At 39.4% G+C, this 57,671-nt stretch carries 59 protein-coding genes and 2 pseudogenes (2 of these 61 cut by a window edge); 47 read left to right on the top strand and 14 right to left on the bottom strand.

Annotated elements, in window-relative coordinates:
- From OLM34_RS06315 to OLM34_RS06185, 27 genes and pseudogenes are all read left to right on the top strand, one after another.
- Positions 1-608, top strand: the 3' portion of a protein-coding gene (locus tag OLM34_RS06315) for a Gfo/Idh/MocA family oxidoreductase (RefSeq protein ID WP_264405992.1). 391 nt of this gene lie to the left of the window's left edge; 608 of the gene's 999 nt are visible here — the last part of the coding sequence; its start codon lies off the left edge, out of view; the stop codon is at positions 606-608.
- Positions 609-700: 92 nt separating this feature from the next.
- Entirely contained in the window at positions 701-1,474 is a 774-nt protein-coding gene (rfbF, locus tag OLM34_RS06310) for a glucose-1-phosphate cytidylyltransferase (RefSeq protein WP_264405990.1), read from the top strand.
- Positions 1,475-1,484: 10 nt separating this feature from the next.
- Entirely contained in the window at positions 1,485-2,561 is a 1,077-nt protein-coding gene (gene rfbG, locus OLM34_RS06305) for a CDP-glucose 4,6-dehydratase (protein WP_264406020.1), read from the top strand.
- Between the two features lie 27 nt (positions 2,562-2,588).
- Positions 2,589-3,902, top strand: a complete 1,314-nt coding sequence (gene rfbH / locus OLM34_RS06300) for a lipopolysaccharide biosynthesis protein RfbH (RefSeq protein ID WP_264405988.1) — start codon at positions 2,589-2,591, stop codon at positions 3,900-3,902.
- A gap of 12 nt (positions 3,903-3,914) precedes the next feature.
- The gene (locus OLM34_RS06295; protein WP_264405987.1) at positions 3,915-4,604 is read left to right on the top strand and encodes an FAD-dependent oxidoreductase; all 690 of its coding nucleotides are present in this window, start codon (positions 3,915-3,917) and stop codon (positions 4,602-4,604) included.
- Positions 4,601-5,500 (top strand): NAD-dependent epimerase/dehydratase family protein, encoded by a 900-nt coding sequence (locus OLM34_RS06290; protein WP_264405986.1) that lies wholly within the window; start codon positions 4,601-4,603, stop codon positions 5,498-5,500. The genes OLM34_RS06295 and OLM34_RS06290 overlap by 4 nt, the downstream gene beginning before the upstream one ends.
- Before the next feature lie 88 nt (positions 5,501-5,588).
- A complete protein-coding gene (locus OLM34_RS06285; protein WP_264405985.1) occupies positions 5,589-6,872 on the top strand; it encodes a protoporphyrinogen/coproporphyrinogen oxidase in 1,284 nt (427 codons plus the stop codon).
- Positions 6,865-7,806 carry a TIGR00180 family glycosyltransferase gene (locus OLM34_RS06280; RefSeq protein WP_264405984.1) on the top strand — a complete coding sequence of 314 codons (942 nt, stop codon included), beginning with the start codon at positions 6,865-6,867 and terminating at the stop codon, positions 7,804-7,806. Before OLM34_RS06285 ends, OLM34_RS06280 begins: the two co-directional genes overlap by 8 nt.
- A 60-nt stretch (positions 7,807-7,866) precedes the next feature.
- The gene (locus tag OLM34_RS06275; protein ID WP_264405982.1) at positions 7,867-9,330 is read left to right on the top strand and encodes an oligosaccharide flippase family protein; all 1,464 of its coding nucleotides are present in this window, start codon (positions 7,867-7,869) and stop codon (positions 9,328-9,330) included.
- Between the two features lie 8 nt (positions 9,331-9,338).
- Positions 9,339-10,283, top strand: coding sequence for a hypothetical protein (locus tag OLM34_RS06270; protein ID WP_264405980.1), 945 nt, complete (start codon positions 9,339-9,341; stop codon positions 10,281-10,283).
- A gap of 59 nt (positions 10,284-10,342) precedes the next feature.
- On the top strand, positions 10,343-11,530 hold the full coding sequence (locus tag OLM34_RS06265) for an O-antigen ligase family protein (RefSeq protein ID WP_264405978.1): 1,188 nt from the start codon (positions 10,343-10,345) through the stop codon (positions 11,528-11,530).
- A 74-nt stretch (positions 11,531-11,604) separates the two neighbouring features.
- Entirely contained in the window at positions 11,605-12,819 is a 1,215-nt protein-coding gene (locus OLM34_RS06260) for a glycosyltransferase family 4 protein (RefSeq protein WP_264405976.1), read from the top strand.
- A gap of 59 nt (positions 12,820-12,878) precedes the next feature.
- A complete protein-coding gene (locus OLM34_RS06255; protein ID WP_264405974.1) occupies positions 12,879-13,919 on the top strand; it encodes a polysaccharide biosynthesis protein in 1,041 nt (346 codons plus the stop codon).
- The gene (locus OLM34_RS06250) at positions 13,916-15,058 is read left to right on the top strand and encodes a capsular polysaccharide biosynthesis protein CapF (RefSeq protein WP_264405973.1); all 1,143 of its coding nucleotides are present in this window, start codon (positions 13,916-13,918) and stop codon (positions 15,056-15,058) included. Before OLM34_RS06255 ends, OLM34_RS06250 begins: the two co-directional genes overlap by 4 nt.
- Positions 15,059-15,220: 162 nt before the next feature.
- Complete coding sequence (locus tag OLM34_RS06245) at positions 15,221-16,519, top strand: AAA family ATPase (RefSeq protein ID WP_264405972.1); 1,299 nt, start codon at positions 15,221-15,223, stop codon at positions 16,517-16,519.
- Positions 16,520-16,527: 8 nt separating this feature from the next.
- Positions 16,528-17,193: an RloB family protein gene (locus OLM34_RS06240; RefSeq protein WP_264405971.1), complete on the top strand. Its 666-nt coding sequence runs from the start codon at positions 16,528-16,530 to the stop codon at positions 17,191-17,193.
- Between the two features lie 132 nt (positions 17,194-17,325).
- The gene (gene wecB / locus OLM34_RS06235; RefSeq protein ID WP_264405969.1) at positions 17,326-18,459 is read left to right on the top strand and encodes a non-hydrolyzing UDP-N-acetylglucosamine 2-epimerase; all 1,134 of its coding nucleotides are present in this window, start codon (positions 17,326-17,328) and stop codon (positions 18,457-18,459) included.
- Positions 18,460-18,461: 2 nt separating this feature from the next.
- Positions 18,462-19,655, top strand: coding sequence for a glycosyltransferase family 4 protein (locus OLM34_RS06230; protein WP_264405967.1), 1,194 nt, complete (start codon positions 18,462-18,464; stop codon positions 19,653-19,655).
- A gap of 1 nt (position 19,656) precedes the next feature.
- A complete protein-coding gene (locus OLM34_RS06225) occupies positions 19,657-20,253 on the top strand; it encodes a GNAT family N-acetyltransferase (protein WP_264405966.1) in 597 nt (198 codons plus the stop codon).
- Positions 20,254-20,255: 2 nt separating this feature from the next.
- Positions 20,256-21,467 (top strand): DegT/DnrJ/EryC1/StrS family aminotransferase, encoded by a 1,212-nt coding sequence (locus OLM34_RS06220; RefSeq protein ID WP_264405965.1) that lies wholly within the window; start codon positions 20,256-20,258, stop codon positions 21,465-21,467.
- Positions 21,468-21,469: 2 nt separating this feature from the next.
- A complete protein-coding gene (locus tag OLM34_RS06215; RefSeq protein ID WP_264405963.1) occupies positions 21,470-22,057 on the top strand; it encodes a sugar transferase in 588 nt (195 codons plus the stop codon).
- 128 nt (positions 22,058-22,185) lie between these two features.
- The gene (locus tag OLM34_RS06210; RefSeq protein ID WP_264405961.1) at positions 22,186-22,968 is read left to right on the top strand and encodes a hypothetical protein; all 783 of its coding nucleotides are present in this window, start codon (positions 22,186-22,188) and stop codon (positions 22,966-22,968) included.
- A gap of 79 nt (positions 22,969-23,047) precedes the next feature.
- Positions 23,048-23,467, top strand: a complete 420-nt coding sequence (locus tag OLM34_RS06205) for a hypothetical protein (protein ID WP_264405960.1) — start codon at positions 23,048-23,050, stop codon at positions 23,465-23,467.
- Between the two features lie 440 nt (positions 23,468-23,907).
- Positions 23,908-25,767 carry a hypothetical protein gene (locus OLM34_RS06200; protein ID WP_264405958.1) on the top strand — a complete coding sequence of 620 codons (1,860 nt, stop codon included), beginning with the start codon at positions 23,908-23,910 and terminating at the stop codon, positions 25,765-25,767.
- A gap of 69 nt (positions 25,768-25,836) precedes the next feature.
- A pseudogene (locus OLM34_RS06195) lies at positions 25,837-27,728 on the top strand (polysaccharide biosynthesis protein); the annotation flags it as partial.
- A gap of 947 nt (positions 27,729-28,675) precedes the next feature.
- Positions 28,676-29,131: an excisionase family DNA-binding protein gene (locus tag OLM34_RS06190; protein ID WP_264405956.1), complete on the top strand. Its 456-nt coding sequence runs from the start codon at positions 28,676-28,678 to the stop codon at positions 29,129-29,131.
- The gene (locus tag OLM34_RS06185; protein WP_264405954.1) at positions 29,121-29,684 is read left to right on the top strand and encodes a PIN domain-containing protein; all 564 of its coding nucleotides are present in this window, start codon (positions 29,121-29,123) and stop codon (positions 29,682-29,684) included. Before OLM34_RS06190 ends, OLM34_RS06185 begins: the two co-directional genes overlap by 11 nt.
- A 426-nt stretch (positions 29,685-30,110) precedes the next feature.
- Here the strand turns inward: OLM34_RS06185 and OLM34_RS06180 are convergent, their stop codons facing one another.
- Both OLM34_RS06180 and OLM34_RS06175 read right to left on the bottom strand, forming a co-directional pair.
- On the bottom strand, positions 30,111-30,959 hold the full coding sequence (locus OLM34_RS06180; protein WP_264405952.1) for an AAA family ATPase: 849 nt from the start codon (positions 30,957-30,959) through the stop codon (positions 30,111-30,113).
- Positions 30,960-30,975: 16 nt separating this feature from the next.
- A complete protein-coding gene (locus tag OLM34_RS06175; RefSeq protein WP_264405951.1) occupies positions 30,976-31,158 on the bottom strand; it encodes a hypothetical protein in 183 nt (60 codons plus the stop codon).
- A 136-nt stretch (positions 31,159-31,294) separates the two neighbouring features.
- On the opposite strand from OLM34_RS06175, the gene OLM34_RS06170 reads away from it, so the two are divergent.
- From OLM34_RS06170 to OLM34_RS06090, 17 genes are all read left to right on the top strand, one after another.
- Positions 31,295-31,561 carry a hypothetical protein gene (locus tag OLM34_RS06170; protein WP_264405949.1) on the top strand — a complete coding sequence of 89 codons (267 nt, stop codon included), beginning with the start codon at positions 31,295-31,297 and terminating at the stop codon, positions 31,559-31,561.
- A 143-nt stretch (positions 31,562-31,704) separates the two neighbouring features.
- Positions 31,705-32,007, top strand: a complete 303-nt coding sequence (locus tag OLM34_RS06165) for a nucleotidyltransferase domain-containing protein (protein WP_264405948.1) — start codon at positions 31,705-31,707, stop codon at positions 32,005-32,007.
- Positions 32,008-32,233: 226 nt separating this feature from the next.
- Positions 32,234-33,004 (top strand): type IV toxin-antitoxin system AbiEi family antitoxin domain-containing protein, encoded by a 771-nt coding sequence (locus tag OLM34_RS06160; protein WP_264405946.1) that lies wholly within the window; start codon positions 32,234-32,236, stop codon positions 33,002-33,004.
- 78 nt (positions 33,005-33,082) lie between these two features.
- A complete protein-coding gene (locus OLM34_RS06155; protein ID WP_264405945.1) occupies positions 33,083-33,940 on the top strand; it encodes a nucleotidyl transferase AbiEii/AbiGii toxin family protein in 858 nt (285 codons plus the stop codon).
- A 105-nt stretch (positions 33,941-34,045) separates the two neighbouring features.
- Positions 34,046-34,357, top strand: coding sequence for a hypothetical protein (locus OLM34_RS06150; protein ID WP_264405943.1), 312 nt, complete (start codon positions 34,046-34,048; stop codon positions 34,355-34,357).
- Positions 34,358-34,501: 144 nt separating this feature from the next.
- The gene (locus OLM34_RS06145) at positions 34,502-34,804 is read left to right on the top strand and encodes a nucleotidyltransferase domain-containing protein (RefSeq protein WP_264405942.1); all 303 of its coding nucleotides are present in this window, start codon (positions 34,502-34,504) and stop codon (positions 34,802-34,804) included.
- A gap of 21 nt (positions 34,805-34,825) precedes the next feature.
- A complete protein-coding gene (locus OLM34_RS06140; RefSeq protein ID WP_264405941.1) occupies positions 34,826-35,314 on the top strand; it encodes a hypothetical protein in 489 nt (162 codons plus the stop codon).
- Between the two features lie 12 nt (positions 35,315-35,326).
- Positions 35,327-35,644 (top strand): nucleotidyltransferase domain-containing protein, encoded by a 318-nt coding sequence (locus OLM34_RS06135; protein ID WP_264405940.1) that lies wholly within the window; start codon positions 35,327-35,329, stop codon positions 35,642-35,644.
- Positions 35,645-35,652: 8 nt separating this feature from the next.
- Positions 35,653-36,042 carry a HEPN domain-containing protein gene (locus tag OLM34_RS06130; protein WP_264405938.1) on the top strand — a complete coding sequence of 130 codons (390 nt, stop codon included), beginning with the start codon at positions 35,653-35,655 and terminating at the stop codon, positions 36,040-36,042.
- 648 nt (positions 36,043-36,690) lie between these two features.
- Positions 36,691-36,867, top strand: a complete 177-nt coding sequence (locus OLM34_RS06125) for a hypothetical protein (RefSeq protein WP_264405937.1) — start codon at positions 36,691-36,693, stop codon at positions 36,865-36,867.
- Between the two features lie 195 nt (positions 36,868-37,062).
- Positions 37,063-37,563: a HigA family addiction module antitoxin gene (locus OLM34_RS06120; RefSeq protein ID WP_264405935.1), complete on the top strand. Its 501-nt coding sequence runs from the start codon at positions 37,063-37,065 to the stop codon at positions 37,561-37,563.
- Positions 37,560-38,228 (top strand): nucleotidyl transferase AbiEii/AbiGii toxin family protein, encoded by a 669-nt coding sequence (locus OLM34_RS06115; protein ID WP_264405933.1) that lies wholly within the window; start codon positions 37,560-37,562, stop codon positions 38,226-38,228. The genes OLM34_RS06120 and OLM34_RS06115 overlap by 4 nt, the downstream gene beginning before the upstream one ends.
- Before the next feature lie 1,205 nt (positions 38,229-39,433).
- Positions 39,434-39,751, top strand: a complete 318-nt coding sequence (locus OLM34_RS06110; RefSeq protein WP_264405931.1) for a nucleotidyltransferase domain-containing protein — start codon at positions 39,434-39,436, stop codon at positions 39,749-39,751.
- A gap of 248 nt (positions 39,752-39,999) precedes the next feature.
- Positions 40,000-41,724, top strand: a complete 1,725-nt coding sequence (locus OLM34_RS06105) for a fimbrillin family protein (protein ID WP_264405929.1) — start codon at positions 40,000-40,002, stop codon at positions 41,722-41,724.
- Between the two features lie 95 nt (positions 41,725-41,819).
- A complete protein-coding gene (locus OLM34_RS06100; RefSeq protein ID WP_264405927.1) occupies positions 41,820-41,990 on the top strand; it encodes a hypothetical protein in 171 nt (56 codons plus the stop codon).
- Positions 41,991-42,187: 197 nt separating this feature from the next.
- Positions 42,188-42,454 carry a killer suppression protein HigA gene (locus OLM34_RS06095; RefSeq protein WP_264405925.1) on the top strand — a complete coding sequence of 89 codons (267 nt, stop codon included), beginning with the start codon at positions 42,188-42,190 and terminating at the stop codon, positions 42,452-42,454.
- Positions 42,455-42,466: 12 nt separating this feature from the next.
- A complete protein-coding gene (locus OLM34_RS06090; RefSeq protein ID WP_264405924.1) occupies positions 42,467-43,561 on the top strand; it encodes a HigA family addiction module antitoxin in 1,095 nt (364 codons plus the stop codon).
- Positions 43,562-43,572: 11 nt separating this feature from the next.
- On the opposite strand, the gene OLM34_RS06085 is transcribed toward OLM34_RS06090, so the two are convergent.
- Positions 43,573-43,896 carry a DUF2784 domain-containing protein gene (locus tag OLM34_RS06085; protein WP_264405913.1) on the bottom strand — a complete coding sequence of 108 codons (324 nt, stop codon included), beginning with the start codon at positions 43,894-43,896 and terminating at the stop codon, positions 43,573-43,575.
- Between the two features lie 219 nt (positions 43,897-44,115).
- On the opposite strand from OLM34_RS06085, the gene OLM34_RS06080 reads away from it, so the two are divergent.
- Genes OLM34_RS06080 through OLM34_RS06070 form a run of 3 tightly spaced genes read left to right on the top strand, consistent with a single transcriptional unit; the run spans position 44,116 to position 49,382 of the window.
- Positions 44,116-44,640: an NUDIX hydrolase gene (locus OLM34_RS06080; RefSeq protein WP_264406019.1), complete on the top strand. Its 525-nt coding sequence runs from the start codon at positions 44,116-44,118 to the stop codon at positions 44,638-44,640.
- Between the two features lie 3 nt (positions 44,641-44,643).
- Positions 44,644-47,640, top strand: coding sequence for a tetratricopeptide repeat protein (locus tag OLM34_RS06075; RefSeq protein WP_264405912.1), 2,997 nt, complete (start codon positions 44,644-44,646; stop codon positions 47,638-47,640).
- A gap of 2 nt (positions 47,641-47,642) precedes the next feature.
- Positions 47,643-49,382: a TonB-dependent receptor gene (locus OLM34_RS06070; RefSeq protein ID WP_264405911.1), complete on the top strand. Its 1,740-nt coding sequence runs from the start codon at positions 47,643-47,645 to the stop codon at positions 49,380-49,382.
- 224 nt (positions 49,383-49,606) lie between these two features.
- Here OLM34_RS06070 and OLM34_RS06065 read toward each other — a convergent pair whose 3' ends face one another.
- The 11 genes and pseudogenes from OLM34_RS06065 to secY form a co-directional block, all read right to left on the bottom strand.
- Positions 49,607-50,380 (bottom strand): zinc ribbon domain-containing protein, encoded by a 774-nt coding sequence (locus tag OLM34_RS06065; RefSeq protein ID WP_264405910.1) that lies wholly within the window; start codon positions 50,378-50,380, stop codon positions 49,607-49,609.
- A gap of 413 nt (positions 50,381-50,793) precedes the next feature.
- Positions 50,794-51,888, bottom strand: a complete 1,095-nt coding sequence (locus OLM34_RS06060; protein ID WP_264405908.1) for a Nif3-like dinuclear metal center hexameric protein — start codon at positions 51,886-51,888, stop codon at positions 50,794-50,796.
- Between the two features lie 421 nt (positions 51,889-52,309).
- Positions 52,310-52,750, bottom strand: a pseudogene (rplQ, locus tag OLM34_RS06055) (50S ribosomal protein L17); the annotation flags it as partial.
- A gap of 5 nt (positions 52,751-52,755) precedes the next feature.
- Positions 52,756-53,757 carry a DNA-directed RNA polymerase subunit alpha gene (locus OLM34_RS06050; protein WP_264405906.1) on the bottom strand — a complete coding sequence of 334 codons (1,002 nt, stop codon included), beginning with the start codon at positions 53,755-53,757 and terminating at the stop codon, positions 52,756-52,758.
- Between the two features lie 10 nt (positions 53,758-53,767).
- On the bottom strand, positions 53,768-54,373 hold the full coding sequence (gene rpsD / locus OLM34_RS06045) for a 30S ribosomal protein S4 (RefSeq protein WP_264405905.1): 606 nt from the start codon (positions 54,371-54,373) through the stop codon (positions 53,768-53,770).
- Between the two features lie 46 nt (positions 54,374-54,419).
- Entirely contained in the window at positions 54,420-54,809 is a 390-nt protein-coding gene (gene rpsK, locus OLM34_RS06040) for a 30S ribosomal protein S11 (protein ID WP_264405903.1), read from the bottom strand.
- Positions 54,810-54,821: 12 nt separating this feature from the next.
- On the bottom strand, positions 54,822-55,202 hold the full coding sequence (gene rpsM / locus OLM34_RS06035; RefSeq protein WP_264405902.1) for a 30S ribosomal protein S13: 381 nt from the start codon (positions 55,200-55,202) through the stop codon (positions 54,822-54,824).
- Positions 55,203-55,243: 41 nt separating this feature from the next.
- On the bottom strand, positions 55,244-55,360 hold the full coding sequence (ykgO, locus tag OLM34_RS06030; RefSeq protein WP_264405900.1) for a type B 50S ribosomal protein L36: 117 nt from the start codon (positions 55,358-55,360) through the stop codon (positions 55,244-55,246).
- A gap of 14 nt (positions 55,361-55,374) precedes the next feature.
- Positions 55,375-55,593: a translation initiation factor IF-1 gene (gene infA, locus OLM34_RS06025; RefSeq protein ID WP_264405899.1), complete on the bottom strand. Its 219-nt coding sequence runs from the start codon at positions 55,591-55,593 to the stop codon at positions 55,375-55,377.
- A 17-nt stretch (positions 55,594-55,610) separates the two neighbouring features.
- A complete protein-coding gene (gene map / locus OLM34_RS06020; RefSeq protein ID WP_264405898.1) occupies positions 55,611-56,384 on the bottom strand; it encodes a type I methionyl aminopeptidase in 774 nt (257 codons plus the stop codon).
- Positions 56,385-56,423: 39 nt separating this feature from the next.
- On the bottom strand, positions 56,424-57,671 hold the 3' portion of the coding sequence (gene secY, locus OLM34_RS06015) for a preprotein translocase subunit SecY (RefSeq protein ID WP_264405897.1). The gene runs 75 nt beyond the window's last position; the window shows 1,248 of its 1,323 coding nt (coding positions 76-1,323); its start codon lies beyond the right edge, outside the window; the stop codon is at positions 56,424-56,426.

The following is a 57,671-nucleotide window of genomic DNA, read 5'->3' as shown; positions in this document are numbered from 1 at the left end:
ACGCAAACGTATTGCTTGCATACAATCGTCGTTTCTATGCTTCCACATTGAAAGCACAGGAAATTATTAAAGAAGATGGAGGAGTAACTTCATTTGTTTTTGAGTTTACCGAATGGGCACATAAAATCGCTCCAATGTTTGACGGAAGTGAACGCTTTAAATATTGGTTTTTAGGTAATTCTTCGCATGTTGTTGATTTAGCATTTTATTTGGGAGGAAACCCCGTTGAAATGTCCAGCTTTACTTCAGGTAGCATTGAGTGGCATCCGAATGCGTCAGTCTTTTCTGGTGCAGGAAAAACGGACAAGGGCGCTTTATTTAGTTACCATGCAAATTGGAAAGCACCGGGACGATGGTTTGTTGAGATATGCACAAGTAAACATCGTTTGTATTTTAAGCCCATGGAAGCATTACAGATACAGGAAATTGGTCGTTTAGAATTAAATCCTGTTGTATTAAATGATGATTTAGACAGGTTGTTCAAGCCTGGACTCTATCTTCAAGTCAAATGTTTTTTGGATAATGAATTGAGTCGTTTCTGTACTCTTGATGAGCAACAACACATGATAGATAACTACTATCTTAAGATTGGGAATTATAGCCGTTGAATTTATTTGCATTTATCTGTTTTAAAATAGTACATTTTTTCGGCTTACTCTTTTGTTAATTTGTAATTCTTTAAACTTTAAACCATAAATAAATGAAAGTCTTAATACTTGCCGGAGGATTGGGATCACGCTTATCCGAAGAGACCACCACCAAACCGAAACCGATGGTGGAAATCGGAGGAAAACCCATCATTTGGCATATTATGAAGATATATTCGCATTACGGATTCAACGAATTTATTATTTTATGCGGATATAAAGGTTACATGATAAAGGAATATTTCGCCAATTATTATCGACACATGGCAGATATGACCATCGATTTGGCTAACAACGTAACGCAGTATCATTCCAACCATGCTGAGCCGTGGAAGGTTACGTTGCTGGATACCGGTGAAAACACCATGACAGGAGGCAGAATAAAACGAGCCGGCCCTTATATCGGAAATGAAACTTTTATGCTGACCTATGGTGACGGAGTAGCCGATATCGATATTATAAAATTATTGGCATTCCACAAAAGCCATAAAAAAAGCATCACGATGACATCGGTGCAGCCCGAAGGCAGGTTCGGAGCCCTGAATATTGATGCGGACAATCAGCAAGTGCTCGAATTTCGCGAAAAACCAAAAGGAGACGGTGCCTGGATAAACGGCGGTTTTTTTGTATGTGAACCAAACGTGCTGGATTACATCGAGGGAGACGATACCATATTCGAAAAAGAACCGCTGGAAAATCTGGCAGAAGACGGAGAATTATACACTTACAAACATCAGGGATTTTGGAAACCCATGGATACCTTACGAGATAAAAATCAACTAGAGGATATGATTAAGAAAGGAACAGCACCTTGGATAAAATGGTAACATGGCAGAGATGAACAAGAATTTGTTTGATGGAATCTATAGCGGTAAAAAAGTACTAATTACAGGACATACCGGATTTAAAGGATCCTGGTTGAGTCTCCTATTGCATAAATTAGGGGCCAATGTATATGGATATGCTTTAGAGCCACCTACTACTCCTTCCTTGTTTGAAGAAGCGAAAATTGGAGAATTGATTACATCATATATTGGTGATGTGCGTGATTTGGACCAGTTATCCCATGTATTTGACCAGGTAAAACCGGAAATTGTGATCCATATGGCAGCACAGCCATTGGTAAGAGATTCCTATAAAATCCCTGTAGAAACGTATGCTATCAACGTGATGGGTACCGTTAACGTGTTGGAAGCCTGTCGGCGGACCAGCAGTGTAAAAGTGATTGTAAACGTAACCACAGACAAGTGTTACGAAAACAAAGAATGGCACTGGGGTTATCGGGAAAATGAACCTATGGGTGGATATGACCCTTACTCCAATAGCAAAGGTTGTTCTGAGTTGGTAACCTCATCCTACAGAAACTCATTTTTCAATCCGAAAGATTACGCTAAACACGGAGTAGCAATAGCGTCCGCCAGAGCCGGAAATGTAATAGGTGGAGGTGATTGGGCAGGAGATCGCTTAATCCCGGATTTTATCCGCGCAATTTCACAAAACCGGAAAGTTGTTATCCGCAGTCCTTACGCCATCCGTCCCTGGCAACATGTTCTTGAGCCGTTAAACGGATATCTGACTCTTGCTGCAAAATTATTTTCAGAGGGTCCTAAATACGATGGAGGATGGAATTTTGGGCCGGATGATAAAGATGCAAAAAACGTTGAATGGATTACCCGTACCTTATGCAATTTATGGGGCAATGGTGCTTCGTATGCTGTGGATACAAATCCTCAACCTCATGAAGCCAACTATTTAAAACTCGACTGTTCAAAAGCAAAAGCAGAGTTAGGTTGGGAACCGAGATGGAATATTCATAAAACACTTGAAAGTATCGTAGAATGGAATAAGGTATATCTGAGAGGAGAGAATGTCAGAAAAATCACCGAAAATCAAATAGAAGAATATTATTCATAAATCAGAAACTACATTTACTATATAATTATGGCAGATCACAAACAACTACGGAAAGAAATCTTAGAGAAAACCAAAGAATTTTATCATGCTCGATTTGGAGAGAATAATTATTCGCCGGGAAAATCCAAGGTAAACTATGCAGGACGAGTGTTTGATGAACAGGAGCTGATGAATGCAGTTGATGCATCTCTCGATTTCTGGTTAACAGAAGGACGATATTCAGAACAGTTTTCCGAAAAAATTGCAGATTACCTGGGTGTTGACAATGTTTTACTGACCGTATCGGGATCATCTGCCAACTTATTGGCATTTGCGTCACTTACTTCTGAGAAACTGGGAGATAAACGACTCAAGCCGGGCGATGAAGTGATTTCAGTAGCTGCAGGATTTCCCGCAACCGTAACACCAATTATACAGTATGGTTTGGTTCCCGTGTTTGTGGATGTGGATCAGGAGACCTATAATATCAATATTCAGCAAGCCAAAAAGGCTATTACAGACAAAACCAGATGTATCTTTATCGCGCATACATTGGGAAATCCTTTCGACCTGGATGCAATTATGGAGATAGCGAAAGAACATAATCTTTGGGTGATCGAAGATAATTGTGATGCTTTTGGCAGTAAATATAAAGGTAAATATACCGGTACTTTCGGGCATCTTTCAACTATTTCCTTTTACCCGGCACATCACATCACCACCGGCGAAGGAGGTGCGGTAATCACCAATGATGCACAATTGGCCCGTATTGTCAGATCTTTCAGGGATTGGGGACGCGACTGCTACTGCATGGGAGGTGAAAATAACACTTGTGGAAAACGGTTTTCGCAGCAGTTTGGTAATCTGCCTTTTGGTTATGATCATAAATATGTATATTCAGAAATCGGGTACAATCTGAAAATGACCGATATTCAGGCTGCCATTGGATCAGCCCAAATGGATAAACTTGAAATTTTTGGAGAGAAACGCAAAGAAAATTTCAGAAAACATTACCGTATATTTTCAAAATATCCACAGTTTTTCAGTTTACCAAAGGCAACCGAAGGAGCTGATCCCTCCTGGTTTGCCTTTATTGTAACTGTAAAAGAAAGTGCACCTTTTAAACGTGACGAAATAACAAACTATTTAAATAGTAAACTCATAGAAACAAGGAACTTGTTTGCCGGTAATATGACCAAACAGCCGGCATTTGTCGATAAGAAATGGCGTATTGCCGATAATCTGGATGTGACAGATCGTATTATGAACAACACATTCTTTCTTGGAACTTATCCCGGATTGACCGATGAGATGTTTTCGTATATCGAAAAAACGGTTGATGAATTTGTTACTTCATTTTAAGCGAGCCCGACAATGATCGTAAAAAAATACAAAGCTACAGTTGAAAAAATTGAAAATGTAATTGAAGGAGTATATACCGTTACTTTCTCAAGTAATGGCAGAAAATTTCAATATTCTCCCGGACAATTTTTGCATATAGCTATTGATAGTGAATATGATGGGATTGGGCAATGGCCTGATTCCCGTTGTTTTAGTATGCAAACTTCACCCGGCGAAGATAATATAAAAATCACGTATGCCATAAAAGGTGATTTTACCAAACGAATGAAAGAGGTTCTTAAACAAGGTGTGAAAGTGTGGTTAAAGTTACCTTATGGCGATCTGTTTACGCGACCTCATGATAAAAATCATACGGTTTTCATTTCCGGTGGTACAGGTATAACTCCATTCTTGTCTCTTTTTACTGATTCTTCTTTTGTTGATTATCAAAATCCTGTATTATATGCAGGATACCGGAATAAAAATTTCAATATTTACGAAAAAGAATTGGCAAAAGCATCTATTATCAATTCTATGTTTAAAATAAACAATGTATATGAAGACGAAGCGGGAATGCTGAACATTGAAAAGATCTACAAAGAAAATGGGAATGCGCATAGCTATTTTATTTCGGGTCCACCTGTTATGATAAAAACATTCAAAAATTTTCTTTTAGGAAACGGAGTACAAGCTGATAATATATTAACCGATGATTGGGAATGAAAACTATTTTACTCACAGGCGCTACCGGTTTTTTGGGTAGTCATATATTAGATCGACTTTTAAAAGAAAATTATCAGATTATAATTCTCAAACGATCGTTTTCCGATTTACGAAGAATTAAAGAGAATATAAATAAATGCCAATTTTACGATATTGATAAATGCGACCTGGAATTACCATTCCGGGAAAATCATATCGATTGCATTATCCATACGGCAACAAATTATGGCAGAAGCAATAATAAAACGAGTGACATAGTAATTGATAATTTAATTTTCCCATTAAAACTTTTAGAGATTGCTTCCTTTTTTAATACAGATACCTTTTTTAATACAGATACCTTTTTTAATACAGATACCTTGCAATACAAATATTTGACCGATTATACCCTTTCCAAAAAACAATTTGCCGAATGGGGTAAAAGTTTTGCAAATGCAGGAAAAATTAAATTTATCAATCTCATGCTTGAACACATGTACGGACCGAAAGACGATGAAAGTAAATTCGTAACATGGATAATAAAACAATTGGTGAATAATGTTCCGGAAATAAAACTAACCGATGGTAATCAAAAAAGAGATTTTATCTACGTTGATGATGTCGCGGAAACATATGTAACGCTATTAAAAAGCAATTTCCAAACAAATTTTGACGAATTCGAAATCGGAACAAGTCAAACCATATCCATAAAAGATTTTGTTTTAAAGATCAAAGGTATAATAGAACAGGAATTTGATCGACATATTGAAACCCATTTAAATTTTGGGGCCTTACCGATGCGGGAAGGTGAACCATCCGAAATAAAAGCAAATACAGCCAAAATCCGTAGGATGGGGTGGCATCATCAAGTACCATTGGATATAGGACTTAAAATGACTATCGAAAGTATTCTGTAAATACATGTACAATAAGTAATATCAATATATCTATAATTCTATTCAATAATAATGAAATTAGGATAGACTAGAATTATATTTTTTCAAAATGATAGCAATATTAGGAGGAGGAATTGCTGGTATATCTGCAGCATATCATTTAAATTTACGCAGTATCTCTAATATATTATATGAACAAAATAATGAATGGGGAGGGCTTTGCAATAATTTTACTATAAGAAATGGTTTTTTATTTGACTATTTCGTTCATCTTTCATTTACTCAAAATGAATATGTAAAAGAACTTTTTTCACAATTAACTCCTTATATTAAACATTATCCTGAATCCGTGAATTATTACAAAGGATTATGGCTAAAACATCCAGCACAAAATAATTTAGCACCCCTTTCTTCTGACGAAAAAGTAAAAATTATTTTGGATTTTCTTAAAAGGCCTGATATTCATAATCCTATAAATTATGAGGAATGGCTTTTAGCACAATTCGGTGAATATTTTGCAAGAAATTTCCCGATTAAGTACACCTTAAAATATTGGACGACTGAAGCTAATCATTTAACTACAAATTGGGTCGAAAATCGTTTCAGTTTGCCACCAATAGAAGATTTATTAAAAGGTGCATTTGAAGAACAAAAGGAGAACTTCTATTATGCCAAAGAAATGAGGTATCCTGAAAAGGGTGGATATAAATCCTTTCTTAATTACATGGCAAAAGATGTAAATATTCAACTTAATAAGAAAGCTACTCTAATAGATTTAAAAAGTAAGAAGATTGAATTTTCTGATGGCTCATCATCTTATTATGAGAAATTAATATCTTCAATACCTTTACCAGAACTGATCAATATTATCAAAGATGTTCCGGAAAAAATAAAAGTTGCAGCATCAAAACTACACGCTACTTCCGGACAATTAGTTTCGTTAGGATTTAATCGTCCTGACGTATCTCCTAAAATATGGTTTTATATTTATGATGAAGAAATTGAACCAGCACGTGCATTTTCTCCTTCAATAAAGTCTCCTAATAATGTACATCAAAACAAAAGTTCATTACAATTTGAGACATATTACTCTAAGTTAAGACCAAAACGAATGAGTGGAGATAATTTAATTGAACATATTATTCAAAAAGGAGAAATAATGAAACTCTGGTCAAAAAATGATATCGAAGTTAGCGATTATAGGGAAGTAGAATATGCAAATGTCATTTTTGATTTTGAACGGAGCAAAAATTTGGCTATAGTAAATTCATTCCTTAAGGAAAAAGAAATTTATACATGTGGGCGATTTGGCGAATGGGAATATTTTTGGAGTGATCAGAGTTTAATGAGTGGGAAAGAAGTTGCAGATAAATTATCGAATAAATATGAATGATTTTACACTAATAGTACCTACCCATAATCGTCATCATTATCTAAAAAGATCGATTGAATATTTTAAGGAATTGAATGCAAGGGTTATTTACTGTGATTCATCTCAAGTAAAGTATTCAGGAGTTCTACCTTCAAATATTGAATATCTACACACACCCAATTTAAATTTTGCAGAGAAGATTTTAAACGCAATATCGGTTGTTAATACGAGTAAAATAGCACTATGTGCGGATGATGACTTCATTCTACTCGAATCCTTATCTAAGGGAGATGAATTCTTAAAAAATCACTTCGAATATTCTACTGTTGTAGGTCAATATGCTGGTTTCAAAAAAGATTTTGACGGTATTTTTTTTGAAATGTATAAATGGTATGATTCGGATAAGAATATTAATGGAGATGCTATAAACAACGCTAAAACTTTTTTTTCAGATTACCATCAGATTTTATGGTCAATGTACAGGAAAGAGGTAATTAAATCTGCTTTTGAAGTAATTGTAAAATCAGAGTTTAAAAATGAAAATTTTATTGAACTTACTATTGGGGCATGTGCTTGTTTAAAAGGTGGAATAAAAATATTCAATGATCTTTGGGGCGTAAGAGAAGTAAACGATGATGACCATTGGGCTGTTCTTCATTTACCTTTAAGTATAGCTCCAAAGAAAATGCTTATAGAAGATTCTTCTCATTTCAAGAAATCTATGGATGCAATTGCCTTTGATGGTTATTCTGATATTGTATTGGATACCTATTTAAAGAATCAATTGAAACATTCTAGTTCGATTATAAGAAAATTAAAAAATATTTTTCCTAATTCAATTAAAAAAATTATTAAGAAAAATCTTTACAAAAAAAATGAAATTATAAACCCAATTGGCAATAAAAATAGATCCCAACTTGAGAAAATTAGTCATATTCTATTAAATCATTTTTAGTTATTGATCTGAAGTTTACTTTTTGTAAGTACACAGACTACAATTGGAACAAATTTGATAATGAAAAGAATTACTTCAACTTTAAAACAAGTATTTAAAAATCCAGCAATTTTATATGTATTAAGTCGATATGGAACTTATATCATCCAATTTGTTAATTCTCTTTTCATTGCTGTTTACTTAGGCCCTTATTACTTAGGTATTTGGGGTTTTATCAATTTAGTATTAGGTTATATTAATCAATTCAATTTAGGTATTCCTTATTCATTAAATGTAATTATTTCTGTGAATAAGGATAAAGAAGAATATGTAAAAAAAGTGATAAATAATAGTCTAACAATGATGGCAGGTCTGTGTATCTTTATCCTGTTATTAATTGTCTTGAGTTTTATATTTGGTATCAATATTGGAGAAAAATTCGAATTCACTACGTTTGTAATACCTGTTTTCATTATTGCAGTAGCTACTCATTTTAATAGTCTATTATCTAATGTATTCAGAGTATTCGGCGAGATATTTGCTATTACCGTAAATCAGTCTTTATTCACAATATTAACTTTCCTTGTGGTTTTTTTTTTCAAAGGCAAAGATTTACTGTGGGCAATTATTTTTGTAAATATTGTGTCAGTCCTAATATCATTAATTTTATTTCTTTATCGGACTCCCATAAAATTAAAATTTTCATTTGATATCAAGTTTATTAAATACATTCAACAAAAAGGCTGGCATTTGTTTATATACAATTCTTCTTTTGCATTTATTTTGATTACAACAAAATCATTCATTAGTGAAAGCTATAGTGTAGAGGAATATGGGTATTTTACTTTTTCATTTTCATTGGCAAATGCGATATTACTTTTATTGAATTCGATATCATATCTGGTAACACCCAAAATAACCCATCGTTTTGCAAATTCAGATTTGAATCATATAAAAAATATACTAAAAGAAGTTAGATCTTCATACATATCTCTTTCTCATCTGCTCATTCATTTTGTAATAATGATATTCCCTTTGTTTCTTATTTTATTTCCTCAATACAATCATGTGAATTACTTGTTCAAAGTTACTGCTTTGACAGTAGTACTTACTACAAATTTATTTGGTTATAATAATTTACTTGCGGCTAGAGGAAAGGAAAAGATTCTGTCTCATCTTGCATTCTCCATTTTGATATTGAACATATTACTGGCGTTTGGATTTATTTCAGGTTTAAAAGTTCAATTTGATTATGTAATGTTTCCAACAATGATAGCTTATTTTATATTTGCATTCTTATTAGCTTTTTACGGAAGAAAGGTGTTACGACTTCCTATTACATTAATAGAAATAATAAAGGACATTTTTCCTTGGAGGATGGCTGTACCATTTATTTTTAGTATACTGCTTATCATGCTTGCTGCACCTGATATTTATTTTACTATTCCATTTGTTGTTTATATGCTTCTTAATTTAAATGATTTAAAAGGAATTAAAGATTTAGGAATTAAATTAATTAAGAATCCTAACTTTATAAACATTTAATTTCACCTATGAAAAAGAAGAGTTGTTACATTGTAACTAAACCCATTCAATATGTAAATGCAACCAATATTGAAGATAACAACGACAAAGTTTGCTACATTACAAATACATTTTCTAATGCGGGTAAATTTGCTTTAGACATGGAGAATCGATCAAAATATTGGGATAAGATTTTTTTTGCAGAATCAAAGCATAAAGCTTTGTTTAATATATTAAGACATAAATCAGAGTATTCTAGAATATATTTAGATTCCGATATGGGGATACTTCTGAGATTTTTATTAGTTTTATTGTATCCTGTAGATATTTATGTTTATGAAGAAGGATTAGCTTCATACGCTTCAGCGTTAAGACAACCAGAGGGAAAAGGAATAAATTTCTTTAAATTCTTCATTGATTTCTTTTTTGGGAAAAATTGGTCTGGAGGTTCATTCAGAACTAAAGGTATATATCTTTATCATCCAGAAGTCTTCAAATCAATTGTTAATACAAATAAAAAAAAACAAATACTTTCATTCAAACAACCTCTTATAAATCATGTTAATTCCTTGGACGATATTAAAATATATTATTCTATGGAAAAAATTGACAATTGGAGAGGTAAGAATATATTATTATATTTAACTTCTTGGACAATAAATCCAGAATATGAGGATATTTACAATTTATATCCGGATTATATAAAGGTAATTAAACTTCATCCTCATATAGATAAGAACTCAATTTCTACTAATCTGCATCAATTTGATTATTATCCAGATAGCACCATGCCTGCGGAAATATTAATATCTCTTTTTATTGAAATAGCAGATACATTAGTAATAATACATGAAGGTTCGGCTGCAATGCTTAACTTTGTCTCTGATAAAAAGATAATTGAATATAATATTGCAAGTACTAATTATAAAGAACTGTATATGAATATTAAGAAGGAATTTCAACGGGAAATTTGACTTTAATTAATTTTAAAAATAAAAACGACTAAATTTTATATTAAAACCTCCAATTTCCTATGTCTAATAAAACAAACAATAATATTTTAAATGTTATTTTATTTATTTGTGTATCTATACTAACTTTAAGGGTTATAACATTCATCGATATTTCTGCAACATTATATTATGTAGCTCTTTCTATCTTATTTTTTATAGTTATTTCGTATGTGTTGATATATGGCACCAGAGTTGATAAAAACACTTTATTATTTTTAATTATAGCTTTTATTTCTATACTATTGAATGTTATACCTTCTAAATTTTCACCTTATGCTCGTTATCTGGCATTTCTGATGATGATAATAACTTTTGGACCTTTATTTAAAAGCAAACCCTTATATGATTTTAATAAGAGGATAATTTATATTTTTATATTTTTATTTTTCTTAATAGTTTTATTGTCAATTCCATTATTAGGTAGTCAAGTATATTTTGCAGGTATTACAGAACAGTCAATGGTCTTAGCCCCAATTTCTGCTATTTGTATTATTTATTTAGTATCAAATAAACAACAATTTTGGAAAAACAGTAAGATTATAAAAAAAATAATATACCTGCTTTTAGTATTCGCAAGTTTAGTAATTATAATCGCAACTGCATCCAGATCTGCAATTATAGGATGTTTAATTAGTATTCTATTTTATTTTCTTGTGACAAGTAAGAATTTATCGAAATTAATAAAATCTTTCGTTGTTTTTATCATTATTATAGGACTTTCATATCCAATATGGCGTAATCAAATGGATGGTATATTGTTGAAATTTGAGATTCAAGATAATATGGGTGGAAATAATTCTAGAACGGCGATGTGGAACTCAAGAATAACTGAATTTAAATATAGTCCAATTATTGGGATAGGTTTTTCAAATGTTTTAAAAGAATCTGCTGGATATAGATCTGAAATTGACTCAATTGAGCTAGGATCTTCTTGGCTTGGATTATTATCCCAAATGGGTGTAGTCGGTTTTATTAGTTTTTTTATGTTGTTTTTTTCTATATTCTTAAATCTATGGAAAATTAAAACAAACGATAGTACAAAATATTTTCTTTTGTCATTATTGATTTTTTTTGGTGTACATATGATATTTGAAGGTTATATATTAGCTGCAGGAAGTATACTGAGCATATTTTTTTGGTTGATATTGGGTTTTTCAAACAACTATATATTTATTAACAAAAAAAACGGCAATAGTAAAAATATATAAGTCAACTCTAAAAAAGTCGTTGACTTATATTTTGTTGTTTTAATTTCATTTATAATATAACATAAACCAACGAAATGAATAAACTTCTCCAAATAAACTCCGTAGTAAATTCCGGCTCCACAGGTCGCATTGCTGAGGAGATAGGACAAACAGCTATTGCGGCTGGTTGGGAGAGTTATATTGCCTACGGCAGACACGCCCGGACAAGTCAATCGGAATTGATAAAGATTGGGAGTGATTGGGATATCAGGATGCATGGCTTGCAAACGCGGTTGTTTGACAGACATGGGCTCGCTTCAACAGCTGCAACCAGGGAGTTTGTGGAGCAAATAAAAAAGATAAAGCCGGATATCATCCATCTGCATAACATACATGGTTACTACATCAACATCGAAATACTTTTTCGATATTTAAAGGACGCAAATATTCCTGTTGTATGGACTTTTCATGACTGCTGGCCAATAACAGGACATTGTGCTTATTTTACATTTGTTGAATGTGAAAAATGGAAAACGCAGTGTTTCAGTTGTCCGCAAAAAAAAGATTACCCCAGCAGCTATTTTTTAGACAGATCAAAACAAAACTATACGAAAAAGAGAAAATTGTTCACATCAGTACATGATATGACAATAGTTCCTGTTTCTAATTGGTTAGCCGATATTGTAAAACAATCATACTTAAAAGATTATCCTATTCGGGTTATAAATAACGGTATCGATGTGAATGTCTTTTCACCTCAAAGTAGAAATAATGTTAGGATAAAGTATGGATTGGCCGACAAATTTATTCTGCTTGGAGTGGCAACAGAATGGGGGAGAAGAAAAGGATTGCATGATTTCATCGAACTAAGTAAAACACTGAAGGATGATGAAATAATAGTACTTGTCGGCCTAAAAGAAGATCAAATTAAGATACTTCCGGAGAATATCATTGGGATTACTCGCACCGAGAGTACACAAGAATTGGCAGAGTTTTATTCGTCTGCGGATGTTGTGATGAACATCTCTTATGAGGAAACTTTTGGTTTGACAACAGTTGAGGGTTTTGCCTGTGGTACACCCGGAATAGTTTATAATACTACTGCAAGTCCGGAATTAGTTGATGACTCGACCGGTTTAATAGTTGATCCCGGTGATATAAAGGGTCTTGTAAAAGCTATAACACAAATCAAAGAAAAAGGGAAACAATCTTACTCAGAAGCTTGTGTGAAACGAGCACATCGTCTTTACAGGAAAGAGGATCGCTACCGGGAGTATATTGAGTTGTATAAGGAACTACTGAACAAATAGAGTTCTGAGAGTTTTTCATTGTCTTTTGAATATCAAAATAAAGAGATAATTAAAATTATATGTCACAATTTACCAACAAAATTCTACTGATCACTGGCGGTACCGGTTCATTCGGTAATGCCGTATTGAAACGCTTCTTGGATACTGATATCAAAGAGATTCGTATCTTCAGTCGCGATGAGAAGAAGCAGGATGATATGCGGCATCAATATCAGAATCCTAAAATCAAATTCTATATCGGCGATGTGCGGGACAAGCGGTCGGTGGACGATGTGATGATCGGGGTGGATTATATCTTTCATGCCGCAGCATTGAAGCAGGTGCCTTCGTGCGAATTTTTCCCCATTCAGGCGGTGAGAACCAACATCATGGGTACGCAAAATGTGCTGGATTCGGCAGCCGAACACGGTGTTAAACGGGTGGTGGTGCTGAGTACCGACAAAGCGGCGTATCCGATCAATGCGATGGGTATGAGCAAAGCGCTGATGGAAAAAACGGCGGTGGCCAAAGCACGTGCGTTGGGCGACAAGGAACCGGTGATCTGCTGTACGCGCTACGGAAACGTGATGGCGAGTCGCGGTTCGGTGATTCCGCTGTGGATCGACCAGATCAAAAACGGGAAACCGATCACCATCACCGATCCCAACATGACGCGCTTTATGATGACGCTCGACGATGCGGTGGATTTGGTATTGTATGCTTTCGAACACGGGGTGAATGGCGATTTGTTTGTGCAAAAAGCACCGGCTGCTACGTTGATGGTACTGGCTAAGGCATTGAAAGAACTGTATCGCGCCGATAACGAAATCAAAATCATCGGCACCCGTCACGGTGAAAAGTTGTATGAAACGCTGGTTACCCGTGAGGAAATGTTTCGTGCGCAAGACAAAGGAAATTATTACCGTATCCCCATAGATGACCGCGATTTGAATTACGACAAATATTTTGTGGAAGGTATGGAGGATATGACAAAAGTGGAAGAATATCATTCGCACAATACCCATCGGCTGGATGTGGAAGAGATGAAGCAACTGTTGCTGAAATTGCCTGAAGTCAAAAGCGACATCGAGGCATTGGAACAACAAATTCACAGCCTATGAATATCTTGATTACCGGCGCCAAAGGGTTTATCGGCAAAAACTTGATAGCGCAGCTCAACAACATTAAAGAAGGAAAAGCCAAAGAGGAGCGAATTCCTTCTGATTTGACTGTTTTTGCATACGATATAGATACCGATTCCGGTTTATTGGACGAATATTGTCGGGAAGCCGATTTCGTTTTTCACCTGGCGGGGGTGAATCGACCGAAAGAACAGTCGGAATTCATGGAAGGGAACTTCGGATTTACTTCGGTTCTGCTGGATACGTTGCGAAAATACGGCAATACGTGCCCCGTCATGCTTGCATCGTCCATTCAGGCCGAGTTGGATAATCCTTACGGGATTTCAAAAAAAGCGGGAGAAGAACTGCTGTTTCGATATAGCGAAGGAACAGGAGCAAAGGTGTATGTGTATCGTTTCCCAAACGTTTTCGGAAAATGGTGCCGCCCCAATTACAACAGTGCAGTGGCCACGTTTTGCTATAATATTGCCCGAGACTTGCCGATCCAAGTGAACGACCCAAAGGTGCAGATGACGCTGGTCTATATCGATGATGTGGTGAAAGAGCTGATCGCCGCCTTAGAAGGTCATCCGAATAAAGAGGGTGATTTTTGCAAGGTGCCCACCGAGTATCGAATCACACTGGGTGAGATTGTCGATCTGATCTATTCCTTTAAAGAGAGTAGGCAAAACCTGCAGGTGCCTGATCTGTCGGATGCTTTCACGAAGAAGCTCTATTCAACCTACCTGAGCTATCTGCCGGAGGATCAATTCTCCTATCCCCTTAAAATGAATGTAGATGAAAGGGGCTCCTTTACCGAGTTTCTGAAATCGTCCGATCGAGGACAAGTGTCGGTGAATATTTCCAAACCGGGCATTACCAAAGGAAACCACTGGCATCATACCAAGAACGAGAAGTTTCTGGTGGTGAGTGGCAAAGGAGTGATTCGTTTCCGGAAGATTGATGAGGAAAAGGTGCAAGAATATTTTGTCTCGGGCGATAAATTGGAGGTGGTGGATATTCCGGTAGGATATACGCACAATATTGAAAATTTAGGTGATAGCGACATGGTAACCATCATGTGGGCAAATGAGCCTTTCGATCCCGAGAATCCGGATACATACTTTTTACCTGTATAACATCACCGGGAGATTACAAATTTGAAATGAGCTTTTTCACAGTAAATGGGTGACGATTGAAGAAAACGTGTAGCCGTTCTGCAAATTTAACATATTAAATTGATAATATATGGATTAATATATCTAATTTTGTAAGAGATTTACAATTTAAACCTACAAAATATGATTATCAATTTTTCCATACAGAATTTTGGCTCTATAAGAGACAGGCAGACTCTGTCTTTCGAGGCCACAAAAACCAATCATCTTGAAGATGCATACGTGATGCGCGTCGGCGAAATGAGACTTTTGAAGCTTGCCTTGATATACGGGCCAAATGCATCGGGTAAGACAACAATACTTAAGGCACTTGATTTTCTACGGGATATCGTCTTACAGCCAAACGATAAGAAAACAGATGAATTGCATTTTGAACCATTTCTTTTTGATCCCGAAACGCCCAATAAGACTTCGCTATTAGCTCTCGAATTTATTCACGAAGACATAAAATATCTTTATGAAGTTGAGTTTATTAAAACAGCAATCGTAAGTGAGGAACTCTATTTTTATAATCCATATAAGGCTAATCTTTATAAGAGAACCACAGACTTATCAAATCAATTAACGGAAATTACATTTGGCAGTAAAATAAAGATTGATAAGACCTTTGAAAAAGCTCTTGAGGCGAATACCTTATGGAATAACACTGTTTTGGGTGGCTATTTGAAAACTAATATCGATTTTAAAGAATTGAAGCAGGTGGTTGAATGGTTTAGATTTCACTTGAGGCCTATGGTTATGCCTAGAACGAGTTTAGAAATATATGTTACTGAAAAAATTTCAGAAGGGAAGATTAATAGAAATGATATAATAGAGATACTAAAAAAGGCTGATTTTCATATATCTGATATAATAATTCAGGAGAAAGAAGAAAAACTTCCACCCCACTATTTAGAATTTTTGAAGAAAGAATTTGCTAATTCAAATAAAACTAAAGATCTGCCTAATGTAGATGAAAAGTTCAAAACTGTTGAACTAAGATTAGAACATACAGTGAATCAGGAAAAATACCCACTACAATTCAGGTTAGAGTCAGAAGGGACTAAAAGATACTATGGATATGCAGGGCTCTTATCGGAGGGGTTAAGAAGTTCGGTAATTCTCCCAATCGATGAATTGGAGTCATCGTTACATCCTGATCTGTACGAACATTTCCTGCTTACTTTTTTGTTAAATACAAAAGAATCACAAATAATTGCAACCACACATAATAGGGAGATATTAAATAACAAGGATATTTTCAGAAATGATGCCATTTGGTTTACAGACATGGATGAGAATTGCGCAACGGAGCTCTATTCGCTTGCTGATTTTGACAGCTCGGTAGTACGGGATACAACCAATGTACTTAATGCATATAAAAGTGGGAAGTTAGGTGCTACTCCAAACCCTGATGATACATATATAGAATTAAATGAATAAAATAATTTATGAGGAAAACAGGAAAGGCAAAAAAAGAAATTCCAACATTTGCTTTTGTTGTGGATGGTGAAACCGAGATTTGGTATCTTCAAATGTTTAAGAAAAACGAGCAAAAAGATAGAAATATACGGATTAATATTCAACCCGAAATTCCACAAAAGAAAACACTGAAGGATCAGTTTGATCTCGTTTGTAAACAGGCAAAGAGTGAGTATGATAGAGTTTTTTGGATAGTTGACCTGGATGTGATATTAAAAGAGACAAGAGAAGCTAAATCAACAGATACAGCTCTAAAGAGCTTCATCGCATTGATAAGAGACCTGGATTTTAAGAAGAAAAAGGATGAAGATTTTATGAATGTGAACGTTATAGTCAATAATCCATGTTTGGAGTACTGGTTTTTGTTGCATTTTGATGCTTCAGGGAAAACATACAGAAATTGTGATGAGGTTACAGTAAAATTGAAGCGATATCTGCAAGACTATGAAAAATCGGAACGTTATTTTAAAAAAAAAGACAATGATATTTATATCCGCCTCAAACCTTATTTAAACAATGCTATCAATAACGCGAAAGCGTTAGGTGGTTTTGATAAAGAAAATCCTGAAAAAGGAATGTGTGAGATGGATGCATTGTTCCTTTGCGATGAATTAAAGCAATATTTCCAGGAGTAAACAAAAGTAAGTTCAGGATAACCATATAAGCAAATTAGTTGGATTTCTTTTTGCTAAACCGCTATGGGGTACAAAAAAATCCAAATAAAATACGTAAAGCAGCTTTAAAAACAACGACAAAACAATAAAATAGTGAAGAAACTGAAAGTATTGACGGTAGTCGGTACACGTCCGGAAATCATTCGTCTTTCGCGCGTCATGGCCAAGCTGGACGAATCGGAAGCCATTGAGCACGTGACGGTGCATACGGGGCAAAACTACGATTACGAACTCAACGAAATATTTTACAACGATTTGGAGATTCGCAAGCCGGACTACTTCTTGAATGCAGCCGGAAAGAATGCGACCGAAACGGCAGGGCAAATTCTTATCAACATCGATCCGGTACTGGGAAAAGAGCAGCCGGATGCTTTTCTGGTACTGGGTGACACCAACTCCTGCCTTTGCGCTATTGCAGCCAAGAAGCGTCACATTCCCATCTTCCACATGGAAGCGGGCAATCGCTGCTTCGACCAGCGCGTTCCCGAAGAAAGCAACCGCAAAATCGTGGATCATATTGCGGATATCAATCTTACTTACAGCTCCATTGCACGGGAATACCTGCTACGGGAAGGGTTGCCGGCCGACCGGATCATCAAAACGGGTAGTCCGATGTATGAGGTGCTGATGCAATATCTGCCGAAAATTCAACAATCCCCGGTTTTGGAGCAATTGGGGCTTGAAGAGGAAAAATATTTTGTGGTTTCGGCACACCGGGAAGAAAACATCAATTCGGAAAAGAATTTCTTTCATCTGGTGGAAATTCTCAATTTGATTGCGGAACACTATGGTTTTCCCGTGATTGTTTCTACTCATCCGCGAACGCGAAAAATGATTGAAGAAAAGCAGGTGCGTTTTCATCCGTTGGTACAGCTGATGAAACCGATGGGGTTTAGTGATTACAATTGGTTGCAGATAAATGCGTATGCCGTGTTGTCCGATAGCGGAACCATATCGGAGGAATCGTCCATTTTGAATTTCCGGGCACTGAATATCCGAGAAGCACATGAACGTCCAGAAGCGATGGAAGAGGCATCGGTGATGATGGTGGGGCTGAATCCCGAACGGGTGATGCAGGGATTGGTACAGTTGCAGTTCCAGGAGATTGGTTCGGATCGCAATTTCCGTCCGGTAGCCGATTACAGCATGCCAAACGTGAGCGATAAGGTAGTTCGCATTATCATCTCTTATACGGATTACATTAAACGGGTTGTGTGGGGTGAGTAAGTATGAGTAGAGTTGTAATTATTTCTGCTGTATTCCCTCCTGAACCATTGGTTACTGCGATGTTATCCAGAGATATTGCCGAAAGATTGTCGGTTACTCATCAGGTAACCGTACTTTGTCCGGAACCGACACGACCGCAAGGATATCATTTCTCTAAAAAGAAGGATAAACTACCGTATGAGGTAGTACATTTACCCTCATTTACATCACCTGAATCAAAGATTATTGGCCGTTTGAGAGAGAGTATAAGTTTTGGGAAGTATTGTGCGAAATATATTCTGGAACATAAAAGTGATATAGATGTTATTTATGTAAACACATGGCCGCTATTTGCCCAGAAAGAGGCGGTGAAAGCAGCAAAAAAATATCACATTCCTTCCGTCTTACATGTGCAAGACATCTATCCAGAATCAATTGCTAAAAAATTACCCATTGTCTTAAATAAAACGATAACTAAGATTTTTCTACCGATGGATCAGTCGATTTTGTTGAAAGCTACTCTGATATTGGGAATATCCAATTCTATGATTGATTATTTGTCTTCAACACGACGAGTGCATAGATCGAAATTTGAACTGATCAGGAATTGGCAAGATGACGATGCTTTTGTGAACTATATTCCTAAAGAAAAAGAGTCTGAAGATTTTATTTTCATGTATGTGGGCTCAATTGCACCGAGTGCAGGTGTCGAAAATGTGATAAAAGCGTATAATAAGTTACTGCAAAGAAAAACCAAATTGATTATTGCAGGTAACGGACCAGATAAAGCAAAATGTGTACAACTGGCAAATGATTTAAATAATGAATCCATCGAATTTTTGGAAGTATCACCCGATGAGGTGCCTGAATTGCAATCGAAAGCTGATGTGCTAATTCTACCCTTAAAGAAAGGGATTGCCCAAACAGCAACGCCATCTAAACTTACAGCTTACTTACTCTCGGCCAAACCTGTGATAGCCTGTGTCGAAGATAACACAGATGTGGCTGAGATCATAAAAGAAGGTGAATGCGGCATCATTGTGCCCCCTGAAGAAATAGAACTACTTACAGACGCTATGCATAATGCATGCAATTTGTCGAAAGAAAAATTGAACCAAATGGGACAAAATAGCAGAGATTATGCATTGAAGGAGCTTTCGAAAGAGGCAAATTTGACGAAACTTACGGGTTTGATTGAAAAGCTAATTCCCAAATAATATGGATAACAGAATACCTGACAGGGAGGAAATATTGACACTTACAGATATTCATTTAGAAGCCTTTAAGGGATTCTTTCTTTCCGGATTAGGAAAAAACTTTCTTTTTACTTACTATAATGCTATAAGGGAAAACGATCGGGGTATTTTACTCGGTTGTTTTGAGGATGGAATTTTATTGGGCTTCTGTGCAGCTACAACTTTCTCAGCTGGGTTCAATACATATCTGGTAAAAAAGAATTTTTACCAATTTGCAAAAATCGGGTTATCGATCATTTTTAGAAATCCCAAAGCTTTGTTACGTTTGCTGAAAAATTTCTCCAAATCAAATCCGTCTGTGCCTGACGAAGGGAACTATGCTGAATTGTTATCCATTGGTGTATCTCCCGCAGCACAAGGAAAAGGTGTTGGTAAACTTCTCCTTTCTGATTTGGAAAAGATATTGCGTGAAAAAGGAATAAAACAATTGTCGCTTACAACAGACTTTTACGACAATGATAAGACGCTGAAGTTTTATCAGGCAATGAACTATGAAATAATGTATGACTTTATTGCATATCCTAATAGGAAAATGTATCGATTGATTAAAAACTTATGAATATGAAAATTCCATTTTCTCCTCCATATATTGATCAAGATGTAGTAAACGAAGTAGTAGATGCGTTGCAATCGGGCTGGATAACAACCGGTCCGAAAGTGAAAGCATTGGAAAACGAAATCAAACGGTTTACCGGGACAAAAGAAGTATTATGCGTCAATTCGTGGACTTCGGGAGCCATCATGATGCTCAAATGGTGGGGCGTCAAAGAAGGCGACGAAGTAATTGTTCCGGCATATACGTATTGTGCAACGGCATTGGCTGTGATGCATGCGGGTGCCAAACCGGTGATGGTAGATTCGGGAGACGATTTTAATATTTCTGTTGAAGCCATATGGAAAGCTATCACTTCAAAAACAAAAGCAATTATTCCTGTGGATATTGCCGGTTTCCCTTGTGATTACAATGCTATCATGAAATTGGTCAACGAACCTGAAATAAAAGCTTTGTTTTTGCCTGAAACTGAAAACCAACGAAAATTGGGACGAATTTTGGTGCTGAATGATGCAGCTCATTCACTGGGGGCTTGGTACGAAAAAGAAATACGTACCGGAAGCGAAACCGATATTGCCATATTCTCATTACATGCCGTCAAAAACGTAACAACAGCCGAAGGCGGGGCCATATGTTTGAATCTTCCTGCTCCATTTGATAATGAGGAATTGTATAAAGAGTTACGTCAGATGAGTTTGAATTGCCAGACAAAAGATGCTTTTTCTAAAAGCAAAGCCGGGGGCTGGCGTTATGATATTGTAGGGTTTGGAATGAAAATCAATATGGCAGATGTAAATGCGGCCATCGGACTGGCACAAATACGGAAATACGATGAACTTCTAAAAGAACGAAAAAGGGTATTCCAAATGTATGATGATGCTTTTAGTAAATGCGACTGGGCTATCCTTCCTCCAGCAAAAAAAGAGGGACGAGAAACTTCATACCATATTTATGCCCTGCGGATACAAGATATTACAGAGGAAAAACGGGATGCGATGATCGATGAGATTGCCAGAAAAGGAGTGGCTGTGAATGTGCATTTTATACCGATGCCTATGTTGTCGTTTTTTAACCAACAGGGCTACGACATAGCCGATTATCCGGTAGCATACAATAATTATAAAAGGGAAATTTCTTTACCCATTTACCCTCAACTTACTGATGAGCAAGTTCGGTGTGTGATTGATGCAGTAATTACTGCTTATGATAAAGTAAAATAAGAATGATTCGTTTTTTTGATATTCTTTTTTCTTCTCTTGGTGTGGTTGTTCTTTCCCCTTTATTTCTTGTATTAGCCGTATGGATTAAAGTCGATTCAAAAGGGCCCGTATTTTATAAGCAATTACGTGTAGGAAAGAATGATGAAGATTTTCGGTTGTATAAATTCAGAACAATGGTTGTGAATGCCGATAAAAAAGGATTGATTACTGTCGGGGAATGCGACCCAAGAGTTACCCGTGCAGGGTGTTTTCTTAGAAAATACAAACTGGATGAGTTGCCTCAGCTGGTGAATGTACTGCGTGGGAACATGAGTTTGGTGGGACCTCGCCCCGAGGTTCGTAAATATGTGGAAATGTACACACCGGAACAACGAAAAGTGTTGTCTGTAAAACCGGGACTCACAGATTATGCATCGATTCATTATATTGATGAAAATGAAGTGTTGGCTAAATCTGACGATCCCGAAAAGACGTACGTAGAGGTCATCATACCCGAAAAAATCAGGTACAACATGAAATATATCGAAAATCGCTCAGTAAAGGAATATTTCAAAATCATTTTTATGACTTTGGGAAAGATTGTAAAATAATATTGATTTAGTTCTACAATGGTAATACCTTATGGATGGTTTAAAATATTATTTAAAAAATAGGAGTAAATTATTTTTTTTGCAATATTCATGATTAAATCGCGAGAAAACAAATATATTTGCGTTTTATGGCAGAATATAATGATAACATATTAGAATTGAATTTCAGTGGTAATGGTATTAACCCATACACTGTGAAGCCATCAGAGATAGCAACCCAGGTTGTTAACTTTGAGGAGATTTTATTGAATGTTATTAAAGAAAATAATCCGGAAATAGACACAGATCAGATACTTTTTTCCTTCATTAATATCGGGGATAAAAGCCTGGATATTTTTTTCAAACCATTGTTATCCATTCCATTAATACTCGCAAGTTACCAGCTAATCTCAGACGGTATAAACAGTAACGATTATTCTAATTTACCTGCAAAGTCTGTGGAATCATTAAATAAAATTGCAAAATTCGCAAGAAAATATAATTGTATAGCAACTTTTAAATTGGATGATCGAAGTCTGGCTTCAATTACCAAAGAGACAATAATAAATAAAATTGATTATGGTGTGTTTGAAGGTGAAACAATTTTATATGGAAAGTTAACCGATATTGGAGGTGAGAAACCAAATCTACACTTAAAAATAAATGAAGAGAATAAGATAATAATTGATATTTCTGAGGAAGATGCTCAAAAACTGGCAGTTAATCTGTATCAATATATAGGATTAAAAGGATCTGCTATGTGGGACGCTAAAACATATCAAGTAATAAAATTTAAATTTAATAGTGTTGTTCCGTATAACGGGTGTAATACTTTTAATGCAATAAACGAAATAAAAAATAATATTACCAGTGGCATTTGGGATAACTATAATTCCGAAAATGAAATAAACGAAGCACTTTTTAGAAAATAATTATGTAATGATTTATTGTATAGATTCTCAGATATTTATCTGGGGTATTAAAAAACAATGTACGGACGGCCAAGAAAACATGATTGAAAGGGCTCTGCATTTTTTTAAAAAGGCAGATGAGGATGGGCATCATATTCTGATACCTACAGTTGTTATTGCTGAAATACTTGCCCCTGAACCAAATGAAACGTACCCTGTATATATGAAGGTTATCTCAGAGAATTTTATGATTGGTGAATTTAATACCTTATGTGCAGTAATATATGCCAATTTATTACATGATAAATTCAATAATCTGAAGCAGTTTGCACATGATAATGGGATTAGGAGAGAAAAAATGAAGGCTGACTTTATGGTTGTAGCAACTGCACTTGCATATAATGCAAACGTGATTTATAGTAATGATAAAGAAGTAATTAGTTATTCGAAAGGATTAATTCCTGCAAACAATTTACCTAAACTCCCAGAGCAACAATTGGATTTGTTTCCAGAAAAATAATTGTCTTCATTTTAAAAACTAAAGAATCTGATTATAAAGGTTATTTTTATTATTGAGATGACAATGTCCATAAGTTGGAGTTTTAACATTTTCTTCATTGATAACAATGATTTTAATTAAAAACTTCACAGCTATGATTACAAAATTCATTAAAGTAGTATTGCAAGTAGCCCTAATGGGGAGAATTGTTCAAGCTTTATGCTACACTAATGACAATTGCTAATGAAAGCAGACGAAATTCTTCGCCACGCAGGCACGAGACAACGCGCCGCATTATCAGCATTCGCACATCGGGTATAATTACCACATGAGCAACATTTGCGCGGGCATCGGACGCGTTGCCAGCGTCATTAAAGAGATGTACTAATTACCATTCGCCAACCTCCATTCATCATTCAACAATCACCTGCTAATCGTAATCTTTGTCCGGTAATTTAACCATGTTTGAAATAAATGTAAACGATTTTATTGAAAATCTACGAAATGGGAAACTATGGATTGCATACCTCCTATTATTTGTTCCAATAATTTATTCTTACATTAAAAAAGATTACAACAAGAATCCACGACAGAAGTCTTTACCTTTTTGGTATGCAGGTATTATACTTATCATTTTGATATTTAATAGCATAAAACTATTTTCCATAAAATATACCTGGTTGTCGATTTCTGCTTCAACTCTTGTTTTTGCTTACATTTATCTGGTTAATTCTACCTTGAAGGTTTCTTACGAATATTATTTAATAAAGTCACTGGAAAAGAAATTGCTAACTCAGGATATAGATGATTATACCGACTTTTATGTTAATAATAGAAAGTTATTTATTTCTCAATTAGGCAAATACAGATATGGATTGATGTGCCTTCATTTTATGCATAATCAGGGTATCTATCCCCTATGTTTCGATATAATGGATGATATTCAGAAGTTGCAACTTACCGATGAAGAAAAACGCGTCTTTCTGATTCAGCAGTTTAATATCTATTGCGACACGCAAGCCATTAGATCTTGGGAAAATAAATATGATTCCATTAAACATTTACTGAAAGAGGAGGATAAACTTTATGTTGAATCGATAGTGGCATACCAAAAACTGAATTTAGATTTATCGGAAGAGTTGAATCAAAAACTACTTGCAACCACCTCGAATGCATTGTATAAACAGATAGCGGAAAATAATCTGGCAGTAATTGCAGAAAACAGATCTGAAAATATTGATTGGTCCGATTATTCCCAAAAATCTTTCGCTACAAGTCAACAAATTAAATCTAATATAGATACGGCATCGATTAATTTGATATTTAATTTTTTGCATTCGGGCAACACTGAAAAAGCGGAAGAATTGTACCAAAATTATGTTAAATCGTTGCCGACATTTACAACAGATCAACGTATTCACATAGCAAATGTTCAGCTAATATATTATAGGCAAAAAGGCGATACCGAGAGTCTGGAAAAAGTGATTGGAACACTTTTTGATGAATACCATAGGGCTTCAAAGTCAAAAAGATATCCCTTTTTGATCAGCTTATTACGTATTTGCTTCAATCATGATATTTTATTTGAAGAGGTTTTATCGGAAGTTGAAAGGAAATTGGATGACATATTGGAAACCGATTTTTCTCTGATACAGTGGGTCACGAATGAAATTTTGGGAATTGCAAGTTCGCGTTACGGATCTCAGGATGAGAAAAGAATTATTGCCTTGATGGATAAATGCATCAAAAAACTTGATACTGTAGATATTGATCATGAGATAGCAAAATTGCGAAATGAAAATGTGGTTAAGAAAAGATCGTACATTAAGTTTAAAGCCAAGATAGCAACGTTAAACCTGACTATACCGAGTTTTGAACAATACATAAAACAGCTATCTGAAAAACTCAAGATACTTGATCAACTGATCCTTTTTGATGAAAAGCATTCCCTTGCAATGAATTTATTGGATTCATTGTTTTTAAAATTGGATGAGGTCACATGTGCTATGGATGTTATTATTAATACATATAGGATCGATACACAGTCGGAAAGCTTCATCCGGCTTTACGAAGAAGGGTATCGTTTGATTGCAAAAATTCTACCTATCATGAATAAAGCTGAAAATGCACTTATGATTGCTGAGTATCATTTGCGTTTGGCTCACTATTACTGTTGCCTGAGCAACAGTCAAGAAGGTTATAAACATTTTCTGAAATTCAAAGAAAGGGGGATCAATCTTTTGAATTTTGCCGACTGGCTCCAGGAATGGTATGACAGACTGGAGCGTTATTTCTCGAATGAGTCATTATCTAACCACTAAATTCATCCTGCGTTTAGTGTACAATATTAATTTTTGTTTTATATTTGTAAAAAAATTAGAGAAGCACAAATGAGAAAGTTAATTGAAGAGTACCTGTCGAACAGGGTATTGTCGCGTTTTTCGATACTGATTCTCGACGTAGTCATGATTGTTTTCTCGTGCCTGCTGACGTATTTTTTGCGTTACGGCTTCGACGGATTCAGTACGAACATGCGCATGGAGGGGTTTTGGATTACCCTGATGCTGGTGGTATTCAACGTGATCTTCTTTATGGTATTTCGCACCTTCAGCGGAATTTTGCGTTTCTCGGCTTTTACCGATTTGCTGAAGATCGTTTATTCGCTTACGTTGGGTTACGGTCTGTCGTATATTCTGCTGAAAACGTTCTCGTTTCGTCATCCTTCATACGGCATTTCGGAAATGCTGTTTTTCTCTACTTATGTACTCAACATGATGTTGATGGTGTTTTCGCGGATTTGTATCAAGGAGTTTTACGAATACGTGACACATCAGTCTAAAGCATTACACAATGTGTTTGTTTACGGCACGAAAGAGGGGGGTATAAGCATCGCGCGCTCACTGAACGGCAATCCCGAATTTAATTACCGCGTTGCGGGGTTTATCTCTGACGAAGTGCCGATGATAGGGAAAACGCTGATGGGGGTGAATGTGTATGCCAACGACGAAAGGCTGTTTGACGTGATGGAGAAAAAGGGGGTGGATATGGTGATAGTGTCACCTCAAAAGATTGAGGGGGTGATGAACACACCGCTGCTCGACCGGTTTTTCGAAAGGAACATTGCGTTGCTGACCACGCCGCCGCTGAGCGATTTGACGGGGGGACTGACGAGGAAGTCGCAGTTGCGGGAGATCGAGATTGAAGATTTGCTGCCGCGCAAACCGATACAGATAAACATGCAGCACATTGCTTCGCACATTGAGGGGAAGCGGGTGATGGTGACGGGTGCGGCGGGTTCCATCGGCAGTGAGATTGTGCGACAGGTGGCGGCTTTTAATCCGTACACGATTGTCTTGGTGGATCAGGCGGAGACGCCGTTGAACAATATGCGGCTGGAGATGAAGGAGAAATGGTGTGAGGTGGATACGCAGATTTTTGTGGCGGATGTGGCGAACGGTTCGCGAATGAAACGGATTTTTGAGGAGACACGCCCGCAGTATATTTTTCATGCGGCGGCTTACAAGCATGTGCCGATGATGGAGGAGAACGTGTCGGAATCGATTCAGACGAACGTGCTGGGGACGAAGATCGTGGCCGACCTGGCTGTGGAATATGGTGTGGAAAAGTTTGTGATGATTTCGACGGACAAGGCGGTGAACCCGTCGAACGTGATGGGGTGTTCGAAGCGGATTTGCGAGATTTATATTCAGTCGCTGGCCAAGTACCTGCAGCGGCAGGGAGGACACTCGGTGCAATTCATTACCACGCGCTTCGGCAATGTGCTGGGGTCGAACGGTTCGGTGATTCCGCTGTTTAAAGAGCAAATACGCAACGGGGGACCGGTGACGGTGACACATCCGGAAATCATCCGATATTTCATGACGATTTCCGAGGCGTGCCAGCTGGTGCTGGAAGCGGGCTCGATGGGCAAAGGCGGCGAGATTTACGTGTTTGACATGGGAAAGCCGGTAAAATTGTGGATCTGGCCAAGAAGATGATCGGGCTTTCGGGGCGCAAGGAGGTACAAATACGGTTCACGGGGCTGCGGCCGGGCGAGAAGCTGTATGAGGAGTTGCTGAACATAGAGGAGTATACCAAGCCGACGCACCACGAGAAAATTATGATTGCCGAGGTGCGGGAGTACGAATATGAAGTGGCGAAAAGGGAGATTGAGGAGCTGATCCAACTGTCGTATGAATATGACGACATGAAGACGGTACGCAAGATGAAGGAGATTGTTCCGGAGTTTCACAGCCTGAACTCGCCTTACGCTTCGCTTGACGACGTGCCTTTTGCCGCTACCGCTGACGCAGCGGCTACTCATCCCTCAAACGCTTCCCCGAAAACAACTCGGGGAGATGCCGCAACATACGTTATACCTGTTGCCGGTACCAACGAAGCTGCACACGACGCAACTCACTCCTAAAACCCTTAAATCTCCACCCCAACCATCCTCACTCTGCCAACCCTTAAATCTTCCCCAACCATCGTCACTCCGCCAATCCCTAATCTACCCAACCATTCCCCACTCCACCAATCCTTAAATCTCATCTCGATCTAAACCCGGCCTTCCCTTCCACCCCGGATACTCCGGTGATTTCCACTCTGCCAATCCTTAAATCTCACCTCAACCTAACCCCAACCCCAACCTTCCCAACTACCAACGAGTAGCACTTAAATCTTCCCCAACCACTTACATCCAAGCGGCATATCATTCCCCCTCATCTTCATTCGGAAGTTGCAACTTATCAATGAAAAAGACGCCGAAAAATAAACATTTCTGTTTATATTTCATATCTTTGGCCAAAGAAAGTGCGACAAGAAGTCGATTAAATAACTGTTCAGCGAGCGTGACTAAACCTATTATTGAATTTTATTCTACTATTGCTCGCCATGGCAGAGCTCAAGCAAGCTTGGCTCTGCCCATTTGGCTTGACGCAATAGTTCCGTTAATAGTAGCCTAAAGGAACATGCGACAGGAGTAATCCGGTGGTGTGAAGCTTTCTTGACAAAGTCCCTGTGGATAACAGAAGAGCGAACCGTGAGGGGATACAACTACTGCCAACATCAGGCGGTTAAGGGGCAAGGCTCTGCGGTATGAACAACATATGTGAATCACTGGGTGGGCATCATCGGAATATCAAGATTAGCGAGTTAAATATTCTGAATATTTCATATGATTCGAATATTTCGTTTATATTTACAGTTCCAACATTAAAAACTACAGTTATGGAAATGACAAATGATATAAAAAAGCCTAATAAACATGAGCGAAAATTAGCACTGGAGTCTTACACTTCTCTCATTTCCTCGATTGAGCAGTTAAAATCGGATCAGGCGGAAATTGAAATTGAAGAAACCGGAGAGAGAATTATTCTTCCTGTAAAAGCATTGAATTTATTAGGTGAAATACTAAAGGCAATGAGTCAGGGTAAGCCTATTTCGATAGTACCTCTTGCAACAGAAGTGACAACGCAAAAAGCTTCGGAAATTTTGGGATGTTCAAGACCCTATCTCGTGAAATTATTGGAGGAGGGAAAAATTGAATATACAAAAGTAGGAAAACATCGTCGTATTAAATATGAGGATTTGATTGACTACAAAAAGAAAATGAAAGAGGAACAAAAGAAACGGCTCATTGAAATGATGCATGCAGATGAAGATTTAGGGCTTTATGATTCATAGTGTTCGATTTACGGCAGTCCTAGATACCAATGTGATTTATCCGGTAATTATCAGAGATCTTCTTCTCTGGTTTGCCTACTATGATTTGTATACACCAAAATGGAGTCATCATATTTTTGATGAATGGAAGGATGTGATGCATAGAAAAGGTGTTTTGCCGGATGAATCAGAAAAACGTACACTTAACCTGAACAATGCCTTTCCCGATGCTTTGGTGACACATTACGAAACTCTTATTGAGCATCTTGAATTGCCGGATGAAAAAGATAGGCATGTATTGGCCCCAGCCATTAAAACGAATGCACATGTAATTGTTTCGAACAATATAAAGGATTTCCCGGAAGATGTTCTGGATAAATATGGGCTGAAAATTAAAACACCGGATGATTTCCTGACGGATATCATTGACTTGAACACTGAAATTGCGATTGAGGCTTTCAAAGAGATGGTTCTTAACAAAAAAAATCCTGAATTAGATGAATACGAAGTTTTGAAGTGTTTAAGAAGAAATGGACTGAAAGATACTGCCGACTACCTGCATGCCCTTCTTTAATTCAACCTTGCCGAATAATTGATATTTTCGCTGTTATCCCAACAGTTGCCTTTCCCGCTCATACTTTGCTTTACCCTATAGTAGTGCAACAAATTAACCTGTTCTCAGCTGAAATCAGCCATGACCATAACGGCATACAGCTATTCGAACAAGCGCTGTTTGGACTTGCAAACTTATTTGAGACAAAAAGTTAAGCGACATTTTTAATTGATTGTTTTAAAAAAGAATTGGGAAAAAAGGCCATTCAAAACGCCTTTCCAAATCGATATCCTAAATGAAGGCATTGCTCTATGAAAGAAAAAATGAATAAAAACAACATTGAGGCGTTAATCGATTATAGGTATCAACGTTCGGACGAAGCTATTCAAGAAGCAGAGAAGAAAATGAAAGCGGAACATAAATAAAATAGCTGTTATCAACAAAATATTATTTCTTGAAAAAATTCTTTTGAAGCCAATATTTATACATCGGATCTAAAAACGATAATTCTTCACCCGTATCATCAAGTATTTCATTTTCAATCAATCCGCGTTTAATTCGGACAACATTGGCCGAAGTGCCTAATTGATATTTTTCGAGTGTGTCTTTCGCCGTCAATTGTTTTTCTCCCGATAAAACAGCTTTGAGTAAATTAATCTGAAAAGAAGAGAGTTTCTCCGTGCTGTTGGCAAACAGAAGGCTGAGTTGATTGACAATATCTTCATGCGCCGATAATACGATATCTTGATTGCATTCGTCATTTGTTCTAAACCATGCTTGCTGAGCCAATTGCTGCACATAATAGGGATGATTGTCGGCAAGCCGGGCAATTAATCGGGCATCGTCCGGCAAAAGCGTTTTGCCTGTATCTTGGAATCGCCTGCAAAGAAAAACGATCCATTCACTTTCGGGAATTTTATCGAGCAGCATCAAATCGCCGAACTTGTAAAACGGCTTTGAAGGATCGCTAAAAATATCCCGCAAGATGTGGCGTTTGCTGCCATAAAGACAGTAAGCCACTTGCTGATGATTCTGCCAGTGCGAACGCAACTTTTGCTGAAAAGCATCGGAATTGCCGAATTGCATGATGTTTTGAAATTCGTCGATGCAAATCACGAGTTGCAAATCTTTTTTTCGGGCAATGTTTTCGGCCAAGTCGAGAATATCGTCCGGCTGTTTTTCCAATTCCTTCCAACTGATGCCGAAGGAAAGATCGGTTGCTTGTCGGGTGAAAAGGTAACTGTCGGTATAAAGCGTGAAAGAAATAGTTTGGCGTTTGCCGCAAAGTCTTCCCAACCGTTGGAAGTGGCCTTCAAAATGCGGTTACTGAGAGCCGGATAAAATTCTTTGAAGTCTTTCCCCACCGGCGAGGTGAGATGAGTATGGTATTGACTAAGCCGTCGAAATTGTCGATGAGCCTTTTCAGCTCTGCCTGTCGATCGGTGAAATCTTCGTTGGCAGCAATTCTGCCATAAGTAAAGGGAACTTTTTCCATATTTTTTTTGTAAAAGTATATACTTTTTCCGTAAGTTACAAATTTGTAAGTTACGGAAATGTAAGATGGATTCTCAATGTGCTAATGTGAATAATGTGCCAAGGAGTATACCAAACCTACGCACCACGAGAAAATTATGATTGCCGAGGTGCGGGAGTACGAATATGAAGTGCGGCTACTCATCCCTCAAACGCTTCCCCGAAAACAACTCGGGGAGATGCCGCAACATACGTTACACCTGTTGCCGGTACCAACGAAGCTGCACACGACGCAACCCCCTCCTAAAACCCTTAAATCTCAACCCTCTCCCATCTCATTTCATCCTAATCTTCCCCAAACTCCTACATCCAAGCGGCAAATCATTATCCCTCATCTTCATTCAGAAGTTGCAACTTATCAATGAAAAAGACGCCGAAAAATAAACATTTCTGTTTATATTTCATATCTTTGTCTAAAAAGTGAAAATATGAATAATCGCATTGAACTCATAAAAAAGAGATTCGCTGTTATCGATGACGAATAAAAATTTTCCTACAACGAAGCGGTATGCGTTTAAACGAATTTGAAATAGATACCATAAATAAATTGGCGAAGAAACATTTCGGGGACGAAACCTCCGTTTACCTGTTTGGTTCGAGAACCGACGACAGGAAAAAAGGCGGGGATATTGACCTGTTTATATGCAACGAAAACGAGGAGGTATTGACTCTTGAGGCAAAAGTGTGGTTTCTGGCGGAACTCAAAGCTGAAATAGGCGACCGGAAAATCGATGTTGTCTTTGACAATGCCAATACGAGACAAAAAGAAAGCTTTTACCGTTCGATCATTCACGACCGGGTTAAATTGTAATCAACCAGGTTACTCATGAGTATCCTTTTGTTACCGATGAAATAATTGAGGGGCTGAACTTGTTGGGCCAACATCAACAATTGATGTTGGATATACCGGAGCAGGTGAAAGATTTCGTCAAAAACCGGTTTGAACTTCCGGAATAAACGTTGTTCATAGAGAAAAATTTTAAATATTTACCGAAAGTCCGGATTTTCCCGTACCTTTGAGAAAAATTTAAAATAAAATGAAGAAATATCTGGAAGATTTTCATCGAATGAAATTGTTTCGTCTGAAAGATGTTGTCCAAATTGTCGGTAACGAAAAATCGGCAAAAGACTTGCTGCAAAACTATAAGAAACAACAATTGATCTGCCGCGTTCGCCGCGATTTGTATACAATTACCGATTTGGCAACGAAACAAGCCATAGCAACAAAATTCGAAATTGGTAGCAATATTACACCCTCGGCCTACATATCGTATCATTCAGCACTGGAATATCATGGATTGGCTCACCAGCAATTTTATGTCCTTTACATTTCTTCTGCACAAAAATTTACTCCATTCGATTTCGAAGGTATTCAGTATTTTTATTGCAAATCAATAAGCGAAAAAGGGGTTTATACGCCGCCAATGGATTCGCTGGTGCGTGTAACCGATGAAGAGCGGACTGTGATCGATTGCATTGACCGCATCGATCGTGCCGGTGGATTGGAAGAGTTGCTGCATGCAATAGCTGCCATGACTTATTTAAACGAAAACAAATTGCAGACTTACCTTGAAATATACGACAAACAATTTCTCTATCAGAAGACGGGGTTTTTGCTTTCTTATTTTCAAAAGGAATTAAAATTGAGCGACAAATTCTTAAAGGCTTGCCGAAAAAAGATCGGAAAAAGTACGCGTTATCTGCTCGATGAACCAGCGGCCACTTCGGTCTATCACTCGCAATGGAAGCTATTTGCTCCTGAAAATATTCTCTCTTATCTGGAACAAGGTCAAAATGAAATTGCATAGGTACAGCAAACAAGATTTGGAAAAATTAGCTTTGGAGACGAATTTCATTCGGGATAATCTGGAAAAAGCATTTCGACTGTGCAATATTTTGGCGAAAACCCTTTGCTATCGAAATCTCTTGCCTTGAAAGGAGGTACAGCTATTAATCTGACAGTTTTTGACCTGCCTCGATTGTCTGTTGATATTGACTGGGATTTTGCTATCCCCTGCAATAAAAAAGAAATGCTAGACATGCGTAGTGAAATCAATCGAGAAATTATAAACTTTATGACTTCACAAAAATATGCATTAAACCGGGGGACAAAAAATCCCCATTCTTTGGATTCGTGGGTATTTTACTATCAAAATGTTGTCAACAATAAGGATAATATCAAAATTGAAATTAATTATTCATTGCGAAATCACGTTTTCCCTTTAATGGAAGGTACTACCTCTGTGAATTTTTTACCACAGGTTCAAGTTCAGATTCTTTCACCTATGGAACTTTTCGGAAGTAAAATAAAAGCTTTAATTGAACGATGTGCTGCTCGAGATTTGTATGACGTGCACAACATGCTCACAAAAAAGATTTTTGAAGACGACGAACTTGATTTGCTGCGTAAAACGATTTTGTTTTATTTAGCAGTGGGCAGTTCAAAACAATTGACCGAAAATTTTTCGTTCGAAAATATACAAAAACTAAAATTCTCCCAAATTCGTTCTTCGCTTATGCCCGTTTTAAGGAAAAGCGAACGCTTTGATTTTGAGAAAGCAAAAGAAGAAATTATAAACTTTCTTCAAGAGTTGTTGATTCTTACAAGTAAAGAAAAAGTATTTATAATGGAATTCAACAAAGGTAATTATCGTCCTGACTTGTTATTCGATGATCCTCTCATTATAAAAAGGATAAAGCATCATCCGATGGCGTTGTGGAAAACAAGAAAAAATGAATTTTGAATGATTCTGTTTTAATTTTGATAAGGTATTCGATTTCAAAGCAAAACCACCTGAGAGGATGATTTAACCAACGTTTTTCTTTCGTCAATTAAAAAAAATATTAATATGATATCAAGCGAATTCATTATATTAAAATTAAAATCGTTTATAACCGAATTTCCCGGAACTCGTGTTCGTTATGAACATGACGAAAAATCGAATACGCACTTTATCGAAGTTGTCCCTAACGAAGTCTATCATTTCGACAATAAGTACATTCAATGGGAAAGTAAGTTTTTTGACGAGTTCACTGAACAATTTCCTTCGGAAATCATCTGTTTTATATCGGATGATGCATTAGTTGGCATCGATAAAGTCGATTACCCACTACTAACTACCAGCTATCATTCTCATTCAGAAGTTGCAACTTATCAATGAAAAAGACGCCGAAAAATAAACATTTCTGCTTATATTTCATATCTTTGCACAAAGAGTGAAAAATATGAATAATCGCATTGAACTCATAAAAAAGAGATTCGCTGTTATCAATGACGAATAAAAATTTTCCTACAACGAAGCGGTATGCGTTTAAACGAATTTGAAAGAGATACCATAAATAAATTGGCGAAGAAACATTTCGGGGACGAAGCCTCCGTTTACCTGTTTGGTTCGAGAACCGACGACAGGAAAAAAGGCGGGGATATTGACCTGTTTATATGCAACGAAAACGAGGAGGTATTGACTCTTGAGGCAAAAGTATGGTTTCTGGCGGAACTCAAAGCTGAAATAGGCGACCGGAAAATCGATGTTGTCTTTGACAATGCCAATACGAGACAAAAAGAAAGCTTTTACCGTTCGATCATTCGCGACCGGGTTAAATTGTAATCAACCATTCTACCAATATATATGCAAAATCAATCGGAAAAAAGGAATAAACTGACAGAGGCCGTTCAGCTTTGTGCCGTTCATAGCGAGCGCATGCGTTTTGCCTGGGAGAAAGTGAAAAACCATTTTCCCTTGGATAAAGAAAAATATAAGCAGTTGAAACCTGAAGAATTGAGTTTCATGGATCAGTTGATTTTTCGTTTTTCGAAACTTCAGGATAGTATGGGTGGAAAATTATTCCCTGCAATTCTTGAGAATCTGGGAGAGGATATCAGGGAATTACCTTTTATTGACCGACTGGCAAAACTCGAAAAGTTGAATGTCATTCGAAGTACCGATGAATGGATGGCGCTCCGCGAAACGAGAAACATTGTTACTCATGAGTATCCTATTGTTACCGATGAAATAATTGAGGGGCTGAACTTGTTGGGCCAACATCAACAATTGATGTTGGATATACTGGAGCAGGTGAAAGATTTCGTCAAAAACCGGTTCGAACTTCCGGAATAAAAGCCATACACCATGTCAGACAGAAGCGAAATATTGAAACGAATAAAAGAAACATTGCAGCGGGTTGCTCCTGAAGCACAAAGTATTGTTTACGGGAGCCAGGCCCGAGGTGATTTCCAACCGGATAGTGATATTGACTTACTGATCATTATAGATAAAGAGCGGTTGTCGGTAAAAGAAGAACAGCAAATCACCATGCCACTTTATGAGATAGAAATAGAAACAGGTGTCTCCATCAGTCCGATGATTGTTTTAAAAAAGAATTGGGAAAAAAGGCCATTCAAAACGCCTTTCCAAATCGATATCCTAAATGAAGGCATTGCTCTATGAAAGAAAAAATGAATAAAAACAACATTGAGGCGTTAATCGATTATAGGTATCAACGATCGGACGAAGCTATTCAAGAAGCAGAGTTGCTATATCAGGAAGATTTTTACAATGCCGCCGTAAATAGGCTATATTATGCATGCTATTATGCTATCTCGGCACTCTTTCTTAAAGATGGTATTCAAGCGCATACTCATAGTGGCATGAAAACCATGTTCGGCATGCATTACGTTAAAACAAAAAAGATTCCTCTTAACCAAGCAGCAACTTATTATACTCTTTTTGAAAAAAGGCATAGCAGCGATTACGATGACTTTATTTATTTCGATCATGAAATAACGCAAGAACTAATCGCATTAACAAAAGAATTTACTTCAGCGATTAAAGAATTGGTTTTATAGATTTTACAACTCTCTTTATTTCTGCATTGAAATAGATACCATAAATAAATTGGCGAAGAAACATTTCGGGAACAAACCTCCGTTTACCTGTTTGGTTCGAGAACCATTGTAATCAACCAGGTTACTCATGAGTATCCTATTGTTACCGATGAAATAATTGAGGGGCTGAACTTGTTGGGCCAACATCAACATTCGTCTGAAATATCTCAATTTTTCGCATTTTTGAAAAATGGGGTTATCAGAGGAGACTCAATCAACGAATAAACAAAGCAACAATAAAAAAATCAACTTTATGGTTATAACCCGAAAAATAATAAATAAATGATGTATATTTGTGGTTGTAACCATAAACTCATTGTAATATAAAAGCTTTATTTATGCCGATCTCCGAACGGCCGAAAACCTGTATAATTATATTGCTTCCAAGTTAGCAGTCTCTAATGAAAAAAATTATCTGCTACTGGATGAAATTCAGGAAGTGAAAGATTGGGAAAGAAGAACCCAATAAAAATAAAGAGGCATTTGTCCGTTATTTGCGTTTAGGCGGTTTTCCTCGAACTCAAAAGGAGGAATTATGCGGTCTATACGGGCAGGTCCAATTCGCGGGAAATCGATTTTATTGCTGAGAAACAGGGAAAAAAACTATATGTGCAAGTAGCCTATAAATTGGAAAGCCGGGAAACCGTTGACCGGGAATTTTCCCCATTACTGGATATAAAGGATCAATATCCCAAGTATGTAGTTACGATGGACGATTTTTGGAAAGAAAATGTAGGAGGCGTTCAACATGTCCACATTTCAGATTTTTTGTTAATGGAATTTTAATATTGACGAATAACAAGTAACAAGTAACGAGTGATGCGTTACCCATCAGGAGCAGTAGTGACAGTGGAAGAATTTAAAGGTAATTAAAGATGCCGGTACACTCCATCGCGATACTTCCACGTGGACTTGTTTTTTATTTTCATGCGCTTGGAAATACCTCAATTTTCATGTACTTTTGCCTAAAGAGTGAAAAATATGAATAATCGCATTGAACTCATAAAAGGTATTCATCCCGGAAAACTTATCGAAAGAGACTTAAAGAAAAAGGGAATAACGCAGCGGACATTGTCAAAGAATACGGGCATTAAGTATGAAACCATAAACGCAATTGTCGCCGGAAAACGCAATTTGACCATTGACCAGGCAATGAAAATTGAAAGTTTCATGGGTTATGACGAAGGCTTTCTTTCGCTGCTCCAAACTTACTACGATATAAAACAATACAAGAATAAAAAGTTTTCGAGTTTAAACTCCCAAAAACCTCCCCGCATCCGCAGAATAGTTTTTTGGGATACGGATGTTGATAAAATCGATTGGGAAAGAAATAAAACGGCTGTTGTCAACAGGGTGTTGGAGAGAGGGAATAAAGAAGAAATCGACGAAATCATGCGATATTATCAACTAACGGAAAGCGATTTAAGAAAGTTTAAACCAAGATTCCTTCGACCAACCGATCTAACAAAAAAAGAGGAATGAAGAATAAAAATTTTCCTACATTGTATTATGAAACGGTTACACCTTTATTGAAAAAAATTCTTCACGATATAATGGAGAATCCAATTTTCGATCCTTTTTATTTGGTTGGGGGGACATCGCTAAGTTTACGCTTAGGGCATAGAAAATCAGTTGATATCGATTTATTCACTAATGCTCCCTACCGGAGTTTGGATTTTAAAAATTTCGAAAAATATTTCTATGATGAATACGACTATTATGACTGCTTAGATAAAACTGAACTGATCGGTTTTGGACGGTCATATTATGTAGGGGATTCGGAAGAAGACAGCGTAAAAGTAGATTTGTTTTATCACGATGAGATAATTGACCCCTGCGATGTAATAGACGGTATTCGCTTGGCAAGTCTTCCCGATATAATTTCCATGAAAGTAGATGTTGTTTCACATGGTGGACGCAAAAAAGATTTCTGGGATTTACATGAACTCTTAGACAAGTATTCTTTATCTGAAATGCTTGAATTTCATAAACAAAGACACGAATATACACATGATCGGGACCAAATTCTTGCTTCATTCAAAAATTTCGCTTTTGCCGATGAAGATATGGATCCGATTTGCTTAAAAGGCAAAATATGGGAATTGATCAAATTGGATTTTGATGAGTTGGTGGAAAAGCTGCAATAATTCGAATCATTCAAAAAATGTAAAAAATAAGATTAATAATCTGTCAACTTTTTAGTACGTCACACTTATTCCTGAAAATACAACTTGGTGTGAACTAGAGTGGAATAAATTTACAATCAGAAAAATGGGTTTATACGCCGCCAATGGATTCGCTGGTGCGTGTAACCGATGAAGAGCGGACTGTGAAGGAATTAAAATTGAGCGACAAATTCTTAAAGGCTTGCCAAAAAAGATCGGAAAAAGTACGCGTTATCTGCTCAATGAACCAGCGGCCACTTCGGTCTATCACTCGCAATGGAAGCTATTTGCTCCTGAAAATATTCTCTCTTATCCGGAACAAGGTCAAAATGAAATTGCATAGGTACAGCTGATATTGACCGGGATTTTGCTATCCCCTGCAATAAAAAAGAATCAATTAAAAATGTCGCTTAACTTTTTGTCTCAAATAAGTTTGCAAGTCCAGAGAAATTATAAACTTTATGGTTATAACCCGAAAAATAATAAATAAATGATGTATATTTGTGGTTGTAACCATAAACTCATTGTAATAGGATAGAAAGAGATTTTTACATCACACAATTGGAAAATTTTATAGACAAGCCGTTTGTAAAAATCATCACAGGTATTCGACGAAGCGGCTGGAGTTAGGGCAAGAGTTAGGGGCAAGAGCAGAAAGAAAAAACGATGTTTACTTTCATATTAACTCACCTTCAAAAAGAATCTCTTTCTCGCAGTGAACCGGTAAAGGCGTTGGGGTTAAAAAGGGCATCCGGTCATTTAAACCGAATAATTGCAAAATTGCAGGCGCATCGGTTAATTTAATTTACAATCCTTAATAAGCCAAATCATCCTCGCCAGAAATTCAGGATAACGGAGCGTGGAATTGTTTTTGCAGAAAAGGTAATTAAAGATGAAAGATATTGCAATACCGACAAAGTCTATTGATCATTTTGCGAAAACGGGATCATATTTTTCAATATGTCACCACAAAGATAAGGAACCGAGAAAATGTCGGAAGAAACCGTTCGGTGAGGAGGTTTCTCAATCAGGCTTTACTGCCTGTAAATTTCTTTGGGTATCAAAGGGCCGTCCTGTTTGCAATACGTTGAAAATGATCACGAGTATTTTGCGGGTTATGGCCGGTGTAGTCTTTAAGTTCAACTTAGAAGGTTACTCATGAGTATCCTTAATAAAAGCCATAGACCATGTCAGACAGAAGCGAAATATTGAAACGAATAAAAGAAACATTGCAGCGGGTTGCTCCTGAAGCACAAAGTATTGTTTACGGGAGCCAGGCCCGAGGTGATTTCCGACCGGATAGTGATATTGACTTACTGATCATTATAGATAAAGAGCGGTTGTCGGTAAAAGAAGAACAGCAAATCACCATGCCACTTTATGAGATAGAAATAGAAACAGGTGTCCCCATCAGTCCGATGATTGTTTTAAAAAAGAATTGGGAAAAAAGGCCATTCAAAACGCCTTTCCAAATCGATATCCTAAATGAAGGCATTGCTCTATGAAGAAAAAATGAATTTTGAATGATTCTGTTTTAATTTTGATAAGGTATTCGATTTCAAAGCAAAACCACCTGAGAGGATGATTTAACCAACGTTTTTCTTTCGTCAATTAAAAAAAATATTTTCTCTCTTTTGCCGGATTGCTTATCTTTGCTGCGAGATCATTTTCAAGATAGGATTTGAAGCTGAATTCGCATAATTTTTTCTCCTTGACGATATAAACCGTTAAGGGGATTTTTTTATTTGCTTTTATGAAATATCGAATGATTTTTTATCTGCCTGTGTTGGGCATGCTGCTTCTTTTTACAAGAGCTTGCAACAAAACGGATATTCCGCACGGGAATGACGAAAGTGTAGCCGTGGCATTTTACAGTGCAATTAGTGAAGTTACACATAATGATCCTTCTTTAACCCGTGCGTCGGGGACAGATTGGGATGCCGGTGATCATATCGGAATTTATGCCGTTCCTACGGGAAAAACATGGGAGGAGGCTTCTTTTATTAACGTGGATTATGTGAATTCCACGGGAGGTGCTGAAGGGATATTTCAGGCTGCTGACGCAGAAAAAGCCGTTATGCTGCCGGGCAACGGATCGAAATTGGATTTTGTGGCGTATTATCCGTATTCGGCTGCTGCCGGAAAGGATTTCAACGTTACCGTGGATATAACCGATCAGACGGTTCCCTCACGAATAGACGTGTTATACGCAAAGGCCGAGGGAAAGGATAAAACCACGCCCAAAATTCCCCTGATATTTGATCATAAACTGGCGCAGTTGGTTCTTTCGTTTTCGGCTGCGGATGTTGTGTTGGAGGGTATGAAGGTTACATTGAATAATGTTACTACCAACGGTTGGCTTAATCTTACAGATGGCGTAGTAAGGCCGGGAAGCGATATCGGAGAGATTATGCCGGTTGTGAAAACGGACGCCACGGCCGATACGGCAACGGCAACAGCATTTCTGCTTCCCGGACAGCAGATGACGGATATCACGATTGCCATTGCGTTGGCCGACGGCAAAAAATACGAATGGAAACCTGTTGAAGACAATGTGTTGGTCGGAGGGTACAGCCATACTTATACGTTTACCTTAACGCCGGGAGGTATTGCTTCGGAGGGCAGCGGGACAATTCGTCCGATTGAACCCGGAAAAGGTGGCGACGCGGGTGAACTTGAGCCGTTGTCGTTTACCGTCGACAAAACGACGGTCAATCTGCCTGCCTCGAACGCAACAACAACGATAACGTTGACTGCCGATGCCGGTCAGGCGTGGACGGCTGTCAGTGACCAACCTTGGTTGAGCTTGTCTCCTGAAAGCGGATCGGGCACGGCCGTTATTACGCTTACTGCCACAGAAAATACCGATGTCCGACGTACGACTGCCGTTACGTTTACACCTGCGGCTTCTTCGGTATTATCACCGGTGGGGGTTACGGTTATTCAGGAATACGGTGAAGCTGAACATGTTGTCGGACCGACATTGTTTCCCGGCTCGGATTTTGAAGACTGGGGCGCTTTTACTGCAGGATTGGCCACCGGTTTGCCTTCGTATGCAACCCAAAGTACTGCTGAAGCATATACAGGAACAAGTTCGCTGCATCTGAACGGAAGAACGCCGGATATTAACGAATGTGTTTTCACGGCAAAGGTTCCCGAAAATTTTACCATGCCGAGCAAAATCGTATTCTATATTAAAGGAACTTCAGAAAAATCATTATCCATCATTTTATATACTACGACAACCGCTTACTATAATCTAAAAGATTGCGATTCAGACACAATATTGTCATCCGGCGCATCGAATAAATATGACGGGCTCATCAATACCGGTGGCAATTGGGTAAAAGTAACGTTAGACATGACGGGGTCACCAGACATAGCAACCACTGCCGGAGATAACTTAATAGCTTTTAAAGTAGGATCAGGTGCCGCTTACAATCTTTGGATAGACGATATTACCGTGGAAAATGAATAAATTTGCAGGTAATAACAAAACGACATGCGTTTAAATGAATTTCAACGAGTATCCTTTTGTCCAGGTAAAAATTATTTTTTCTAAATGAAACTGCCATGATATCAAAAATTGATGAGGATTATGAATTTGAATTGAAAGATTATCCCGATGACTATGATTACAATATGGTTATTGAACCGGAAGTAGTAAAAACATTTCAAGTGAAACTAAAAATATCCGGCGTAACCGAATTTGAGCCGGAAATATTTCTCGAAGATTTAGATTGAAAAGTAATTTGACGATTACCTGGTTGTCGATTTTAAAAATGTTTATGAAATACATTATTCTACTCTTAAAAACATACTAAAAAATTAAATAACACTTGCTGTAAATTAAAAAAGTAATTATCTTTGCAGTGGAAATAATTTTTAAGATCAATAAACTCAAAAAATTTGCCAACGATTATAGTAAATGTTGCAAAGAAATGGGGAAAAGACGAGCAGAACTATATCACAAACGTTTGAATGATTTAAGAGATGCAGAAACACTTGAAGACGTAAGATATCTCCCGGGGCGCTACCACGAACTCACTGCAGATAGAAAAGGAGAATGGGCTTGTGATCTTGATCAACCTTACCGATTAATTTTTAAACCTTATGAAAATCCCGTTCCTGTCACATCGGACGGTAAATTTATATGGAGTGAAATTAAATGTATAGAAATTATCGAAATTACTGATTATCATCATTAAAAAAGAATTATTATGGAAACCACTAAAAATCAATATATACCGCAAGTAGTATTTCATCCGGGCGAAACACTTGCCGAAAAACTTAAGGAAATGGGTATGGGACCAAAAGAATTTGCCGTACGTACAGGGAAACCCGAAAAAACCATTTCGGAAATATTAAACAGCAAAAGTTCCATCACTCCCGAAATGGCAGTTCAATTTGAAAGCGTAACAAAAATACCGGCTCGTTTTTGGTTGAACAGACAACGCAGTTACGACGAATATATGGCAAGAAAGAAAAGAAATTCCCTTATTGAATCATCCGCTGAATGGACAAAGAAATTTCCTGTTGCAGACATGATAAAAAAAGGCTGGTTGCCTGCATGCAAAACAATGGAAGAAAAAACTTTAGCGTTATTTTCTTTTTTCGGAGTAAGTTCACCTGAGGCATGGAATAATTATTATTTAAATCAACAACTTAAAATAGAGTTCCGTATATCGCTTGCTCATTCTAGTGAACCTTATGCTATATCGGCATGGCTCCGTAAAGGGGAATTGCAAGCTACAGAATTGTCTAGTAACAAATATTCGAAAACAGCTTTTAAAAAATTGCTACCTGAAATCAAATCGTTAATGGCAGAACATCCGGATAATTTCTTTGAAGAACTCCAACAAATGTGTTTATCAGCGGGAGTAAAAATCATTTACACTCCTTGTCTACCCAAGGCTCCCATCAACGGTTCGACAAGATGGATAAATGAATCCCCTCTTATTCAATTAACGGGAAGATATAATAGAAACGATATTTTCTGGTTTACATTTTTCCACGAAGCGGGTCATATCATTCTTCATGGCAAAAAAGACATATTCTTGGAAAATGTGAAAGATTATTCCGATTATGATGAAGTTAAAGAAAAGGAAGCGGATGATTTTGCTGTGAAATGGACACTTACCGAAGAAGAAGAAAAGGAAATTTTGCAGAAAGAACCAATTTCGAACGAAGACATTATTAATTTCGCTAAAAAATTCAATACTCATCCGGCAATTATTATCGGACGACTTCAACATCATAAGTTACTTTCTTATTCTAAAGGAAGGAATTTCATCAAAAAAGTCGATCTGTCTTAGAAAAATTACGGTTAATCTCCGTCTTTGCGCTTCGTACGTTTTGAAAGGATTTTATCGCGGAGGTTGAGGAAAACGGAAAGGGCGAATGCCACGACAAACACGATGAGCGTCACGCGGTCGACGAGCGACGAATCGATATCAAGACCGGTTATGCGGTCGAAAAGATACTTGAGGTAGGAATTGGGGAGGTTGGTTTCTCCCAGTTTCTCTAACACGCTGAAATGCCAGTCGGTAAGCGGACAATAGCCGGGAACACCGACAATCATCCCAAGGAAAAGCCATGAAGAACCGGTGAGAAGAAGGGTGATGAGGTTCCATACGCGGGTTTTTTCCATGCCCAACCGAGGGCGTTGAAAAGGGTGAGCGAGGTATGAAAAATCACAAAGAAAATATCCAACAGCACATATACGGTATGCATAGGGCAAAATCTGTCATGTCTTACAAATGTAAGGCATTTGGGGGAAAATTGCACCATGGAGGCCAAATTTATGCGGCAAGGTTTTGCAGTTGAACATCAAAATTGTAAGTTTGCAGTGAAACAAATAAAAGGAACTATGCAGCATCCTCTACATCAATTTGTGTACTGTCCGAAATGTGGCAGCAACAAATTTGTGATCAACAACGAAAAGTCGAAAAAATGCATGCGGTGCGGCTTTGTGTATTATTTTAACCCGATTGCCGCCGTGGTGGCGGTGATCGAAAATGACAAGGGGGAGTTACTGGTGGCACGACGGGGGAAAGAGCCGGCAAAAGATACGCTGGATCTGCCGGGCGGGTTTACCGATATGTTTGAAACTGCCGAAGAGGCGGTGTGTCGCGAGGTGGTTGAGGAAACAGGCTTGAATGTGAGCGAGCTGCACTACCTTTTTTCTATTCCGAATATTTATGTATATTCGGGTTTTGAAGAGCATACACTGGATTTGTTTTTTAGGTGTAAAGTAAAGGATTTCAGCGGATTGAAAGCTCAGGACGATGTGGAGGAATTGCTCTTTATCGACAAGAAAAAGGTGAATGCGGCCGAGTTCGGACTGACCTCTATTCGTAAAGGAATAGAAAAGTTGCAAAAAATAGCTATCTGAAATATGAAAAAAAATATGCTGATGATAACGCTGGTTGCCGTGGTGCAGGCCGGCGTGGCGCAACAAACGGCGTATCGTCTTCCGCCCGAAAACCGGTTTAACGAAGGAAAGACGTTGTTTCTGGAGGGGGATTATGCGGCGGCGCACGAGGTGTTGACCGAATTTATTACCCGGAGTAACGATGCGGTGCTGCTGGAGGAGGCCGAGTATATGATGGCAGCCTGCAGTTTTTATCGGGGTGAGGAAGACGGCGGCGAAAAGTTGATGGCTTTTCTCAAGGAGCATCCCGAAAGCGTGCATCGCAACGAGGGGGCGTTTCTGATTGCTTCGTATTATTTTGACCGGGAAGAGTGGCGAACGGCTAAGGAATGGTTTGACCGTTGCCAAATCGATTACCTGACGCCGACCGAGCAGGAGGATTATGGTTTCCGACTGGCATACACGTTGTTACAAACGGGGGTGACAGGTGAAGCGGAACGGTGGTATGCGTTGCTGTACCAAAACAGCAAGAAATATGGTGACGCGGCGGATTATTACCTGGGGTATATTGCTTACACTCGGGGGGAGTATGCGGCGGCACTGGAGCGTTTTGACCGGCTGAAGAATCATCCGATGTATGGCGAGGAGGCGTCGTTTTATGCGGCTCAGGCGGTCTTTTTCGACGGGAAGTTGGATGAGGCCGTGCGACTGGCTGAGGCGTTTGTGGAGGCGTATCCGCAAAGTGATCATACGGGCGAGATGTACCGGATATTGGGGAATGCGAACTACCGGCTGGGATATACCAACCGGGCGATTACGTATTATGAGAAGTATTTGGAAAAAACCGACAAGCCGCTGCGGGGGGACGCGTATTTTATGGGGTTGGCGTATAGCGATGCGGGGAAATATGCCGATGCAATACGGATGATGCAGCTGGCAGTGGGTCAGCAGGACGCGCTGACTCAAAATGCACAGCTGCAGTTGGGGCAGCTTTACCTGCGGCAGGGCGACAAGCAGCAGGCGCAATTTGCTTTTGAGGCGGCGTCGCGTGAGAGTTTCGATGCGAAGGCGACGGAGACAGCGCTATATAACTATGCGCTGCTGGTGCACGAGACGAACATGTCGGTGTTCGGCGAATCGATCGGGCTTTTCGAGAAGTTTCTGCAACAGTATCCCGACTCGCCGTATGCCGACAAGGTGAACGATATTTTGGCCGAAACGTTTCTCTCGGCCAAGGATTATCAGGCGGCGTTGGAGGCGATTAACCGGATTGCGAATCCAGGACGGCGTATTCTGGAGGCGAAACAGATGATTCTTTTTCAGCTGGGGGCTCAGCAGTTTATCAACGGCAACCTCAACGAGGCGATTCGCCTGTTTGCGTCGTGTATCGGCATGGGAAATTACGATGCCGAGGCACGCAACAGTGCGTATTTCTGGCGGGGAGAGTCGTATTACCGGCTGGGGAATTACATGAACGCTGAGGCGGATTTCAAGGTGTTTGTGAACAGTGCGCGGTCGACGGACAAGAATTATGCATTGGGTTGGTACAGCCTGGGGTATGCGCAGTTTAACCAAAACCGGTATGCCGAGGCGATGCGGTCGTTTCAACAGTATCTCGCGGCAGAAACGAACAAGAATCGTCCCGAGTATGCCGATGCGCTGAACCGGCTTGGGGATATTCATTATTACAACCGTAATTTCGCCGAGGCGGAGCGGCGGTATGCACAGGCGACGGAGGTGAATCCGCAGGCGGCGGACTATGCAGCTTTTCAGCGGGCGTTTGTGATGGGGTTGCAGCGCAACTACGAGGGCAAGATCAGGGAACTGGACGAGCTGATGCGCCGCTATCCCAATTCAATATATTACGACGATGCGTTGTATGAAAAGAGCCGCGCGCTGACGATGCTCGGTCGCGAGACGGAGGCGATAAAGGTGCTGCAGGAGCTGATTGCGAAGTTTCCCGACAGTCCTGTTGCGAGTCAGGCGGGTATTCAACTTGGACAGTTGTATTACAACGCGGGCAACTATCCGCAGAGTGTGGCGGCGTATAAGCGGGTGATCGAGAAGTTTCCGGGTTCGGAGGATGCGCGCAATGCGCTGATTTCGATGGAGACGGTGTATCGCGACATGAACGATATCGAGTCGTATATCAACTATGCCAACTCGTTGCCGGGTGGGTTGCGGATTGCACCGTCGCAACAAGATTCGCTGACGTTTTTGGCTGCGGAAAGGGTGTATATGAAGGGGTCGAAAAGCGAGGCTCAACAGGCACTGGTGCGTTACTTGCAAAGTTATCCCGACGGGGCGTTCAGCAGCGATGCGAACTATTACCTGGGAGTGATGGCTGACGAGAAAGGGAATAAGAACGAGGCGCTGGGATATTTTCGCAAGGTGATTGACGCGGGGAATACCAAATTCATGGAGAATGCGTTGCTGTATGCGGCGCAGGCAGAGTATGAGAAGGGGAACTACCGACAGGCGCTGGCGGATTATGCGAAGTTGGCCAACATGAGCCGCAATGCGGTCAACCGTCAAGAGGGGTTGATGGGGTTGGTGCGGACGCAGATGAAGTTGGAGAACTACAACGAGGTGGTGCGGGCGGCAACCGACTTGCTGGGCAGTGCCGCCCTGTCGCCGGAGATGGCGACGGAGGCGCGTTACTTGAGAGGCAAAGCGTATCAGCAACTGAAGGATCCGGACAAGGCGATGGCCGATTTTCAGGCGATAGCCGGCGATACGCGCAGCGTGTATGGGGCTGAGGCGCAGTTTATCCTGGCGGATACGTATTTCCGATGGAAATCGTACGACAGGGCGGAGGCGCAGGTGAAGGATTTCATGCAGAAAGGAACGCCCCATCAGTATTGGATGGCGCGGGCAATTATCGTGCTGGCGGATACGTATGCGGCACGGGGTGATGCTTTTCAGGCGAAGCAGTATTTGCAGAGCTTGAAGGCAAATTACAAAGGTAACGAGGCCGATATCCGGCAGATGATTGACGAACGGTTGAGTAAACTGAATTGAAAATGAAGAAGATCAAGCTGAAGATGAAAAGATATGTATTCCCTTTGGCGGCAGGGTTGGTGGTTGCCGCAGGTGTTTCGGCGCAGCAACAGGATTCGTTGCTGAGAAGGCAGATGGAGCTGGAACGACAGTTTAATCCGACGCTGAAAGATGCAGTGAAAATCAGTTCGCTGCCGGCATTACCCGAACCGGCGGTGAGAAAACCGAATGTGGAGTATGCTTCGTGGGCGGGACGAACGAATCCGCCGATGGAGATTGCCATTCCACGCCCGGCAAGTATCATGACGGAGATTCCGTACAGCACGGAAAGGGGGTATTTCTTTTTGAACGCAGGCAATTATGCCAACGTGGACGGGGCACTGAGTTACCGGTTGGTGGAAACGGACAACGACAGATTGAGCGTGAGGGTGTTGCACAACTCGACCAACGGCGACGTGAAGTATGTGCAGCAATCGGACCCGGCAACGGTGACGGCCTATTTTATGGACAACAAGGGCGAGGCGGAGTACAGCCATCGTTTCGATGCGTCGCGTCTCGATGTGGAGGCGTCGTATCTGCTTTCGCAGTTTAACTACTATGGCAATACTTTCGGGAAAAACCGGATCTTCGACGACGAGAAACAGCGGCTGAAGGTGTTTCATGCCAAGGCGGGGTTGAAATCGGCGGAATCGGAAGAAAACCGCTACAGGGGGATTGTCGATTTTAAGCATTTTTCTTCGAAATTCGGCTCGATGCTTACCGAGAAAGGGATGGCGGGCAATCAGCTTGAAGCGATGGCCGGAATGATGAAGCCGTTGGACGGAACGGACGGCCAATGGGGAGCGGACGCCAAGGTGACGGGGGTGTTTTATGGTGAACCGTCGGATGTGAAAAATTACCTGCTGGTAAACGCGGCACCGTTTGTTTTGTTTGACGGGATGGGTTGGAATGCCCGACTGGGTGCGGATGTGTTGCTGCAGTTTGGCGAAAACGATATGGTGCGTGTAGCACCCAACATGGGGGTTACCCTGATGATTACCGAAAAGTCGTCGCTTTATGCAAATGTGAAGGGGGGGATTGACGATAATACGTACCTGAACGTGATGCAGGAGTCGCGTTACTATAAGCCGGGGATGGTGCTGAAGCCGTCGTTCACACTTGTGGATGTGGAAGCGGGGGTGAAGATGGGCGAACTCGAGGGTTTCAGGCTGGATATTTTCGGCGGTTTCCGGAAGACGGACGATGCGCATTTCCCGGTAATGGACCAGGTGCTAAATACCGATCCCGTCACAGAGTGGGTTGCAAACGAGCGACTGGTTCCGGCATACGGTAACCTTTCTCACTCACACATCGGGGGAGTGATCCGGTGGAATATTTGGTCGCCGCTGGATGTTTCGTTTCGGTTGAAGAAGAATTTCTATACGGTAAAAGATGCCCGTGTGGGTGAACTGGAGATCGATGAGGCAAAAGCGTGGAACCTGCCGGATTTAGAGGCGGATGTGAGGGTGGTGATGCAAACTTCGGATGAGGTGAAATTTACGGTGGATTATTACCTGGCCTCGGGACGGTGGTCGTTTTTCAATGGCGAGAACGTGAAAATGGAGAATATCAACGATCTGAATGCAGGTGTGGTTTACAACATTACCGATGCTATCTCGCTCAACGTTCGGGCTCACAACATTTTATCGAAGAAGTACGATATTTGGTACGGACATCCTGCTCAAACCTTCAACATACTGGGCGGATTTACCTTCCAATTTTAATTTTTGATTGTTGAAGCGAACCTGCACAATTCGCCGAAACAAATTGGAAGCGGTATCCAAATAAAAAATAAGCCGCCGAGAATTGAATAATTAAAAATTGTTCCCCGATAGGGTACGAAAATACAAAGAGGGTGAAATCACATTATGATACACCCTCCTTATAGGAATTCAAATTCTCGTTATGCGATACGGTTCACGGAATGGTTAGCGGTAAAGTGAAAGGCCTATGATTCGATGATTGGTGCGCCGACGAGTTCGGGATCGACCAGGATGCGTCCGCAGTATTCACACACGATGATCTTTTTCCCCATCTTGATATCTAACTGACGCTGAGGCGGAATTTTGTTGAAACAGCCACCACAAGCACCGCGTTGAATCGTAACGATGGCTAGTCCGTTGCGCGCATTTTTGCGGATGCGACGGAATGCGGCAAGCAAACGGGGATCTACTTTGCTTTCGGTTTTTTTGACTTTTTCGCGAAGTTTTTCTTCTTGGGCTTTGGTTTCCGAAATAATATCGTTCAGCTCTTTGCGTTTTTGTTCCAAATCGAGCATTTTTTCGTTGAGCAGCTCTTTAGCCGCATTGATTTGTTCTTCAATGTTTTTGGCTTCTTGCTGATAATCGCGAATATGCTTTTCGGCCAGCTCGATTTCCAGTGTTTCGAACTCAATTTCTTTGGACAGATGGTCGTATTCTTTGCTGTTGCGTACATTGTCGAGCTGTTTGTTGTACTTTTCAATTTTAGCCTTGCTGATTTCGATCTTCTCCTTCTCTTCTTTAATGGCTTTGTTGATCTCAACGAGATCGGATTCGAATTTGGCAATTCGCGTATTCAGCCCGGCGATTTCGTCGTCGAGGTCGGCTACTTCTAAAGGCAGCTCCCCACGAAGGGTTTTAATGCGATCGATTTCGGAGAGATACGATTGGAGCTTATACAGTATCTTCAACTTTTCTTCTACCGATACCTCTTCTGTTGAACTTTTTTTCTTGGTTGCCATAGTTGGTCTTGTTTTTTATTGTGAATATGAACTAATAATACGTGTATCAACTTATTCTTATGCTCTTTTTTTGCTACTCACACATTTTTTGGATGAGTATCGCTGACCCATACTTGTAAACTAACAATATTTACATCTGATAATATTTGTAATATTTGAGTCCACTTGAATAAGTCTTGTTTATCGAAAACGAGTAAAAAATAAACGAGATAATCAAGTTTTTACAAAATTTATTTTAAGCAATTTGGACTTTTTAAAGCAGACTCATAGTTGTAATATTTGTAATGTTTGTAATACCCGCGCCTGACAATCTTGTGTGACCGACAAAAAAATGCAGTAATTAAACGATAGCCTCATCGTTTCATTACCACATTTGATTTGTAACGGCGGGAACAAGTCAGACCGTCAACGAGTTACAAATATTTTACGGGATTCGAATCGAATGCCGATTTATGTAATGCAAAGGTAGGATATTTTTTTGAAACAGCATCGTAAAAGAGGTCTTTTGTGCAGATTTCCGACTCGTAATGTCCTACAACAGCCAGCAATATACGGTCTTCAGCATCGTAAAAATCGTTATACTTTGCTTCGCCGGTAACAAAGGCGTCGGCTCCGTAGGCTACGGCCTGAGGGATGAGGAAGGCGCCGCTGCCGCCACAAAGTGCCACATCGCGAATTTCACGGTTTTGAATTTTGGTGTGACGGATGGTGGGAAGGTTAAAAATATCTTTCAGCAGATAGAGAAACTCTTGTTCGGGCATCGGTTCGGGGAGCACGCCTGCCACGCCGCTGCCGGCTTGAGCCCAGGTGTTTTCCAACGGATAGAAATCGTAGGCGGGCTCTTCGTAGGGGTGTACGGCAATTAAAGCACGAAGGACGTCGTCTTGCCGATAGCGGGGCAGCACGGTTTCGATGCGTACCTCTTTTTCGAAATGCAGCTCCCCTACCCTGCCTACAAACGGATTAGCTCCTTCGCGTGCCCTGAACGTACCTTCGCCGGTGAGGTTGTAGCTGCACGAATCGTAGTTGCCAATGGTACCGGCACCGGCGTTGAAAAGTGCGCAGCGAAGCGACTCGGCGTGGGATTCGGGAACAAAGGTAACAAGCTTGAGCAAGGCGCTCTTCTTGGGACTCAGGATGCGCACTTGTTGCAACCCCAGCATATCGGCCAGTTTGTAATTTACGCCGCCTTGTGCGTTATCGAGATTGGTGTGTGCTGCGTAAAGGACAACATCGTTTTTGATGGCTTTGATTAGGCATCGCTCGATGTAGGTTTGACCGGTGAGCGACTTTACCGGACGAAAAAGCAGGGGATGGTGCGAAATGACGAGGTTGCATCCCAGCGAAAGGGCTTCATCGATTACGTTTTCCGTTACATCGATACACAGAAGTGCGCCTGTTGCTTCGCGATTGACATCGCCCGCTTGCAGACCGGCATTATCGAAATCTTCCTGTAAGGCCGGCGGCGCAAGTTGTTCGATTACCTGAAGAATATCTTTTATGCGCATAACCTTCGTTTTTTAGGGTTGGTATTGCAAATGTACATGATAATTTTCAAAAAATGAAAAAGCGCTACGAATCACTCGCAGCGCTCACTGCCTATGAGGCTTAGCTCCTTTTCCTGTCCTGGAAGTTTCATCAACTTTCTGTATCTTTGTCAGCTTGAGCTTGCAATTTATTCTCTTCCTTTTCTACCTGTTCTTCTCCCGACAAAACAGGTTCGTTCCGGGAAGCTTCTTCAACCAAAGTTTCAGCGGCAGCATTCCCTTCAGGAGCTTCGCTTTTGGCTTCAGCTATAGTCTCGGCCTTCGATTCTTCGCTTTTGCTTTTAGCCTCCTTCGTACTTTTCCCGGCTGTTTTGCCTTTTGCCTTTTCGGTTTTTTCGGCCTTTACTTCTCCTTTTACATCAGAAGCAGCAGAGAGGTTTTCGGCACCGACAGCCTTATCGGAAGATTTTCTACGCGAACGGCGCGTTCTTGCTTTCTTAGGCCCGACTTCTTTAAGCATGTTTTCATCGAAATCGACCAGCTCGATAAAGCACATGGGGGCATTGTCACCCAAGCGATATCCGGTTTTGATGATTCGGGTATAACCTCCCGGACGATCACCCACCTTTTGCGACACCGTTTGAAAAAGTTCGGTTACTGCATATTTGTTTTTTAAAACACTAAAAACTACTCGTCGGGAATGGGTTGTATCTTCCTTCGATTTGGTGATGAGAGGTTCCACAAATTGTCGCAATGCCTTGGCTTTAGGAACAGTGGTAAAAATACGTTTATGCATAATGAGCGATGTGGCCATGTTGGAAAGCATGGCACCGCGATGCGCCTTTTTACGTCCTAAATGATTGTTTTTATAATTATGTCTCATTACTGTTAATCTTTATCTAATTTATATTTCGAAATATCCATACCGAAAGTCAGATTCATTCCACCGAGCAGTTCTTCCAACTCGATGAGCGATTTTTTACCGAAATTTCGGAATTTGAGAAGATCGTTCCTGGTATAGGAAACCAATTGGCCAAGTGTTTCTACATCGGCTGCCTTAAGGCAGTTGAGTGCCCGTACCGAAAGATTAAGATCGGATAACTTGCGCTTGAGAAGCTGGCGCATATGAAGTACCTCCTCATCGAATTCTTCGATATTATCGGCATCGGTAGCTTCGATCATGATTTTGTTATCATCAGAAAACAATACAAAATGCTGAATAAGTATTTTTGCTGCTTCTTTTAATGCCTCCTTTGGCCGAATAGAAGCATCGGTAGAAACCTCAATAACCAATTTTTCATAATCCGTTTTCTGTTCGATACGGTAATTTTCGATATCGTATTTTACATTTCGGATCGGGGTGAAAATAGAGTCAATGGCAATTGTATGCACATCATCAGGAGGTAGCAGGGTGCGATTTTCATCGGCAGGCACATAGCCACGACCTTTATTGATGGAGAGTTCTAAACGAATCTCTGCCTTTTTTTCCATATGGCATATCTCCAAGTCGGGATTCAATACCTCGAAACCTGTCAATATCTTACCAATATCCCCGGCTTTGAACACTTCTGTTCCCGAAATGTGAAGGCTGACTTTCTCAGATTCGAATTCTTCGACCAACCGTTTAAACCGCACTTTCTTCAGATTGAGAATGATTCCTGTTACATCTTCGATAACGCCCGGAATGGTAGCAAACTCATGCTCAATTCCTTCAATTTTTAACGATGTAATTGCGAATCCTTCGAGCGAAGAAAGCAAAATTCGACGTAATGCATTACCGATGGTAATGCCGTAGCCCGGTTCAAGCGGTCGGAATTCGAACTTTCCGTGGAAAGCATCCTCCTGCAACATGATTACTTTATCGGGTTTCTGAAATGCTAATATTGCCATGTAATTTTTATTATTTAGAATATAATTCTACGATCAATTGTTCTTTGATGTTTTCGGGGATATCGGCTCTGTCGGGCAGATGCAATAATTTGCCGCTGAATGATGCTTTATCCCATTCCAACCATGGATATTTACTGTGATTAAACCCTGCGAGGGCATTTGAAATCACTTCCAATGATTTTGATTTTTCTCTCACACCTACAATTTCGCCCGGCTTGACGGAATACGAAGGAATATTTACCACCTGTCCGTTGACGGTAATGTGACGATGATTTACCAACTGACGTGCTGATGCTCGTGTAGGTGCAATTCCTAAACGATAAACAATATTGTCGAGACGCGATTCGAGCAATTGAAGCAATACTTCACCCGTAATGCCACGACTGCGTTCTGCCCTTTCGAAAGTGAGACGGAATTGTTTCTCCAAAAGGCCATAGGTATATTTTGCGCGCTGCTTTTCGCGTAGCTGAATGCCGTATTCCGACGTCTTCCTACGGCGGGAATTACCATGTTGTCCCGGTGGATAGTTCTTTTTGGAAAGAACTTTATCGGGACCGAAAATAGGTTCGCCAAATTTGCGGGCGATTTTTGATTTTGGACCTGTATATCTTGCCATTTCTTTTTAACGAATTAAACTTTATATTTGAAATCTGAACTGTGCGTTATACTCTTCTTGCTTTCGGAGGACGGCAACCATTGTGTGGTATGGGGGTAACATCAACAATTTCGGCTACCTCGATTCCTAAACCGTGAATAGTTCTGATAGCTGCTTCACGACCATTCCCCGGGCCTTTTACAAAAACCTTTACCTTGCGAAGCCCCAAATCATACGCAACTTTTGCGCAATCCTGTGCTACCATTTGTGCTGCATACGGAGTATTCTTTTTGGAACTTCTGAATCCCATTTTACCTGCAGACGACCAACTAATTACATCACCGTTTTCGTTGGTCAACGATACAATAATATTATTAAAAGAAGAAGAAATATGTGCTTGACCTTCAGCACTTACCTTGACATTTTTCTTTTTTGTTGCAGTTGATTTTTTTGCCATATTTTTTATGCGTTATTTAGTAGCTTTCTTCTTGTTAGCAACTGTTTTCTTTTTCCCTTTCCGGGTACGGGCATTATTTTTGGTTTTTTGACCACGTACCGGTAATCCCAACCGATGACGAATACCCCGATAACAACCAATATCCATTAGTCGCTTAATATTCGTCTGCACTTCGGAACGAAGATCTCCCTCTACTTTGTACTCGGCAGATATAATTTCGCGAACCCGGGCAACTTGATCATCTGTCCAGTCTTTAACTTTAATATCTCGATCAATCCCTGCTTTTGACAAAATACGATTAGCCGAGCTTCGTCCGATACCATAGATATAAGTGAGCGCTATTTCGCCTCGCTTATTTTGCGGTAAATCGACTCCTACAATTCTTATAGCCATATATTTTCCTTATTATTTGATTATAATAATACCAATTGTTTTTAACCCTGACGTTGTTTAAATCGGGGATTCTTTTTACAGATTACATATAAACGGCCTTTTCTTCTAACAATTTGGCAATCGGCCGAACGTTTCTTTATCGATGCTTTTACTTTCATATTTTTGTGCTTCTTTATTTATATCTAAATGAAATTCTACCCTTCGTGAGGTCATAAGGCGACATTTCTACACGCACTCTGTCTCCCGGTAAAATTCGAATATAATTCATTCGCATTTTGCCGGAAATATGTGCGGTAATTTCGTGCCCATTTTCCAATTCAACGCGAAACATTGCGTTGGATAATGCTTCAACTATTACGCCGTCTTGTTCTATTGGTGGTTGTTTAGCCATTAAAGATCGTTTTGGTTTTAAATATGAGTTGTTTCTTCAATAAATTCAAAAGTGGATAAAATATCGGCTTTACCATTATGGATAGCTATGGTGTGTTCGAAATGAGCAGAAGGTTTGCGATCTTTGGTTCGAACCGTCCAACCGTCATTCTCGAATACCACATTTTTGCTTCCCATATTAATCATGGGTTCAATAGCAATACACATGCCGTTTTTAAGTAATGGACCCGTGCCCCGTCTGCCATAATTGGGCACTTCGGGGGGTTCGTGCATTTCACGACCGATACCATGTCCCACTAACTCGCGTACTACCGAATAGCCATGCGATTCGCAATAGCTTTGTATAGCATTTGCGATATCTCCGATTCGGTTATCTTCACGTGCTCGCTCAATTCCTTTATAAAGTGATTCTTTGGTTACATTGAGTAATGCTTTTATTTTTTCGTCAACTTCACCTACGCAAAAAGTATAGGCCGAATCTCCGCAGTAACCATTTTTTGTTACACCACAATCTACCGATATGATGTCTCCTTCTTTTAAAGGTTTATTATTGGGTATGCCGTGCACCACATTTTCATTTACCGAAGTACAAATGGAATTCGGAAAACCTCCATATCCCAAAAAAGTTGGGACAGCTCCATGATCTCTTATGAACTCCTCGGCAATTTTATCGAGCTGCAATGTGGTAACTCCCGGTTTAATGTGTTTTGAAAGTTCTCCAAGAGTCATTCCTACCAGGCGATTACTTTCGCGCATAAGCTCAATCTCTTCCTCGGTTTTCAATATGATCATTCTGTTATTCTTCATTTATCCGAAAAATCCTTCCTTAATTTAATACGCCGCAATAGAACCTGATCTACCTTTAATTTTTTGGCCTGATTTCAAAAAACCATCATAGTGATGCATCAACAAATGACTTTCAATCTGCTGCAAGGTATCCAATACAACGCCGACAAGAATCAGCAGTGAGGTACCTCCGAAGAAATGGGCAAATTGGCCATTTACACCCAACATATTCGCAAAAGCCGGCAATATAGCTACGATAGCCAAAAAAATAGATCCCGGCAACGTAATGCGCGACATAATGGTATCGATATATTCAGCCGTCTTTTTGCCGGGTTTCACACCGGGAATAAATCCGTTATTACGTTTCATATCTTCAGCCATCTGTGTCGGATTGACTGTAATTGCCGTATAAAAATAGGTAAAGGCAATGATGAGCAACGCAAAAATGAAATTATACCAAAAACTATTGGAATTCATCAGTGCAGACCAAAAACCTCCACCCTCCTTAGCGGAAAACTGAACGATGGTAATGGGAATAAACATGATTGCCTGTGCAAAAATAATGGGCATCACATTTGCTGCATTCACCTTCAACGGGATATACTGACGCACCCCGCCGTATTGTCTGTTACCTACAATGCGTTTGGCATACTGAACGGGAACTTTGCGGGTACCCTGCACCAACATAATGGCCAAAGCGGTTACCAACAACAGGAAGAGGATTTCGATAAGAAAAACCAACAATCCGCCCGGAGCGTTGATCAATCGATCCCATTCTGCAACCAATGCGTGAGGCAAGCGGGCAATGATACCGATTAGAATGATGAACGATACTCCGTTGCCCACACCTTTATCGGTGATGCGTTCACCCAGCCAAAGCACAAACATACTGCCTGCCGCCAGAATAATGGTAGAGGGCAATACCCAATCGAAGAATCCGCCGGGTATAGCTCCACGCAATGCTCCGTATATATATGCAGGACCTTGAAGCACTAAAATAAAAACCGTTAAATAACGGGTATATTGATTCATTTTAGTATACCCACTTTCGCCTTCGTGTTGCAATTTCTGAAAATAAGGAACAGCGATTCCCAACAACTGCATTACAATGGAAGCCGAAATATAGGGCATAATTCCTAAGGCAAAAATTGAAGCATTGGCAAAAGCACCACCGGAGAACATATCCAATAATCCCAAAAGGCCTGAACTTGCACTCGTTCGCAACGCTTGCAGTTGAGCCGGATTAATTCCCGGCAACACTACAAAAGAACCAAATCGGTAAACCGCTACAAA

The organism is Anaerorudis cellulosivorans (assembly GCF_025943985.1).
In the GTDB taxonomy this organism is placed as follows: Bacteria; Bacteroidota; Bacteroidia; order Bacteroidales; family Dysgonomonadaceae; genus Anaerorudis; species Anaerorudis cellulosivorans.
The sequence above is the reverse complement of the archived record's forward strand: the minus strand, read 5'-3'. Positions and strand labels throughout refer to the sequence as shown.

Bases quoted from the DNA above. Each gene is read 5' to 3' on its own strand.
- rfbF (WP_264405990.1), top strand. From the start codon at position 701: ATGAAAGTCTTAATACTTGCCGGAGGATTGGGATCACGCTTATCCGAA.
- rfbG (WP_264406020.1), top strand. From the start codon at position 1,485: ATGAACAAGAATTTGTTTGATGGAATCTATAGCGGTAAAAAAGTACTA.
- rfbH (WP_264405988.1), top strand. From the start codon at position 2,589: ATGGCAGATCACAAACAACTACGGAAAGAAATCTTAGAGAAAACCAAA.
- OLM34_RS06295 (WP_264405987.1), top strand. From the start codon at position 3,915: ATGATCGTAAAAAAATACAAAGCTACAGTTGAAAAAATTGAAAATGTA.
- OLM34_RS06290 (WP_264405986.1), top strand. From the start codon at position 4,601: ATGAAAACTATTTTACTCACAGGCGCTACCGGTTTTTTGGGTAGTCAT.
- OLM34_RS06285 (WP_264405985.1), top strand. From the start codon at position 5,589: ATGATAGCAATATTAGGAGGAGGAATTGCTGGTATATCTGCAGCATAT.
- OLM34_RS06280 (WP_264405984.1), top strand. From the start codon at position 6,865: ATGAATGATTTTACACTAATAGTACCTACCCATAATCGTCATCATTAT.
- OLM34_RS06275 (WP_264405982.1), top strand. From the start codon at position 7,867: ATGAAAAGAATTACTTCAACTTTAAAACAAGTATTTAAAAATCCAGCA.
- OLM34_RS06270 (WP_264405980.1), top strand. From the start codon at position 9,339: ATGAAAAAGAAGAGTTGTTACATTGTAACTAAACCCATTCAATATGTA.
- OLM34_RS06265 (WP_264405978.1), top strand. From the start codon at position 10,343: ATGTCTAATAAAACAAACAATAATATTTTAAATGTTATTTTATTTATT.
- OLM34_RS06260 (WP_264405976.1), top strand. From the start codon at position 11,605: ATGAATAAACTTCTCCAAATAAACTCCGTAGTAAATTCCGGCTCCACA.
- OLM34_RS06255 (WP_264405974.1), top strand. From the start codon at position 12,879: ATGTCACAATTTACCAACAAAATTCTACTGATCACTGGCGGTACCGGT.
- OLM34_RS06250 (WP_264405973.1), top strand. From the start codon at position 13,916: ATGAATATCTTGATTACCGGCGCCAAAGGGTTTATCGGCAAAAACTTG.
- OLM34_RS06245 (WP_264405972.1), top strand. From the start codon at position 15,221: ATGATTATCAATTTTTCCATACAGAATTTTGGCTCTATAAGAGACAGG.
- OLM34_RS06240 (WP_264405971.1), top strand. From the start codon at position 16,528: ATGAGGAAAACAGGAAAGGCAAAAAAAGAAATTCCAACATTTGCTTTT.
- OLM34_RS06230 (WP_264405967.1), top strand. From the start codon at position 18,462: ATGAGTAGAGTTGTAATTATTTCTGCTGTATTCCCTCCTGAACCATTG.
- OLM34_RS06225 (WP_264405966.1), top strand. From the start codon at position 19,657: ATGGATAACAGAATACCTGACAGGGAGGAAATATTGACACTTACAGAT.
- OLM34_RS06220 (WP_264405965.1), top strand. From the start codon at position 20,256: ATGAAAATTCCATTTTCTCCTCCATATATTGATCAAGATGTAGTAAAC.
- OLM34_RS06215 (WP_264405963.1), top strand. From the start codon at position 21,470: ATGATTCGTTTTTTTGATATTCTTTTTTCTTCTCTTGGTGTGGTTGTT.
- OLM34_RS06210 (WP_264405961.1), top strand. From the start codon at position 22,186: ATGGCAGAATATAATGATAACATATTAGAATTGAATTTCAGTGGTAAT.
- OLM34_RS06205 (WP_264405960.1), top strand. From the start codon at position 23,048: ATGATTGAAAGGGCTCTGCATTTTTTTAAAAAGGCAGATGAGGATGGG.
- OLM34_RS06200 (WP_264405958.1), top strand. From the start codon at position 23,908: ATGTTTGAAATAAATGTAAACGATTTTATTGAAAATCTACGAAATGGG.
- OLM34_RS06190 (WP_264405956.1), top strand. From the start codon at position 28,676: ATGGAAATGACAAATGATATAAAAAAGCCTAATAAACATGAGCGAAAA.
- OLM34_RS06185 (WP_264405954.1), top strand. From the start codon at position 29,121: ATGATTCATAGTGTTCGATTTACGGCAGTCCTAGATACCAATGTGATT.
- OLM34_RS06175 (WP_264405951.1), bottom strand. From the start codon at position 31,158: ATGGAAAAAGTTCCCTTTACTTATGGCAGAATTGCTGCCAACGAAGAT.
- OLM34_RS06170 (WP_264405949.1), top strand. From the start codon at position 31,295: ATGATTGCCGAGGTGCGGGAGTACGAATATGAAGTGCGGCTACTCATC.
- OLM34_RS06165 (WP_264405948.1), top strand. From the start codon at position 31,705: ATGCGTTTAAACGAATTTGAAATAGATACCATAAATAAATTGGCGAAG.
- OLM34_RS06160 (WP_264405946.1), top strand. From the start codon at position 32,234: ATGAAGAAATATCTGGAAGATTTTCATCGAATGAAATTGTTTCGTCTG.
- OLM34_RS06150 (WP_264405943.1), top strand. From the start codon at position 34,046: ATGATATCAAGCGAATTCATTATATTAAAATTAAAATCGTTTATAACC.
- OLM34_RS06145 (WP_264405942.1), top strand. From the start codon at position 34,502: ATGCGTTTAAACGAATTTGAAAGAGATACCATAAATAAATTGGCGAAG.
- OLM34_RS06140 (WP_264405941.1), top strand. From the start codon at position 34,826: ATGCAAAATCAATCGGAAAAAAGGAATAAACTGACAGAGGCCGTTCAG.
- OLM34_RS06135 (WP_264405940.1), top strand. From the start codon at position 35,327: ATGTCAGACAGAAGCGAAATATTGAAACGAATAAAAGAAACATTGCAG.
- OLM34_RS06130 (WP_264405938.1), top strand. From the start codon at position 35,653: ATGAATAAAAACAACATTGAGGCGTTAATCGATTATAGGTATCAACGA.
- OLM34_RS06120 (WP_264405935.1), top strand. From the start codon at position 37,063: ATGAATAATCGCATTGAACTCATAAAAGGTATTCATCCCGGAAAACTT.
- OLM34_RS06115 (WP_264405933.1), top strand. From the start codon at position 37,560: ATGAAGAATAAAAATTTTCCTACATTGTATTATGAAACGGTTACACCT.
- OLM34_RS06110 (WP_264405931.1), top strand. From the start codon at position 39,434: ATGTCAGACAGAAGCGAAATATTGAAACGAATAAAAGAAACATTGCAG.
- OLM34_RS06105 (WP_264405929.1), top strand. From the start codon at position 40,000: ATGAAATATCGAATGATTTTTTATCTGCCTGTGTTGGGCATGCTGCTT.
- OLM34_RS06100 (WP_264405927.1), top strand. From the start codon at position 41,820: ATGATATCAAAAATTGATGAGGATTATGAATTTGAATTGAAAGATTAT.
- OLM34_RS06095 (WP_264405925.1), top strand. From the start codon at position 42,188: ATGGGGAAAAGACGAGCAGAACTATATCACAAACGTTTGAATGATTTA.
- OLM34_RS06090 (WP_264405924.1), top strand. From the start codon at position 42,467: ATGGAAACCACTAAAAATCAATATATACCGCAAGTAGTATTTCATCCG.
- OLM34_RS06085 (WP_264405913.1), bottom strand. From the start codon at position 43,896: ATGGAAAAAACCCGCGTATGGAACCTCATCACCCTTCTTCTCACCGGT.
- OLM34_RS06080 (WP_264406019.1), top strand. From the start codon at position 44,116: ATGCAGCATCCTCTACATCAATTTGTGTACTGTCCGAAATGTGGCAGC.
- OLM34_RS06075 (WP_264405912.1), top strand. From the start codon at position 44,644: ATGAAAAAAAATATGCTGATGATAACGCTGGTTGCCGTGGTGCAGGCC.
- OLM34_RS06070 (WP_264405911.1), top strand. From the start codon at position 47,643: ATGAAGAAGATCAAGCTGAAGATGAAAAGATATGTATTCCCTTTGGCG.
- OLM34_RS06065 (WP_264405910.1), bottom strand. From the start codon at position 50,380: ATGGCAACCAAGAAAAAAAGTTCAACAGAAGAGGTATCGGTAGAAGAA.
- OLM34_RS06060 (WP_264405908.1), bottom strand. From the start codon at position 51,888: ATGCGCATAAAAGATATTCTTCAGGTAATCGAACAACTTGCGCCGCCG.
- OLM34_RS06050 (WP_264405906.1), bottom strand. From the start codon at position 53,757: ATGGCAATATTAGCATTTCAGAAACCCGATAAAGTAATCATGTTGCAG.
- rpsD (WP_264405905.1), bottom strand. From the start codon at position 54,373: ATGGCAAGATATACAGGTCCAAAATCAAAAATCGCCCGCAAATTTGGC.
- rpsK (WP_264405903.1), bottom strand. From the start codon at position 54,809: ATGGCAAAAAAATCAACTGCAACAAAAAAGAAAAATGTCAAGGTAAGT.
- rpsM (WP_264405902.1), bottom strand. From the start codon at position 55,202: ATGGCTATAAGAATTGTAGGAGTCGATTTACCGCAAAATAAGCGAGGC.
- ykgO (WP_264405900.1), bottom strand. From the start codon at position 55,360: ATGAAAGTAAAAGCATCGATAAAGAAACGTTCGGCCGATTGCCAAATT.
- infA (WP_264405899.1), bottom strand. From the start codon at position 55,593: ATGGCTAAACAACCACCAATAGAACAAGACGGCGTAATAGTTGAAGCA.
- map (WP_264405898.1), bottom strand. From the start codon at position 56,384: ATGATCATATTGAAAACCGAGGAAGAGATTGAGCTTATGCGCGAAAGT.